The 57671-nt window shown below is 68.7% G+C and carries 45 protein-coding genes and 1 pseudogene (1 of these 46 running past the window's edge); 19 read left to right on the plus strand and 27 right to left on the minus strand.

The features are described from left to right. Together QP045_RS15975 and gspD are read left to right on the plus strand one after the other, a co-directional pair. Positions 1-288: pseudogene (locus QP045_RS15975) on the plus strand (signaling protein); the annotation flags it as partial. An 11-nt stretch (positions 289-299) separates the two neighbouring features. Beyond that, positions 300-2360: a type II secretion system secretin GspD gene (gene gspD, locus QP045_RS15980; RefSeq protein WP_422515991.1), complete on the plus strand. Its 2061-nt coding sequence runs from the start codon at positions 300-302 to the stop codon at positions 2358-2360. On the opposite strand, the gene QP045_RS15985 is transcribed toward gspD, so the two are convergent. The 7 genes from QP045_RS15985 to QP045_RS16015 all read right to left on the minus strand — a co-directional run bounded on the left by QP045_RS15985 (position 2354) and on the right by QP045_RS16015 (position 7940). Beyond that, on the minus strand, positions 2354-2773 hold the full coding sequence (locus QP045_RS15985; RefSeq protein ID WP_422515992.1) for a hypothetical protein: 420 nt from the start codon (positions 2771-2773) through the stop codon (positions 2354-2356). The two genes, gspD and QP045_RS15985, sit on opposite strands and share 7 nt — an antisense overlap. Next, a complete protein-coding gene (locus QP045_RS15990) occupies positions 2761-3228 on the minus strand; it encodes a hypothetical protein (protein ID WP_422515993.1) in 468 nt (155 codons plus the stop codon). The genes QP045_RS15985 and QP045_RS15990 overlap by 13 nt, the downstream gene beginning before the upstream one ends. Further along, entirely contained in the window at positions 3225-3809 is a 585-nt protein-coding gene (locus QP045_RS15995; protein ID WP_422515994.1) for a hypothetical protein, read from the minus strand. The genes QP045_RS15990 and QP045_RS15995 overlap by 4 nt, the downstream gene beginning before the upstream one ends. 54 nt (positions 3810-3863) lie before the next feature. After that, positions 3864-4202, minus strand: a complete 339-nt coding sequence (locus QP045_RS16000; protein ID WP_422515995.1) for a hypothetical protein — start codon at positions 4200-4202, stop codon at positions 3864-3866. Between the two features lie 92 nt (positions 4203-4294). After that, the gene (locus tag QP045_RS16005) at positions 4295-5608 is read right to left on the minus strand and encodes an amidohydrolase family protein (RefSeq protein ID WP_422515996.1); all 1314 of its coding nucleotides are present in this window, start codon (positions 5606-5608) and stop codon (positions 4295-4297) included. After that, positions 5605-7047, minus strand: coding sequence for an amidohydrolase (locus QP045_RS16010; protein WP_422516049.1), 1443 nt, complete (start codon positions 7045-7047; stop codon positions 5605-5607). Before QP045_RS16010 ends, QP045_RS16005 begins: the two co-directional genes overlap by 4 nt. 50 nt (positions 7048-7097) lie before the next feature. Beyond that, complete coding sequence (locus QP045_RS16015; RefSeq protein WP_422515997.1) at positions 7098-7940, minus strand: hypothetical protein; 843 nt, start codon at positions 7938-7940, stop codon at positions 7098-7100. Positions 7941-8028: 88 nt separating this feature from the next. Between QP045_RS16015 and QP045_RS16020 the strand changes: the two genes are divergently transcribed. The 9 genes from QP045_RS16020 (at position 8029) to tal (ending at position 16871) form a co-directional block, all read left to right on the plus strand. Beyond that, positions 8029-8691, plus strand: a complete 663-nt coding sequence (locus QP045_RS16020) for a DUF4129 domain-containing protein (RefSeq protein ID WP_422515998.1) — start codon at positions 8029-8031, stop codon at positions 8689-8691. Further along, positions 8688-9914: a DUF4350 domain-containing protein gene (locus QP045_RS16025; RefSeq protein WP_422515999.1), complete on the plus strand. Its 1227-nt coding sequence runs from the start codon at positions 8688-8690 to the stop codon at positions 9912-9914. The genes QP045_RS16020 and QP045_RS16025 overlap by 4 nt, the downstream gene beginning before the upstream one ends. Then, positions 9911-10867, plus strand: coding sequence for an AAA family ATPase (locus QP045_RS16030; protein ID WP_422516000.1), 957 nt, complete (start codon positions 9911-9913; stop codon positions 10865-10867). The genes QP045_RS16025 and QP045_RS16030 overlap by 4 nt, the downstream gene beginning before the upstream one ends. Further along, positions 10864-12135, plus strand: a complete 1272-nt coding sequence (locus QP045_RS16035; protein WP_422516001.1) for a DUF58 domain-containing protein — start codon at positions 10864-10866, stop codon at positions 12133-12135. The genes QP045_RS16030 and QP045_RS16035 overlap by 4 nt, the downstream gene beginning before the upstream one ends. After that, on the plus strand, positions 12132-13127 hold the full coding sequence (locus tag QP045_RS16040; RefSeq protein WP_422516002.1) for a stage II sporulation protein M: 996 nt from the start codon (positions 12132-12134) through the stop codon (positions 13125-13127). The genes QP045_RS16035 and QP045_RS16040 overlap by 4 nt, the downstream gene beginning before the upstream one ends. Then, positions 13111-13986 (plus strand): RDD family protein, encoded by an 876-nt coding sequence (locus tag QP045_RS16045; RefSeq protein ID WP_422516003.1) that lies wholly within the window; start codon positions 13111-13113, stop codon positions 13984-13986. The genes QP045_RS16040 and QP045_RS16045 overlap by 17 nt, the downstream gene beginning before the upstream one ends. A gap of 15 nt (positions 13987-14001) precedes the next feature. Beyond that, positions 14002-14505: a GNAT family N-acetyltransferase gene (locus QP045_RS16050; RefSeq protein ID WP_422516004.1), complete on the plus strand. Its 504-nt coding sequence runs from the start codon at positions 14002-14004 to the stop codon at positions 14503-14505. Positions 14506-14555: 50 nt separating this feature from the next. Next, positions 14556-15635 (plus strand): DNA polymerase IV, encoded by a 1080-nt coding sequence (gene dinB / locus QP045_RS16055; RefSeq protein WP_422516005.1) that lies wholly within the window; start codon positions 14556-14558, stop codon positions 15633-15635. Between the two features lie 114 nt (positions 15636-15749). After that, a complete protein-coding gene (gene tal, locus QP045_RS16060) occupies positions 15750-16871 on the plus strand; it encodes a transaldolase (protein ID WP_422516050.1) in 1122 nt (373 codons plus the stop codon). Between the two features lie 94 nt (positions 16872-16965). On the opposite strand, the gene QP045_RS16065 is transcribed toward tal, so the two are convergent. The 4 genes from QP045_RS16065 to QP045_RS16080 form a co-directional block, all read right to left on the minus strand. Continuing rightward, positions 16966-18384 (minus strand): amino acid permease, encoded by a 1419-nt coding sequence (locus QP045_RS16065; protein ID WP_422516006.1) that lies wholly within the window; start codon positions 18382-18384, stop codon positions 16966-16968. A gap of 27 nt (positions 18385-18411) precedes the next feature. Continuing rightward, positions 18412-19068: a GntR family transcriptional regulator gene (locus tag QP045_RS16070; RefSeq protein ID WP_422516007.1), complete on the minus strand. Its 657-nt coding sequence runs from the start codon at positions 19066-19068 to the stop codon at positions 18412-18414. 61 nt (positions 19069-19129) lie between these two features. Beyond that, positions 19130-20128 (minus strand): 4-hydroxyproline epimerase, encoded by a 999-nt coding sequence (locus tag QP045_RS16075; protein WP_422516008.1) that lies wholly within the window; start codon positions 20126-20128, stop codon positions 19130-19132. Positions 20129-20141: 13 nt separating this feature from the next. Then, entirely contained in the window at positions 20142-21053 is a 912-nt protein-coding gene (locus tag QP045_RS16080) for a dihydrodipicolinate synthase family protein (protein ID WP_422516009.1), read from the minus strand. Between the two features lie 77 nt (positions 21054-21130). Between QP045_RS16080 and QP045_RS16085 the strand changes: the two genes are divergently transcribed. Next, positions 21131-22348: an NAD(P)/FAD-dependent oxidoreductase gene (locus QP045_RS16085; RefSeq protein ID WP_422516010.1), complete on the plus strand. Its 1218-nt coding sequence runs from the start codon at positions 21131-21133 to the stop codon at positions 22346-22348. Positions 22349-22364: 16 nt separating this feature from the next. Next, on the plus strand, positions 22365-23561 hold the full coding sequence (locus QP045_RS16090) for a M24 family metallopeptidase (protein WP_422516011.1): 1197 nt from the start codon (positions 22365-22367) through the stop codon (positions 23559-23561). A 42-nt stretch (positions 23562-23603) separates the two neighbouring features. On the opposite strand, the gene QP045_RS16095 is transcribed toward QP045_RS16090, so the two are convergent. Further along, entirely contained in the window at positions 23604-24896 is a 1293-nt protein-coding gene (locus QP045_RS16095; protein ID WP_422516012.1) for a homoserine dehydrogenase, read from the minus strand. 168 nt (positions 24897-25064) lie between these two features. Then, positions 25065-26012, minus strand: coding sequence for an isopenicillin N synthase family dioxygenase (locus QP045_RS16100; protein WP_422516013.1), 948 nt, complete (start codon positions 26010-26012; stop codon positions 25065-25067). Positions 26013-26223: 211 nt separating this feature from the next. Between QP045_RS16100 and QP045_RS16105 the strand changes: the two genes are divergently transcribed. Both QP045_RS16105 and QP045_RS16110 read left to right on the plus strand, forming a co-directional pair. Continuing rightward, complete coding sequence (locus QP045_RS16105; RefSeq protein ID WP_422516014.1) at positions 26224-26565, plus strand: DNA primase; 342 nt, start codon at positions 26224-26226, stop codon at positions 26563-26565. Then, positions 26562-26936, plus strand: coding sequence for an MliC family protein (locus QP045_RS16110; protein WP_422516015.1), 375 nt, complete (start codon positions 26562-26564; stop codon positions 26934-26936). The genes QP045_RS16105 and QP045_RS16110 overlap by 4 nt, the downstream gene beginning before the upstream one ends. Positions 26937-27024: 88 nt before the next feature. On the opposite strand, the gene QP045_RS16115 is transcribed toward QP045_RS16110, so the two are convergent. The 9 genes from QP045_RS16115 to QP045_RS16155 all read right to left on the minus strand — a co-directional run bounded on the left by QP045_RS16115 (position 27025) and on the right by QP045_RS16155 (position 41831). Next, entirely contained in the window at positions 27025-29880 is a 2856-nt protein-coding gene (locus tag QP045_RS16115) for a TonB-dependent receptor (protein ID WP_422516016.1), read from the minus strand. 221 nt (positions 29881-30101) lie between these two features. Further along, on the minus strand, positions 30102-31550 hold the full coding sequence (locus QP045_RS16120) for a family 43 glycosylhydrolase (protein ID WP_422516017.1): 1449 nt from the start codon (positions 31548-31550) through the stop codon (positions 30102-30104). 28 nt (positions 31551-31578) lie between these two features. Next, entirely contained in the window at positions 31579-32604 is a 1026-nt protein-coding gene (locus QP045_RS16125; RefSeq protein ID WP_422516018.1) for an arabinan endo-1,5-alpha-L-arabinosidase, read from the minus strand. A gap of 68 nt (positions 32605-32672) precedes the next feature. Beyond that, positions 32673-34268: an alpha-N-arabinofuranosidase gene (locus QP045_RS16130; RefSeq protein ID WP_422516019.1), complete on the minus strand. Its 1596-nt coding sequence runs from the start codon at positions 34266-34268 to the stop codon at positions 32673-32675. 224 nt (positions 34269-34492) lie between these two features. After that, positions 34493-34918, minus strand: a complete 426-nt coding sequence (locus QP045_RS16135; RefSeq protein ID WP_422516020.1) for an organic hydroperoxide resistance protein — start codon at positions 34916-34918, stop codon at positions 34493-34495. A 146-nt stretch (positions 34919-35064) separates the two neighbouring features. After that, positions 35065-36621, minus strand: coding sequence for a family 43 glycosylhydrolase (locus QP045_RS16140; RefSeq protein WP_422516021.1), 1557 nt, complete (start codon positions 36619-36621; stop codon positions 35065-35067). A gap of 1 nt (position 36622) precedes the next feature. Continuing rightward, entirely contained in the window at positions 36623-38407 is a 1785-nt protein-coding gene (locus QP045_RS16145) for a DUF885 domain-containing protein (RefSeq protein WP_422516022.1), read from the minus strand. Between the two features lie 2 nt (positions 38408-38409). Continuing rightward, entirely contained in the window at positions 38410-39450 is a 1041-nt protein-coding gene (locus QP045_RS16150) for an Ldh family oxidoreductase (RefSeq protein ID WP_422516023.1), read from the minus strand. Further along, on the minus strand, positions 39447-41831 hold the full coding sequence (locus QP045_RS16155) for a beta-L-arabinofuranosidase domain-containing protein (RefSeq protein ID WP_422516024.1): 2385 nt from the start codon (positions 41829-41831) through the stop codon (positions 39447-39449). Before QP045_RS16155 ends, QP045_RS16150 begins: the two co-directional genes overlap by 4 nt. Before the next feature lie 178 nt (positions 41832-42009). Between QP045_RS16155 and QP045_RS16160 the strand changes: the two genes are divergently transcribed. After that, positions 42010-44754: a DUF5695 domain-containing protein gene (locus QP045_RS16160; RefSeq protein ID WP_422516025.1), complete on the plus strand. Its 2745-nt coding sequence runs from the start codon at positions 42010-42012 to the stop codon at positions 44752-44754. Positions 44755-44787: 33 nt separating this feature from the next. On the opposite strand, the gene QP045_RS16165 is transcribed toward QP045_RS16160, so the two are convergent. The 3 genes from QP045_RS16165 to QP045_RS16175 all read right to left on the minus strand — a co-directional run bounded on the left by QP045_RS16165 (position 44788) and on the right by QP045_RS16175 (position 51601). Continuing rightward, positions 44788-45246 (minus strand): MaoC family dehydratase, encoded by a 459-nt coding sequence (locus QP045_RS16165; protein ID WP_422516026.1) that lies wholly within the window; start codon positions 45244-45246, stop codon positions 44788-44790. 179 nt (positions 45247-45425) lie between these two features. Continuing rightward, positions 45426-48434, minus strand: coding sequence for a TonB-dependent receptor plug domain-containing protein (locus QP045_RS16170; RefSeq protein ID WP_422516027.1), 3009 nt, complete (start codon positions 48432-48434; stop codon positions 45426-45428). Between the two features lie 128 nt (positions 48435-48562). Further along, entirely contained in the window at positions 48563-51601 is a 3039-nt protein-coding gene (locus tag QP045_RS16175; protein ID WP_422516028.1) for a glycosyl hydrolase family 28-related protein, read from the minus strand. Between the two features lie 207 nt (positions 51602-51808). On the opposite strand from QP045_RS16175, the gene QP045_RS16180 reads away from it, so the two are divergent. Continuing rightward, positions 51809-52306 (plus strand): gluconokinase, encoded by a 498-nt coding sequence (locus QP045_RS16180; protein WP_422516051.1) that lies wholly within the window; start codon positions 51809-51811, stop codon positions 52304-52306. A 5-nt stretch (positions 52307-52311) separates the two neighbouring features. Here QP045_RS16180 and QP045_RS16185 read toward each other — a convergent pair whose 3' ends face one another. Further along, positions 52312-52989, minus strand: a complete 678-nt coding sequence (locus QP045_RS16185; protein ID WP_422516029.1) for a FadR/GntR family transcriptional regulator — start codon at positions 52987-52989, stop codon at positions 52312-52314. Positions 52990-53031: 42 nt separating this feature from the next. After that, a complete protein-coding gene (locus tag QP045_RS16190; protein WP_422516030.1) occupies positions 53032-54378 on the minus strand; it encodes a GntP family permease in 1347 nt (448 codons plus the stop codon). Between the two features lie 264 nt (positions 54379-54642). Between QP045_RS16190 and QP045_RS16195 the strand changes: the two genes are divergently transcribed. Next, positions 54643-54918, plus strand: coding sequence for a helix-turn-helix domain-containing protein (locus tag QP045_RS16195; RefSeq protein ID WP_422516031.1), 276 nt, complete (start codon positions 54643-54645; stop codon positions 54916-54918). Between the two features lie 95 nt (positions 54919-55013). After that, a protein-coding gene (locus QP045_RS16200) for a glycosyl hydrolase family 28-related protein (RefSeq protein ID WP_422516032.1) crosses the window boundary here: on the plus strand, positions 55014-57671 show its 5' portion. It continues 342 nt past the right edge of the window; the window shows 2658 of its 3000 coding nt (coding positions 1-2658); it begins with the start codon at positions 55014-55016; its stop codon lies off the right edge, out of view.

The following is a 57671-nucleotide window of genomic DNA, read 5'->3' on the forward strand; positions in this document are numbered from 1 at the left end:
GGGGGCGCCGGCACTACCGCGCCGCCGCCCCCCTCCCCGACACCGCGGCCCGACGCCAGCGCGTTGATCGACCAGCTCGATGCGACCCAGGTGCCCGGCGGCTATGCGATCGGCGACAATGCGCCGCCGGGTTTCCGCCCCGGTGACGTCGTCCAGTCGATCAACGGCACTGCCCTGACCGATGCGGCCGCCGCGAACGCTGCGCTGGCGAACGCAGGCAACGGTCCAGCGCAAATCACCATCCTGCGTGACGGCAATCCGATTACCGTCACCGTACCGATCCGTTAGGGCAGACCATCGTGCCGCATCCCATCCGAACTCCGCTTCTTGCGCTCTGCCTGGCCGCGACCGCGTTCCAGCCGCTGGCGGCCCAGACCCCGCCCGCCGGGGACATCGTCGTCAACATGCGCGGGGTGGAGATCGCCGATGTCGCCGAACAGATCAGCCGGCTGACCGGACGCACGCTGATCCTGGACCCGACCGTGAAGGGCCAGGTGACGGTCACCTCGGCCGAGCCGCTGTCGCCGGCGGGCGTGTGGGAGCTGTTCCAGTCGGTGCTGCGCGCCAACGGCTTTGCCGCGGTCCGCTCCGCCGGCGCCTGGCGGATCGTGCCGGCTGCCAACGCGGTGCGGGACGGCGGCGCCCGCAGTGGCGGCGGACAGGCGCTGGTGACACGCATGGTGCGGCTGGCCAACGTCCCCTCCGCCGATGTCGCACGAGTGGTGCGCCCGCTGATCGCGAGCTTCGGCAGCGTGGAGCCCTTGTCCGCCCCCAACGCGATCGTGATCACCGACTATGCCGACAATGTCGCCCGGGTGGAGGCGCTGGCGCGCTCGCTGGATGGCGGGGGCGGATCGAGCTTTGCAACCATCGCCCTGCAGAACGGCAACGCCAGCGAGGTTGCGCAGGCGATGCAGGGCGTGCTGGGCGACGCGGGATCGGGGACCGGCGCGCGCGTCGCGGCAGATGCCCGCAGCAACACGATCGTGGTGCGGGGCACGCCGGCCGCGGTGGCGGAGGCGCGGCGGATGGCGCAGGCGCTCGACGCGCCGGGCGGCGCCACGCCGATGACGCGCGTCTTCCGCCTCAACCATGCCGATGCCGAGGCGGTGACCGAGGTGCTGCGCGGCCTGCTGGGGCAGGAAGGCAGCGCCGCCAATCCCGTGGCCCGCAGCCTGTCGACCCGCTCGCGCGCGGGCGGCGGCCCGCAGAGCCCGACCGCGGCGCTGTCGAGCCTCATCAACCGCAACACCGCCTCCCAGGTCGCGGAATCCGGCAGCACCACCAGCGGCCTGTCGGGCAGTGCCGGCGGCGGAATGATGGGCGAGGAGACGGCGACGCCGCAGGGCTTCGTCACGCCCGAGCTGACGGTGCAGCCCGCGCCCGACATCAACGCGCTGGTCGTGCGCGGCACCCCCGCGGCAGTCGCGCAGATCGAACGGCTGATCCCCGACCTGGACGTGCGCCGCCCGCAGGTGCTGATCGAGGCGGCGATCGCGGAAATCGTCGGCGACGATGCCGAACGGCTGGCGATCCAGATCGGCGCCGGGGGCGCGGCGCTGACCTCGGTCACCGGCGGCGGCACCTCGTTCAACACCCCTGGCGGCCTGCCGTCGCTCGGCGGGATCCTGCAGACCCTGGGCGTGCCGGCGGGCGCGTTCCTGGGCAACGGCCTCAGCGCCAACATCGGCTTCGGCAACGACTTCTCGATCCTGGTGCAGGCGCTCGGCACCTCGTCCAAGGCGAACCTGCTGTCGACGCCGCAGCTCACCACGCTCGACAACAAGATGGGCGAGATCGTGGTGGCGCAGGAAGTGCCGTTCGTGACGGGATCGATCCTGACCGGCACCGCCGACGCCCGGCCCTATACCTCGATCGAGCGCCGCGACGTCGGCATCACCCTGCGCGTCATTCCGCGCATCAACGCGGGCGACACCATCCGGCTTGAGGTGGCGCAGGAAGCCTCGTCGATCTCCCCGACCCAGCTTCAGCAAGCCGCCGACATCATCACCAACAAGCGGTCGATCACCACGACCGTGCTGGCGGAAAACGGGCAGACGATCGTGCTCGGCGGCCTCACCGCCGACGACTATGCGCGGCTCAAGAGCCAGGTGCCGATCCTGGGCGACATCCCGGTGCTGGGCGAATTGTTCAAGAGCCGCCAGGAATCCCGGACCAAGCGCACCCTGTTCATCTTCCTGAAGCCGACGATCCTGCGCGACGGCGCGAGCGCCGCGACGGAAACCCAGGCGCGCTATGACCGGCTGCGCGGCGATGAGGTGCAGCTGAGCGAGAAGCGCAGCCTGTTGCTCGATCCGCCCAGGCCGCGGCTGTCGGTCGAGATCGACGGGATTTACTGAGCGGCGTCCTCGCCGGGCATCGGCACCCGCGCGCGCTGGTTGCCGCGGGTGAAATAGGCGGCATCGGCGGCAAGCGATTCCAGCCGCCAACCGTCGACGCTTTCGCCGGGGCCGAGCGTGCGCGTGCTGCCGTCGGCGGTGCGAACCAGCGCCACCGCATCGTGCATCAGCCGCCCGACGACCCCGACCAGCACCGGCGCGTCCGCGACCGCCGGCGTGGCTTCGGCGCTGGCGGCGAACACCGGGCGGGTGAAGGCTGCGGCCAGCGGCGGCGCTTCCCGGGGGGCCCCAAGCGGTGGTTCCCCTTGCGCGGGCGCCGCTGCGGGCACCGGCGCGCGCAGCAGCAGCGCGGGCATGGCAGCGGCAACCAGCGCTGCCGGCAGCAGCAGCCAGCGGGGGTCTAGCTGCGCCACGGCGTCACCAGTCGTGCGTCGAGCCGGACGCTGCCGCCCTCCCCGGCTTCCACCCGCCAGCGGGCGAAGCGGGCGAGCGGACGGGCACGCTCGGTGCGGTCGGCAAAGGCGAGCACCGCCTTTTCGGGACCGGATACGCGCAGGTCGAGCGCGACCAGCCCGGGGGCGGTGGAATCGGCGGGGGCGATGGTCTCGATCAGCAGGCCGCCGGCGGTTGCAGCCGCGCGCAGCTGCCCGGCGAGCCTGCGGGTGGCCGCAGCACGGTCGGGCGCGGCCAGCGCCAGTTCGGGGGCGACCACCGGGGACGGCGCCGGGGCCTGCAACGCGGTTGCGAGCCGGTCGCGCGTCGCGCGCGCGTCCGCCAGCCGATCGAGCGAACGCGCCATCGGGATGCACAGCCCGGCAGCGATCAGCAGGCCCGCCACCACCGCCGCCGCCCAGATGCGCGCCGTCATTGCGGGCGGCCGCGCAGGGTCACGCGCATCACGGCGTCGCCGCGCTGCTGGCCCGCGTCCTGCAGCTGCGACAACGCCGGCTCGCGGCGGAGCGCATCGCGCAGGGCGTCAGGATCGGCGGTGAGGATGGTCGCCTCGATCGTGCCCTCGCCGTCGCTTGCGATGCTCGCGAGGCGATCGTCCCCCGGTAGCGTCGCGGCGAACCGGTCGATGATGGTGCCCAGCGTCCCCCGGCCGAGCAGCGGTTCCCAGCCGGCGCGCGTGGCTGCATCGGCGCGGGCGGCGGCGAGCAGCGGTTCGGCGGCAGGCGCAAGCGCGGCGATCTCTGCTCGCGCACGATGGCCGAGGATCTCGGCGCCCGCCCAGGTGAACGCGGGCCCGGCCGCGATCAGCAGCACCAGCCCGACCAGCCAGGGCCGGTCGGAGCGGATTTCCTGCGGGGCCTCGCGAGGCTCGACAGCAACAGGAAGCTCGTCCGCCTTGCGCGCGACCGGCGCCGCCGGCCGCTTCGCACGCGCTGCCGAGAGCGCGCGCCCGACCAGGCTCGGCGAGGGTTCGGCAGGGGGCGGCGGCGGGGCCATGGATCGCGCCCTAGCCGCGCCGCCGCCTCAAGTCACTCGGTCGAACGGCCGCGCTTACTTGCGCGTCATGCTGGTGACCTGGGCCATGCCATCGGGGGTGAAGGCGATGATGTGCTTCGACCCGTCGGTGCAGGTGGCGGTCCAGGTCGCCTTGCCGTCGGTCGAACGCTCGGAGCTGGTCACGCCCTGGCACGGCAGGCCGGCGTCGCGGATCGCGCGGATGAAGACGCCGTTGCGCTGCCCTTCCGAAAGCGCCGCCACCTTGGCATCGAGCTGCTCGGTCGCCTCGGCCGTTGCGCTGTTCTCGGCGGCGGTGGGCTCCGGCTCCTTCTTGCCGCCACAGGCAGTGAGCGCCAGGGCGAGCACGGGGACGATCAGGGTCGAATAGCGCATCGGAAAAACACCTCCTCTGATGCCGCCGCTCGGCGGCCTGTCTGAACAAAACGCCGGCCGCCCGCGTGGTTCCCCCCACGCGGGCGAGCGGGTCAGTATTGATAGGCCTTGGGCAACGCGCCTTCGACCGGATCGAGATAGCGGTCGCGCAGCCGCTGCTGGCGGGTGACGAGCGGCTGCTCGACCCCGTCGACGAACACCTGGGTCGGCATCGAACCGATCTCGAGCGGATCGCCGTCCCAGATCACCACGTCGCCGCGGCGACCGGCGCGCAGCGATCCGAACTCACCGTCCATGCCCAGTGCCTCGGCCGGCTTGGAACTGATCGCGGCAAAGGCGCTGCCCCAGTCCAGTCCTGCCGCACCCGGGATGCGGCCCAGCGCCACGAGGTTGCCGGCATATTGCTTCACCAGCCGTGCCTGACGCGCCTCGTCATTGTTGATCATGCCGATCCCGACCGTGACGCCCGCCGCCTTCATGCGGCCGATGTTCGACTGGGTGGCGGCAAGTTGTTCGAACGAGGACGGCAGGTCGGCGAGTGCGCTCGCGATCACCGGCACGCGCGCGGCGGCGATGTCGCCGGCGACCGTCCAGCCCTCGGTCGCGCCCACCAGCACCAGCTTGAGCGTGCCGAGCTCGCGCTTGAGGTCGAGCAACGCGCGGATATCCGACGCGCGTTCGACATGGGCGAGAAGCGGCATCCGCCCCTCGATCACCGGCACCAGCGCCTGCGCGTCCAGACGGGTGAGCAGCGCGTCCTTGCCGCGATCGGCAAAGCTCGCGGGGTTGCGGGCATATTCGCGCGCCTCGAACAGCGCGTTGCGCAGCATCGCAAAGGCCGCCGGACGGCTGCCGCCAGCAGCGCGCGCGCCGGTTTCGCCCCATTCCATGAACTGGAAGGCGCGCGGGCGGGTGACCGCGTCCATGTCGGCGCCCAGGTCGATGACGGCGCCCTGGCCGGCAAAGATCGAGCCGCCGTTATCGGGTGCCACCACCGCGCGGGTCACGCCCTCTGCGCGGTTGAGCCCGATCGCGGTCGTGCGCGGGTTGACCGCGGGCGCGATGTCGAGCGCGGCATTGAACACCGAGTTGTTGGCGCTGGCGTCATTGGTGCCGCGAACCGCGTCCACCTCGACAATGCCCATGCGGGTGAAGCCGGCGAAGATGCCGGGCGTCACCCATTTGCCGCCGGCATCGATCGTGCGCATGCCCGCCGGCACCGCGACGCCGGGGCCGGCGGCGACGACGCGGCCGTCGCGCACCACCACCGTACCGCCGTCGACCGGCCCGGCACCGTCGCCCACGACCAGCCGGGCATTGGTGATCGCGACCGTCTGGGCGCAAGCGGGAAGCGTCGCCGCACCGGCGAGCAGCGCGGCCGCCGTGGAAAGGATCAGGCGCTTCACTTCACATCCCCCTCGCCGGGCTGGCCCAGCTCGAAATCGGAAACCGGCCGCAGCCGCTTGTTCGTCGCGTCAAACAGCAGGGCGCCGTCGACCCACACTTTTTCGGGGCGGGTGTAGACGCTGAACGGATCGCCGTTCCACAGCACCACGTCGGCCATCTTGCCGGGCTTGAGGCTGCCGGTGACCTGGTCGATGCCAAGCGCACGGGCGGGCCCGATCGCGAGCCAGGTCCAGGCGTGCTCCGGCGTGACCGGAATGCCGGCACGGCGGGCAGAGCCCATCACCTTGGCGACTTCCTGGTTCAGGCGCTGGATGCCGTTCTCGTCGTCCGAATGGATCATCGCGCAGGCGCCGGCGCGGTCGAGGATGGCGAGGTTCTCGCCGACCGCGTCATAGGCCTCCATCTTGAAGCCCCACCAGTCGGCCCAGACGGCCGCGCAGGTGTTGTTCGCCCTCAGCAGGTCGGCGATCTTATAGGCTTCGACCGCGTGGTGAAACGCGGTGACCTTGTAGCCGAACTCCTTGGCCATATCGAGGACGACGGCCATCTCGTCGGCGCGGTAGCAGTGGTTGTGGACGAGGATCTCGCCGTCCAGCACGCCGCGCAGCGTGTCCATGGCGATGTCGCGATCGGGGGCGTCGCCGCCCTCCTCTTCATATTTGTCCCACTTGCGATCATAGGCGCGGGCCTTGGCCCAGGTCGCGCGATCGACCGCGACATTGCCCATGCGGGTCGAGGGCGCCCGGCCCTTGCCGCCATAGACGCGCTTCGGGTTTTCGCCGCACGCCATCTTGAGGCCATAGGGCGCGGCCGGGAACTTCATCCCCTGCATGGTGCGGGCATAGACGTTCTTGACCGTGACCGAGCGGCCGCCGAACAGGTTGGCGGAGCCGGGCAGGATCTGCAGCGTGGTGACGCCGCCGTTGGCAAGCGCACGGCCAAAGCCCGGGTCCTGCGGCCATACGCTGTGCTCGGCCCAGACCTCCGCGGTCACCGGCGCGCTCATCTCGTTGCCGTCGGAATGCGCCTCGACACCGGGCGAGGGATAGTCGCCCAGGTGGCTGTGGACGTCGATCACGCCCGGCGTCACCCATTTGCCGGTGCCGTCGATCACCGTCACGCCCTCTGCCGGGGCGATCGACTGGGCGACCTCGACGATCTTGCCGTCGCGGAACAGCACCGCGCCGCGATCGATCCGGCCCCCCTCGCCATCATAGATGGTGACGTTGGTGAGGAGCGTCGGCTGGCCCGGATAGGCGCGATAGGTCGAGGGATAGGGATCGTGGTTATAGCCCTTGCCCGCGCCCGGTGCCTTATCACCCTTCTTGGCGCCTTTCTTGGCGTCGCCCTTCTTGGCGGCGGTGGACCGTTCGCCGGCGGACTGTGCCCGCGTCCCATCGGCCGCGCAGGCGGCGAGCCCCCCGGCCGCGGCCAGCATCAGCAACGTTCGTAGCAAGCCTGTTCTCCGTTTCAGTCGAATGCGGGCGGTCACGCGAACACCGCCTCCAGATCCTCACCCGGCAGCCCTTCGCGTTCGGACTTGAGCTGGTGGTAGATGGCCGCAAGCCCCGCCGCGCCCATCGCCCCGGTGAGGGTGGCGACCAGCGTCTGGACGACGATGCTGCCGATCCAGGCGGCGCTCGTCTGGCTGGCAAGGGCAAAGCTCTGGCCCATGCCGCCGAACAGCGACCAGGCCACGAACACGATCGCGAACAACAGCAGCAGCCGCCAGCGCGCACCCCGCATGAGCACGCCGCTGCGCGAGAAGCTGGCGAAAATGCCGGGCCGCTCGGCGACCAGCACCGGCAGCACGATCGCCCAGGTCAGCATCAGCACCAGCCCGGGGATGATGAGGAGCATCAATCCAAAGCCGACGCCCAGCCACAGCAGCAGCCGCACGGCCATCGCAGGCAAGAGCAGCCGGATGCCGTTGGCGAGCGCCGGCCCGAACCGGGGCGGGCGGCCCGCAAGCACATCAAGGGCGAGCGCGATCATCACCACCTGCCCCAGCGTGCCGACCAGCAGGCTGGCAAGCCAGCCGACGCCGATCGCGGTCAGGACCTGTTCGGTCGGCATGGTGAAGAATTCGGCGCCGCCGCCGCTGATGCCGAGCAAGCCCAGCCCCGCGACCGGCAGCCCGACCGTCACGAAACTGGTGGCCAGCATCGGCAGCCGCGCGGCCGCCACAGTCGCAAAGCTCTGCGAGATGACCTCGATGATGCGAAAGCGCCAGGGATGGCGACGCGCCTCGGCCCGGGCGGCGAAGATGAGGCCGGCAATCACCAGAAACGGCAGCGCAAGCAGCACCACCAACATCAACATCAACGCCATTCTAAACCGTCCCCCGCCGGTCCCAAGCCTAGGCGAAAAGCGTTGCGTGTAAATCGGCGATTTGCTCCAACGGCGCGCAGGGGGACGAATGACGGCACGCGCATCCATGGAGGCCGCATCGGCGACACCGCCGCCCGACCCCGCGCGCGTGGCCGAGGCGCACCGCGCCATCCTGGCCGACAAGAGCATCCAGTTCGACCTGCCGATGCGCCAGGCCGAGCCGCGCGAGCTCCCGGACTGGCTGAAGGCGCTGGCCCAAGCGGTCGACCGCTTCGTGCGCTGGGTCGGCGATGGCTGGGGCGTGATCGGCTGGATCGCCATCGCGGTGGTCGTCGCCGTGCTGCTGTTCGCGCTGGTGCCGGGCTTGCGCAACTGGCTGCTGGCGATGCTGCGCCGCGGCCGCAGCGATGCCGCCGAGGAGCCGCAATGGGCGCCGACCGAGCATCAGGCCCGCGCGCTGCTGGAAGAAGCCGACGCGCTGGCGGCTGCGGCCCGCTATGACGAGGCGGTGCACCTGATCCTGTTCCGCAGCATCGACGACATCGCCGCCTGGCGCGGCGAACTGGTGCGCCCCTCCTTCACCAGCCGCGACATCGCGCAGGCCGAAGGGCTGCCGGGCGAAGCGCGCGGCCTGTTCGTCCGGATCGTGGCCGCGGTCGAGCGCAGCTGGTTCGGCGGACGCGCGCTGGGCCCAGGCGACTGGGAAGCGGCGCGCGCGGATTACGCCCGGTTCGCGCTCAAGACCGCATGAGCGCCACGCCCGAGCCCTTTGCGCGGCGCACCGCGATCATGCTGGTGGTGGCCGGCACGCTGCTGGCGCTGGCGGCGATCCTGCTCAACGGCTTTTCCGACGTGCTGTCGCGCCAGCTGGGTTCGCTGCCGGCGGCGGACGAGAAGCATGGCGCCGGCTTCTACGCGCTGCGCCAGCTGGTCGACCGCACCGGCGGTGGCGGATCGCTGGTGGTGGACGCCGATGACCTTGTGGCGATGCCCGAGCTGGCGGTGCTGACCCCGGACGTGGACACGAAACCGGAAGATCTCCGCCGGATCGTCGAAGCGCGTGAAGGCGCTGCTGCCGGGGATCGCGGCGACGAGGAAGGCGGCGCCTATCCGACGCTGATCATCCTCCCCAAGTGGAAGGTGGCAGCGCTGCCGCTGCGGACGAACCGGGTCGAGCGGGTGGGCTATGCAAATCCGGCAGCGGTCCTGCACCTCCTCCCCGCTAAAGACATCAGCTTCACCTTCGCCAAGGACCCGAAGACATTGCGCGCGCCGGGGTGGAAGCTCCGGCCATTCCTGGTCCCCAGGGAGGTCCAACTCGTTGAGGGCAAGGGGCTGGTGCCGATCCTGCGCAACGCCGACGGCGCCGCCGTGCTGGCGCGGCTGCGCGACAGCAACACCTATGTGCTGTCCGACCCGGACCTCCTCAACAATGCGGCGCTTAAACACCCGGAGAACGCCCAGGCCGCCATCGCGCTGCTGGTGGCGCTCGATCCGGAATATGCGGGGGCGGCCGTGTTCGACGCCTCTCTCCATTACCGGCCGGGCGACCGCAACCTAGTCAAGTTGCTCTTCACGCCGCCGTTCCTGGCCGCGACCCTGGCGATGCTCGCCGCCGCGGTGCTGGCGGGGCTTGCGACCGCGGTCCGGTTCGGGCCGGTGCTGCGCGAGCGGCGGGCGGTGGCGCTGGGCAAGGCGGCGCTGATTGACAATATCGCAGCCCTCACCCGCCTGTCCGGCCGCACGCTGTCGGCGGGCGCCCGCTATGCCGACATGGCGCGCGAGGGGCTGGTGCGCAACATGGACCTGCCGCGCGACCTCGACCCGGCCGGCGTGCTCGAGCGGCTCGACCGGCTGGGCGACCGCCCGGCACCCTATTCGCAGATCGACTATCGCCTCCGCACCGCCCGCACCGAAGCGGAGCTGGTGGCGGCGGCCCGACAACTCCACGCATGGAAGGAAGCACTGGCATGACGCTCGAAGAGGTCCGGTCGCTCGGACAGGCGATCGACCGCGAGATCGCAAAGGCCGTGGTCGATCAGGGGCCGGTGGTGCGCTTCCTGGCGATCGCGCTGTTTTCCGCCGGCCATGTGCTGCTGGAAGGGCCGCCGGGCACCGCCAAGACGCTGCTGGCACAAAGCTTCGCCCGCTCGCTGAGCCTCGACTTCGGGCGCATCCAGTTCACCCCCGACCTGATGCCCGGCGACATCATCGGCGCGAACCTGTTCAACTTCCAGACCTCCAGCTTCGCGCTCACCAAGGGGCCGGTGTTCTGTGAGCTGCTGCTGGCCGACGAGATCAACCGCACCCCGCCCAAGACCCAGGCGGCGCTGCTGGAGGCGATGCAGGAGCGCGCGATCACCACCGACGGGCGCACCGAGCGGCTGTCGGACCGCTTCACCGTGATCGCGACCCAGAACCCGATCGAGCAGCAGGGCGTCTACCCCCTGCCCGAGGCGCAGCTCGACCGTTTCCTGTTCAAGCTGTCGATCGGCTGGCCCTCCGACGCGGCCGAGCGCGCGATCGTCGCCCAATATGGCAACCGCACCGGCACCCCGCGCCCGGAGGACTCCGGCGTGCAGCCGGTCGCGGGCGCGGCAGAGATCGCGGCCGCCATCGCCGCGGTGTCGGAGGTGCGGCTGGTCGATCCGGTGATCGACTATATCGTGCGGCTGGTGCGCGCGACCCGCGAGCATCCCGATATCGCAAGCGGCGCCTCCCCGCGCGCCGCGTCGGCGATGGCGGCGGCAGCGCGCGCGGCGGCGGCGCTGGAGGGGCGCGATTATGTCATCCCCGACGACGTGAAGCTGCTCGCCCCGGCGCTGCTGCGCCACCGCCTGATCCTGTCGCCCGCGGCCGAGATCGACGGGCGGCGGATCGACGATGTCGTGACCGGCCTGATCGACGCGACCGAGGCGCCGCGTTGATCTATCCCACCCAGCGCGCGGTGTGGCTGGTCGCTGGGGCGGCCCCGGTGGCGCTTGCCATCGGCATCGTCGCGCCCGGCGCCTGGGTGGCCGTCCTCGGCTGGGTGGTGTTGATGGTGGTGCTGGTTGCGGTCGACGCGCTGCTGGCGCCGCCGCTCGGCAGTGCCCGGCTGTCGGTCGCGACCCCGGCGGCGATCCATGTCGGCGAGACGTTCGACCTCGCCCCGCGGCTGGAGCAGGGCGAACGCGCGCTGCAAGCCGCCTTTGCCGCCGAGATCACCGGCCCGCTGGAGCGCGAGGGGCCGCGCACCAGCACGCGGTTCCGTGCCGTCCGGCGCGGGCGTGCGGTGGTGGAAGCGCTGTGGGCGCGCCATGCCGGGCCGATGGGCCTCGCCTGGCGCCAGACGCGCCGGCCGGGGGGCCAGTCGATCGCCATCATGCCCGACATCCGCCCCGTCCGCGACGAGGGGATGCGCCAGTATCTCAACAGCCAGCACACTGGCCTTCGCATGCGGCGCGACAGCGGCGATGGGCAGGAATTCCAGGTGCTGACCGACTTCCAGCCCGGCATGGAGCGGCGCGCCATCGACTGGAAGGCGTCGGCGAAGCACGCGTCGCTGCTCGCCCGCGAGTATCAGACCGAGCGCGACAATGCGGTGGTGTTCGCGGTCGACGCCGGGCGCGCGATGAGCGACCCGGTCGGCGGCGTGCCCCGCATCGACCGCGCCGTTTCGGCCGCGCTGCTCGGGGCCTTTGTGGCGCTGAAATCGGGCGACCGGGTGCGGCTCTATTCCTTTGCCGCACGGCCGCAGGTGGATTCGGGGACGCTGTCGGGCACGCGCGGCTTTGCCCGCCTCCACCATGCCGCCGCCGACATCGACTATGGCACCGACGAGAGCAATTACACGCTGTCGCTGGTGACGCTGGACGCGCGGCTGGAGCGGCGGTCGCTGGTGGTGCTTTTCACGGAGTTCACCGATCCCACCAGCGCGGAGCTGATGCTCGCCGCCGCCCAGCGCATGCTCAAGCGCCACCGGCTGCTGTTCGTGCTGTTCCGCGACGCCGAGCTGGAGGGGATCCAGGATGCCGAACCGCAGGAGGCCGATGATGTCGTGCGCGCAACCGTGGCCCATGCGCTGCTGCGCGAACGGCGCATCGTCATCGAACGGCTGCGACGGATGGGCGTGGACGTGATCGAGGCCCCGGCCGAGGCGATGGCGCTCAAGCTGGTCGAACGCTACCTGCGCCACCGGGAGCGAGTGGCATGAACGCGCCGCTGTTCGCCAGCCGCCATTTCCGGGCCGAGCGCGAGGCCGACTGGGCCCGGCTGGAGGCGCTGCTCGACCTGGTCGAGAACAAGAGTCCCAAGCGCCTGTCCGAAGAAGACCTGTTCGAGCTGCCGCGCCTGTATCGCGCCACCCTGTCGGCGCTGTCGGTGGCGCGCGAGACGTCGCTCGACGCCTCGCTGGTCGCCTATCTCGAGCGGCTGTCGACCCGCGCCTATTTCGTCCTCTACGGCTGTCGCGCACCCTGGGGCCGGCAGATCGCCGACTTCTTTGCGCGCGGCCTGCCGCAGGCGGTGCGGAGCCTGTGGCCAGAGATCCTGGTGGCGGCGCTCCTCACGCTGCTGAGCGCGGTCGCCGCCTATGCGCTGGTGCGCGGCGAGCCCGGCTGGTTCGGCGCGATCCTGTCGCCCGAAATGGCCAACGGCCGCGACATGAACGCCTCGACCGAGTTCCTGCGCAAGTCGCTCTACGACAAGCCCGACGACGGCGGCCTGGAAGTGTTCGCGGCCTATCTGTTCACCCATAATGCGCAGGTCTCGTTCCTGTGCTTCGCGCTGGGCTTCGCGCTCGGCATCCCGACCCTAATCCTGCTGGTGCAGAATGGCGCCATGCTGGGCGCGTTGTTCGCGGTCTATGCGCCGCATGGCCTGGCACCCGGGCTGTTCGGCTGGCTGATGATCCACGGATCGACCGAGCTGAGCGCGATCGTGCTGGCGGCGGCGGCCGGCCTGCGGATCGGCCGCGCGATCGCCTTTCCCGGGGAGCGGGGGCGCATCGCCGCGGCGGGGGTGGCGGGCGGTGCCGCCGCCACGGTGATGCTGGGCGTGGTGCTGATGCTGCTGGTCGCCGGCCTGCTGGAAGGGTTCGCCCGCCAGCTCGTGACCAGCGACAGCGCCCGCTATGCGATCGCGGGCGGGATGTTTGCGCTGTGGGTCGCCTACTTCACCCTCGCTGGCCGTGCGCGCCGTGGCTAGGCGCGCGCCCCTCTCGCTCGGCCGCGCGCTGGTGACGCCGGAGGGCGTGACCCTCCACGTGCGGCTTGGCAGCGCCGGCGCGCGCGCGGCCGCGCTCACTGTCGATCTGCTGATCATGCTGGCGGTGCTGGTCGGCTTCACGCTGCTGGTGGTGCTGCTCTCCCGGACGACGGAGACCAGGACCCAGCCGCTGCTGATGGTGGTGTGGCTGCTCGGCTTTTTCCTGCTGCGCAACTTCTACTTCGTCGCGTTCGAGGCGGGCGGGCGCGCCGCGACCCCGGGCAAGCGGCTGCAGCGGCTGCGCGTGGTGGCGCGAGACGGCGGCCGCCTGACGCCAGCCGCCGTGTTGGCGCGCAACCTGATGCGCGAGGTCGAGCTGTTCCTGCCGCTAAGCTTCCTGCCCTTTGCCTTTGCGGAAGGGACGATCGACGGCTGGGTCGGCTATCTCGCGCTCGGCTGGGCGTGCCTGTTCCTGTTCTTCCTCCTGTTCAACCGCGACCGGATGCGCGCCGGCGACCTGGTGGCCGGCACCTGGGTGGTAGAGAACGAGCGGCGGCAGATCGGCGTGGAACTGCTCGATCCGGCCGCGCTCGAAGGGGATCGCTATCGCTTCACCCCGGAAGAGCTCGCCGCCTATGGCACGTTCGAGCTGCACAAGCTGGAGGAGGTGCTGCGCCGCGACGACCGGCACGACCAGTTCATGGTCGCGCGCACCATCCGCACCAAGCTCGGCCGCGATCCCGACGAGGGCTATGACCGCGAGTTCCTGGAGGCCTATTATGCGGCGCTGCGGCTGGAGCTCGAACGCAAGTTGCTGTTCGGCACGCGCAAGAAGGACAAGCACGACCGGGCGGCATGAGGGGCACGAAGCGTGATGATCGAGACCGAACGACTGATCCTCTCCCGGCCCATGCTGGCGGACTTTGAGGCCGGCCATGCCGTGTTCGGCAATGAGCGGGTGACCACCTATCTCGGCGGGCCGATGGGGCGGGAGGATAGTTGGAAGAACCTGCTGCGGAACATCGGCCATTGGTCGGCCTTCGGCTATGGCATCTTCACGGTGCGCGAGAAACAGGGCGGGCGCCTCGTCGGCCAAGCCGGCCTCGCCCATTTCGAGCGCGGCTTCGGCGAGGCGTTCGATCCCCATCCCGAGGCGGCCTGGATCATCGCTGCCGATGCCCAGGGCAAGGGCTATGCGACCGAAGCGGTGCAGGCCGCCCACGGCTGGCTTGCAGCGCAGCGCGGGGCTGAACGCACCGTGTGCCTGATCCACCCGGACAACCAGCCGTCGCAGGGCGTCGCGGCAAAGCTCGGCTACCAGCGCTTCGGCGAGGTGCGCCATCGCGACGCACCGGGCGTAATGTTCGCACGGGAATGACGAACAGCGGGTGACAGACCGCGACTTTGTTCCTATCCTGTTCCCGTGCCATGACCCGCAAGATCATCCATGTCGACATGGACGCGTTTTTCGCGTCGGTGGAGCAGCGCGATGCGCCGGAACTGCGCGGGCGCCCCGTGGCGGTGGGCGGATCGGGCGGGCGCGGCGTGGTCGCCGCCGCCAGCTATGAAGCGCGTCGGTTCGGCGTGCGCTCTGCGATGCCGTCCGCGCGGGCGATCCGGCAATGCCCGGAACTGGTGTTCGTGCGGCCGCGCTTCGACGTCTATCGCGCGGTGTCGCAGCAGATTCGCGCGATCTTCCACAGCTACACGCCGCTGGTCGAGCCGCTGTCGCTGGACGAGGCGTACCTCGACGTAACCGAGAACCTCGCCGGCCTCTCCTCCGCGACGGAGACCGCGTTGGAAATCCGCCGCCGCATCCGCGAGGAAACCGGGCTCACCGCCTCTGCCGGCATCTCCTACAACAAGTTCCTGGCCAAGCTCGCCTCCGACGCCAACAAGCCCGACGGGCAATGCGTGATCCCGCCGGGCGCGGGCGAGGCGTTCGTCGCCGGGCTGGAGGTCGGGCGCTTCCACGGCATCGGCCCGCGCACTGCCGAGAAGATGGCGGGGCTGGGCATCCACACCGGCGCCGACCTGCGCGCGCGCGAACTGCCCTGGCTGCGCGCCCATTTCGGCAAGTCGGGCGAATGGTATTACCGCGTCGCCCGCGGCCAGGACGACCGCGCCGTGACCCCGGACCGGGTGCGCAAGTCGTCGGGCTCGGAAACCACCTACGCCACCAACCTCACCACGCCAGAGGCCGTCGAGGACGGCGTGCGCGCGATGGCCGACGACGTCTGGGAATGGTGCGAACGCACCCGCAATTCCGGCCGCACGGTGACGATCAAGATCCGCTTCGCCGACTTCCGCACCCTGACCCGCAGCCGCAGCCTGGCCGAGCCGGTCGGCGATCGCGAGACCCTGCACGCCGTGGCGGTGGACCTGGTCCGCGGCCTCTATCCGCTGCCGATGGGGGTGCGACTGCTGGGCGTAACCCTCTCCAACCTCGCCCCCCTGCCCGACCCCGCGACCCCCGGCGTCCAGATGGCCTTGGACCTGCCGCGATGACGGACGATTGCTGTTGCATGGGAAAGAACGCGTGAGTCGATTTTTCCTGCCGGTGCCGTCATAGCGCTACCAAAGCCGGGCTCTGGGATCCGGCGCATGCTGAAAGGACAGGTAATGGGGCTGCTCAACGATCTCGGCGCCAAGGGCACCGCACCGTGGCTCGACTTCGTCGACCGCAAGTTCCTGGAGGCTGGCGGGCTCGAAAAGCTCGTCGCCGAGGACGGGCTGACCGGTGTCACTTCGAACCCCGCCATCTTTGAAAAGGCGATGGGCTATGGCGACGCCTATGACGCGACGCTGGCGGCCTATGACGCTGCCCATCCCGGTGCCGCGACCATCGACCGCTACGAGCATCTGGCGATCCAGGACATCAAGGCGGCGGCCGACACGCTGCGCCCGGTCTACGACCGCACCGATGCCAAGGACGGCTATGTCAGCCTGGAAGTGTCGCCCTATATCGCCGACGACACGGACGCGACCATTGCCGAGGCGCAGAAGCTGTGGGCCGCGGTCGACCGCCCGAACCTGATGATCAAGATCCCGGGCACGCCGGCGGGCGCCCCGGCGATCGCGGCGACCATCGCCGCGGGCATCAACGTCAACGTCACGCTGCTGTTCTCGCTGGAGGCGTATCAGCGCGTGGCCGAGGCGCATGTCGCGGGGCTGGAGCAGCGCGCGGCGCAGGGCCTGCCGATCGACCGCATCGCCGGCGTCGCAAGCTTCTTCGTCAGCCGCATCGACGCGGTGATGGACAAGGCCATCGACACCCGCGTTGCAGCGGGCGATCCCGAGGCGGACGCGCTGAAGGCGCTGCGCGGCAAGATCGCGATCGCCAATGCCAAGGCTGCCTATGCCTGGTACCTGGACTTCATCGCGAGCGACCGCTGGCAGGCACTCGCCGCCAAGGGCGCGCAGCCGCAGCGACTGTTGTGGGCGTCGACCGGCACCAAGGATCCGGCCTATCCCGACACGCTCTACGTCGACGCGCTGATCGGCGCCGACACCGTCAACACCATGCCGCCCAAGACCATGGACGCGTTCCGTGAGCGCGGCGTCGTCGCCGACACGCTCACCGCCGACCTGGACGGCGCGCGCCACGTGCTGGCTGAAGCCGATCGCCTGGGCCTGGACCTGGACGGCGTCACCCAGCGGCTGGTCGAAGACGGCGTCGCGCAGTTCGTAAAGGCGTTCGACGACCTGCTCGGCGCGATCGCCAAGAAGCACCCGGCAGCCTGAAACGACGAACGGGAGGTGCGGCATCCCGCACCTCCCGCACGAACCCGGCGCAATGCCGGATACCTGGGCGCGGCGCCGGAGCGCCGCGCAGGCTTCAGGCGCCCGCCGCCGCCGGTTCGCGCGCGTCGCTGTGGCGACGGCCATAGGCGAAGTAGATCACCAGCCCCACGACGTTCCACAGGAAGAAGCGGACCATCGTCGAGGTCGGCAGGCTGACGAACAGATAGATGCAGCCCAGGATCGCGAGCGTCCCGACCACATAGGGGGCCGGGCAGCGGAACAGCCGCGGCAGATCCGGGAAGCGGCGGCGCAGGATCATCAGGCACGCCCCCACCGAGATGAAGGCGACCAGCGTGCCCGCATTGGCGAGTTCCGCGATCTCGTCGAGGCGGAAGAAGCCGGCAACCGCTGCCACCGAAACGCCCGTCACCACCGTGATCAGCGTCGGCGCACCCGTGCGCGGGCTGACCTTGGCAAGGCCGCGCGGCAACAGGCCGTCGCGCGCCATCACGAAGAAGATGCGGCTCTGCCCGTACATCATCACCAGGATCACCGACGGCAGCGCGACGACAGCGGCGAGCGCGATCAGGTGCGCAGCAACCGGCTGTTGCAGCGACCGCAGCACCAGCGCCAGCGGCTCCGGCGAGTTGGCGAGCGCGGTGTAGGGAAGCGCACCGACGGCTGCCACCGCGACCGCCATGTAGATGATCGTGCACACCAGCATCGACCCGACGATGCCGATGGTGAGGTCGCGGCCCGGGTTCTTAGCCTCTTCGGCAGAGGTTGCCACCGCGTCGAAGCCGTAAAAGGCGAAGAACACGATCGCGGCTGCGGCCATGACGCCGCGCTTCTCGCCCATCACCTCGGTGCTGCCAAAGCCATAGGGCATGAACGGCTGGAGGTTATCGGCCTGGAAGGCGGGGAGCGCAAAGGCGACGAAGACGCTGAGCGCGACGAGCTTGATGATGACCAGGATGATGTTGAGCGTCGCACTCTCGCGCGTGCCAGCGATCAGCATGCCCATCACCGACAGCGCGACCACGACCGCGGGCAGGTTGATGATGCCGCCCGCATGGGGCCCCACCAGCAGCTCCTGCGGCAGGGTGACGCCCGCTGCCTGGATCCAGCCGACGAGATAGCCGGACCAGCCGACCGCGACGGTCGAGCAGGCCAGCGAATATTCGAGGATCAGGCTCCAGCCGACGATCCAGGCGATCTTCTCGCCCATCGCGGTGTAGCTGAAGGTATAGGCGCTGCCCGCGGCCGGGATCAGCGTCGCCATCTCTGCATAGGCGAGCGCGGCGCAGGCGCAGACCGCACCGGCAATCGCAAAGGCGAGGATCACGGCGGGCCCCGCCCGCTCGGCGCCGACCCCGGTCAGCGTATAGATGCCGGTGCCGACGATGGCGCCGACCCCCAGCGCGATCAGGTGCGGCCAGCTCAACGTCTTGGCGAGCTGGTGCGCCTCTTGATGACTGCTCATCGTGTGGATCGATTTACGCGGGCCGAACATCGGCTTCCCCCCCAGTTTTTCGTAAGTTCAGCCCGCCGGCTCCGTTCCGAATTCGGCGCGAAGATCGTCGAGCGTTGCCTGAATATGCGCGGCGAGCAGCCTTTCCACCGTCGCGCCGTCGCCCGCAAGCCAGGCGTCGAGCAGGTCGCGATGTTCGAGGTGCGCGCGATGCTCACGCCCGGCCGGCTTGAGGTGCGCGATCACATAGCGTTCGGAGAGCACGGTCAGCCGCTCGACCAGCTGCGTCGTCAGCACGCGACCGCTCGGGCGCACGAGCGCGGTATGAAAGGTGCGGTTGCAGCTGGCGACGCTCGCAAGGTTGTTGCTCGCCGCGCTGTCGAGCGCCTCGAACGCCTCGAGGGTCGCGGCGCGGTCGTTCTCGTCGGCGTTCGCGGCGCCCAGGGCCGCGGCCGGCGGCTCCAGCAGCAGCCGCAGCTCGAACAGTTCCTCCGCTTCGGCGGTAGACATCGGCCGCACGAAGTAACCGCGGTTCGCCTGGCTGGTGAGCAGCCCTTCCTGCTCCAGCCGCGCCAGCGCCTCGCGCAGCGGAATCTTGCTGACCCCCAGTTCGTTCGCCAGCGCGTCTTGCCGGATCGGGACATTGCGCGGAAGCATCCCGGTGATGACTCGTTCGCGGATAATCTCGAATACTTGTTCGGAAAGCGTTCGAACAACAATACTCATCGGCGGAAAACCTCCGGAAGGGCGTGCAGTGCCCGCCGCCAGATTACTGCGAGCGCCAAGGTCACTTGACCTGAAAACCCTTCCAGAAAGGATCGGTTCGATCAATCCAGATTGTATTGAAGCCGGTTGCAACTGCCGAACCCTCGATCGAGGGGATGATCGCCGGCTGGTCGCCGATCTTCGTCGCGGCCTCTACGCGGCCGATGAAACGGCTACCGATGTAGCTTTCGTGCACGAAACGCTCGCCCTCCTGCAGCCGCCCCTGGGACGCCAGATGCGCGAGACGGGCCGAGGTTCCCGTGCCGCACGGGCTGCGGTCGATCGCGCGATCGCCATAGAATACCGCGTTGCGGCCGTCGGCGCCGTCGCCGCGCGGCTTGTCCGCCCACAGGATGTGGCTGACGCCGCGGATCGTCGGGTCGAGCGGATGGACCGGCTCGAACTTCTCGCGGATCGCCTCGCGCAGCCGACCGCTGAGTTCGACCAGCCGCGACGCGCCGAGGTCGTCGAGCCCGGTATAGGCCCCCTGCGGCTCGACGATGGCATAATAGTTGCCGCCATAGGACACGTCGACGCTGAGCGGCCCCAGCCCCTCCAGCTCGACCTGGATGCCGGTCGCCGCGACATAGGCGGGGACGTTGGTGATGCGCACCGACGTCACCTTGTCGCCCTCGGTCGCATAGGCGATATCGATCACCCCGGCCGGCACCTCGATGCGCAGCTTGCCCGGCGTGGCCGGCTGGATCAGGCCGTGTTCCAGGCCAAAGGTGACCATGCCGATGGTGCCGTGGCCGCACATCGGCAGGCAGCCCGAGGTCTCGATGAACAGGATGCCGATATCGGTATCGGCCTGGGTCGGCGGATAGAGGAACCCGCCCGACATCATGTCATGCCCGCGCGGTTCGAAGCACAGGCCTGTGCGGATCCAGTCAAAGCGGGCCAGGAAATCCTGGCGCCGCTCCGACATGGAAGCCCCCTTCAGCAGCGGCGCACCACCCGCGACGAGGCGGACCGGGTTGCCGGCGGTATGGCCGTCGATACAGAAGAAGGTGTGCCGCATGGATGTTCTCGCGTCAGGCTGCCTTTGCGATGTCGAGCGTCGGGCGGGTCGCTGCGGCCTTTTCGACCATCGCGATCACCTCTGCACGGCGTTCGCCGGTCAGGACCTGGCGCGGCGGGAGCACGCGCTCCGACCCGCGGCCCATGACCTGCTCGGCGAGCTTGATCGTCTGCACCAGGTCATGCTCCGCGTCGAGATGAAGCAGCGGCATGAACCAGCGATAGATCTCGAGCGCCTTGGCATGGTCGCCGCGCTCGAACGCGCGCACCAGCTCGACGGACTCGCGCGGGAAGGCGTTGGTGAGGCCCGACACCCAGCCCTTGGCACCCAGGAACAGGCCCTCGAGCGCCACGTCGTCGAGGCCCGCGAACAGCACGAAGCGGTCGCCGAACTCGTTGCGGAAATCGGTGAAGCGGCGCGTGTCGGGGGCCGATTCCTTGACCGCGACGATGTTCTTCACGTCGTCGAGCGCCGCGAGCACGCCGCGGTCGATCACAGTGCGATAGGCCGGCGGGTTGTTGTAGAGCATGATCGGCAGCGAGACGGATTCCGCGATCGCGCGGAAATGCGCCATCAGCTCTTCGGCCTTGGGCACATAGACCATCGGCGGGAGGACCATCAGGCCGTCGGCACCGATCTTCTCGGCCGCCTGGGCATAGCGGACCGCGCGCCGCTGATCATATTCGGACACGCCCGTCAGAACCGGCACCCGGCCTGCGACCGCCTCGACAATGGCGGTGAGAACCTGCTGCTTTTCCTCGAACATCAGCGAGTTGTTTTCGCCGACGGTGCCAAGCGCGATTACCCCGGTGACGCCGTCGCGGATAAGGTCGTCTACTACCCGCTGGGTCTCGGCGAGGTCGATCGTCAGATCTTCCCGCAGCTGCGTCGTTACGGCGGGGAAGACACCCTTCCAGTCGACCATGTTCGAACCACTTTCTTCTCGTTGCGTACATATACCGTATACGATAGGGATCCAGCCATCGCAACAGGAGAACGGGCGTGCGGGCGACAAATGTAGTGGGGGGTGGCGTCGTCGGCCTCGCGTGCGGGCTGGCGCTCGCGCGCGCCGGCAACGCCGTGACCCTGCTCGAACCGGACGCCACCCGCGCCGCCGCATCCTGGGGCAATGCCGGGCACATCGCGACCGAACAGGTGGCGCCGCTCGCCTCGCCCGCCGCCGTCCGCTCCGCCCCCGGGCGGCTATTCGCGCGCGGGGGCGCGCTCGACCTGCCGCTGGCGGGGATCGCGAACTGGCTGCCCTTTGCACTGCGGCTGGTGGGTCGCTCGACGCCGTCACGCTATGCGGCAGGAAGTGCTGCGCTCGGTTCCCTGCTGCGCGAGGCCATGCCCGCCTGGGAGCGGCTGGCAAGTTCGATCGACGCCCCGGATTTGCTCGCGCAGGACGGGCATCTGGTCGCGTGGGAGACGCCGGAGACGGCACGGGCCGGGCGCGCTGCATGGGCCGCCGCCGACACCGGCACCGCCCGCTTCCGGGACGCGGATGCCGCCGACCTCGCGGCGATCGGCGCGCTGACCGGGACACCGGTCGCCGGCGCGATCCGCTTCTCCGGCAGCGGACAGGTCCGCGACCTCACCGCACTTGCCCTGGCGCTGGAACGCGCGTTTCTGCGCGCGGGCGGCCGGATCGTGCGCGAGCCTGCCCGGCTGCGCATCCTCGACGGGGTGGCGCTGGTTCCCGGCCAGCCCGCCGAACAGGTGGTGGTCGCCGCCGGCATCGGGTCGCGCGCGCTGATGGAGGCGACCGGACACAAGGCGCCGATGGTGGCGGAGCGCGGCTATCACATTCGCGCCGCCGCCGATCACTGGCCCGCCGACTTGCCGCCGCTGGTGTTCGAGGACCGCTCGATGATCGTCACCCGCTATGCCGATTGCGTGCAGGCGGCGAGCTTCGTCGAACTGAATGCCCCCCACGCCCCGCCCGATCCGCGCAAATGGGAGCGGCTGGAGGCGCATGTGCGCGCACTGGGGCTGCCGATCTCCGGGCCGTTCAAGCGCTGGATGGGCGCGCGACCCACGTTGCCGGACTATCTGCCCGCGATCGGCCGCTCGCGTCGCGCCCGCAACCTGCTCTATGCGTTCGGCCACCAGCATCTGGGGCTGACGCTGGCGCCGATCACCGCCGAACTCGTCGCCGCGCTTGCCGCGAAGGAGGCGCCGGCGGTGGATCTGGCGCCGTTCGACCTCGACCGTTTCTGAACAAGGACACACAGCGATGACCATCGGCGGATCGAGCGCAGAGGCCGAACTCGCGGCGATCACTCCCTGGGCGGACCGCGCCTCGCCCATCGGCCCGGCGGAGCGCCAGACCCGGCTGGAGCGCGCACGCACGCTCGCCGACGCCGGGCGCGCGGACGGGCTGCTCCTCAACGTGGGCGCAACGCTGCGCTATTTCGCGGGCGTGCCCTGGGGCCCGAGCGAACGGCTGGTGGCGATGCTGCTGCCGGCAAGCGGCCGGCCGGTGCTGCTGTGCCCGGCGTTCGAACTGGGCACGCTGGAGGCGGACCTCGCGATCGATGCCGACATCCGCCTGTGGGAGGAGGATGAGGACCCGATCGCGCTGCTGGCCGACACGCTGGCGGCGACCGGGATCACGAAGCTCGCGGTCGACCCGCTGTTCCCCTTCCAATGGGCCGAGCGGCTGCGCGCGCGGGCCGGCGGCGTCACGCTGATGGACGGTGCCCCCGCGATCGACGGCTGCCGGATGGTGAAGTCCCCGGCGGAACTGGCGCTGCTCGCCCAGGCCAAGGCGATGACGCTGGAGGTGCATCGCCGCACCGCCCGCATCCTGCGCCCCGGTATCGCCGCGAGCGAAGTCGTGCGCTTCATCGACGCGGCCCATCGCGCGATCGGCGCGGCGGGGTCGAGCTTCTGCATCGTCCAGTTCGGCCGCGCGACCGCCTTCCCCCACGGGCTTCCCGGCGAGCAGTACTTGCAGGAGGGCGAGCTGGTGCTGGTCGACACCGGCTGCCTGGTCGAGGGCTATCATTCCGACATCACCCGCACCTATGCGTTCGGGTCGGTCTCCGACGAGGTCCGCAGCATCTGGTCGCTCGAAAAGGAAGCGCAGCAGGCCGCATTCGACGCGGTGGTGCCGGGTGCCCCGTGCGAGAGCGTCGATGCCGCCGCCCGCCGGGTGCTGGAGGCGGCCGGGCTCGGCCCCGACTATCGCCTGCCAGGCCTTCCCCACCGCACCGGTCACGGCATCGGCCTGTCGATCCACGAGCCCGCCTATCTGGTGCGCGGCGACAAGACGCCGCTCACCCCGGGCATGTGCTTTTCCAACGAGCCGATGATCGTGGTGCCGGATCGCTTCGGCGTGCGGCTGGAGGATCATTTCCACGTCACGGACACCGGGGCGGGATGGTTCACCCAGCCCCAGCACGCGATTGACCGGCCCTTCGCGGAGTAAGCGCTCGAACCCCGGAGCACGCCGGGGTTCGCGACGCGGCGATTAGCTCTCCAGGATATGCATCCACATCGGTTCGCCGACCAGGCTCGGCGAACCGCGCAGGCGCTCCAGCGAGGCCGCGACCGCACGTTCCGGCCCATCGTGGGTGACGATCGCCACCAGCACGCTGCCGTCGGCATTGGCGCCACGCTGCATCAGCCGCTCGATCGAGACGCCGGCATCCCGCATCGCGGTCGCGATCTCGGCCAGCACGCCGACCTTGTCGGCCACCATCAGCCGCAGATAGGCGCGGCCGCGCCGCTCGCCGGTCGGCGCGGCGGGCTGCTGGACCAGCACATCGGCCGGCATCGCATAGGGCGGGCCGAACTCGCCGCGGGCGATGTCGATGAGGTCCGCCACGACCGCGCTCGCGGTCGGGCCATCGCCTGCGCCCCGGCCCTGGAAGAACAGCCGGCCGACGAAATTGCCCTCGGCGACGACCGCGTTGAGCGAACCGGTGACATGCGCGAGCGGGTGGTCGAGCGGCACCAGATGCGGATGCACCCGCTGGAACAGGCCATGCGGCCCTGCCTGCGCGACGCCGACCAGACGGATGCGATAGCCCAGCGTCTCCGCCTCGGCGATATCGGCGGCGAGCACATGGCGCACGCCGGTGATCGCGACATCCTCGAACGCCGGGCGCGTGCCGAACGCGAGGCTGGCGAGGATCGACAGCTTGTGCGCGGCGTCGATGCCGTCGATGTCGAAGCTGGGATCCGCCTCCGCAAAGCCGAGCCGCTGCGCTTCCTCCAGCACCTGGGCGAAGTCGCGGCCCTCGGCCTCCATCTTCGACAGGATGAAATTGCAGGTGCCGTTGAGGATGCCATAGACCTGGCTGATCTCGTTGGCGGCAGCGCCTTCGCGCAGGCCCTTGATAACCGGCACGCCGCCCGCGACCGCCGCCTCGAACTTCAGCGCGACGCCGCGGCCTTCCGCAGCATGCGCCAGTTCCAGGCCGTGGTGGGCGATCATCGCCTTGTTGGCGGTGACGACGCTCTTGCCGTTGGCGAGCGCGGCGCGCGTCAGCGTAAGCGCAGGCCCGTCGGCGCCGCCGACCAGTTCCACCACCACGTCCGCGCGCCCGTCACTCGCAAGCGCGGCGGTATCGTCGACCCAGTCGAAGCGCGAGATGTCGACGCCGCGATCCTTGGTCCGGTCGCGCGCGGAGACGGCGACGATCTCGATGGGGCGGCCGGCGCGGCGGGCAATCAGCGCGCCGTTCGCGTCGAGCAGGCGAATGACACCAGCGCCGACCGTACCAAGTCCTGCGATCGCGACGCGTAGCGGTTCCGTCATGCCTGCCTCTTCCATTTCGCCGCCGGACACCTCCCGGCGGAGCGCAGCCGTTAGCGGACGCGCCGTGGTATAAACAACCCCAACACGGCCATTATTCTTTTCAAAAGTTACGGACGCTCGTTCAGCGCCGGTGGCGGCGCGCCCGCCACAAAGCGGGCGCGCGCGGCCTTACTTCTTCAGCAGCCCGATCTCGACCAGACGCTGGTGGAGATAATCGTGGGCGGTGATCGGCTCGGGATAGCGATTGCCCTCGCCGATGCAGCTCGGCAGCGTCTCGATCAGGAAATCGGGCGCGGGGTGGAGGAAGAAGGGCATCGAATAGCGCGAATTGCCGCGGCGCTCGGGCGCCGGGTTGACGACGCGGTGCGTGGTGGAGGGCAGGACATGGTTGGTCAGCCGCTGCAGCATGTCGCCGACGTTGACCACCATCGCGCCCGCCGGCGGCTTCACCGCCAGCCAGCGGCCGTCCTTGTCGAGCAGTTCCAGCCCGGCTTCCTCGGCACCCAGCAGCAGGGTGATGAGGTTGATGTCCTCATGCGCCTCTGCGCGCACGCCCGGGGCGTCGGCGGGGATCGGGGGATAGTGGAGCAGGCGCAGCACCGAATTGCCGTCCTTCACCGCATGTTCGAACCAATTGGGGTCGAGCTTGAGGTAGCGCGCGATCGCCGAGAGCAGCTTGAGCCCGGCCGTGTCGAAGGCGGCGAACAGCTCCAGGAAGGTTTCCTTGAAGCCGGCCGGTGCCGACGGCCAGATGTTGTCGGGCATCACGTCGCGGAACCGATGGCCGGCCGGCAGTTCGCGGCCGATGTGCCAGAATTCCTTGAGGTCGGTGACCTTGGCGTTCTTGGCGATCTCGGTCCGGAACGGCGTGTAGCCGCGCGCACCGCCGCCGCCGGGGGTGTGATAGGCGCGCTTCTCCTCCTCCGGCAGGCGAAAGAATTCCTCGGTCAGCGCCCAGGCGCGATCGATGAGCGCCGGGTCGATGCCATGGTCCGCGACCATCGCGAAGCCAAAGCGCTGGAACGAGCCGCCGAACGCCTGTGCGAAACCCTCCGGGTCGTTCTGCTGGTCGGCCAGCGAGACGAGCGGCACCTGGGTCATGGGAACGTCGAGCATGAGATATCCTGTAGGGGTATGAATATCCCGGTGAATACGCCTCCGCGGCACCAGGGAACAGCCCCTGCGACCCGCGGAAACGGACTATATCGCGATGTCGCCACGCCTGCCCGACACTCGGATCGGCGCGCACCCCGGGAACACGCGGCCCCGCCCGCCGTTCGCGCTTCTGAGGGCCCGTTTCCTGCGGGCCGAGACGAAGGAGCGTATCATGGGTGGTCACCAGGTACCGGGGCTGGGTTCCGGCGACAGCTTTGACGAGGAAGGCTATGACGAAAGCCAGCGCGCGGAAATCCTTGAGGTAACCAGCGACGGTCCCACCGACGGCACCTTGCTGACGGACATCGAGCCGGACCTCGGCGACGATGACGACGACGACGAAGACGACCTCCTCATGGAAGACGATGAGCTCGGCAGCGAGGACGATGACGACGACGCCGAGGTCGATCCCGAAGACCAGGAAGAGGACGAGCTGCAGGAGGACTTCGACGAGGACGACCTCCCCGAGGACGACGATCTCGACGATCCCGACCGGGCCGCGCTGGAGCCATGATCCGCGCGCTGGGCCCGGCCGCGCTCGTGCTGCTGCTCGCCGCATGCGGCGGCGGCGCGCCGGCGCCCGGCGGCAACGACCAGGGTGCCGCGCCCGAACCTGCGGCATCCGGGGACGCGGACATCGACCTGTCCCCGGTGACGCTGATCTATCGCTGTGACGACAAGACCGTCCTCACCGCCGTCTTCGACAACCGCGTCGGCAATCTGACGCTGCGGGAGGGAAGCAAGACGCTGGGCGTGCTGGACAGCCAGCCCGCGGCATCCGGCATCTGGTATGCGGGCGATGGCATGACCCTGCGCGGCAAGGGCCGCGAGGCCAGTTTCGAGCGGCCCGGGCACGCCGAGACCAACTGCCTGGCCGACGAGTAGCGGCCGACGCGAAAAAGGGGCCGGCGCTGGCCGACCCCCTTTCCTGATAGCATTGGGAACGTCCGGCGGGGTTGCCCCCGCCAGCGGCTTACATCGAGAAGCGGACGCCCAGTGCGAAGGTGCGATCGATCAGCATCGTGCTGGAGTTGAACTGCTCCGGATTGCCGACATCGCCGAACCGGTAATAGTTCTGCTGCTTCGCCTTGGTGAGGTTCACCGCGTCGAAGGTCAGGCCGATATCGTCCGTGACGTTCCAGGTCAGCTGGAGGTCGAGGCTCTTTTCCGGCTGGCGCCAGAAGCCGATCGGGTTCGCAAAGGAGCGGCCCTCGTTGCTCTGGAGGAAGCCCTTGCGCCAGATGTACGACAGGCGCGCACCGACCGGGCCCTTATCGTACGCGAGCGTCGCGTTGTACGAGAACTTCGACACGCCGAAGAACGACGAGGTGGTCGACCCGACGATCTCACCCTCGTTGTTGGTGACGGGGATCGTCTGCTCGGAATCGAGGATCGTCGCGCTGCCCGTGAAGCCCAGGCCGTCGAGCGGGCCCGGCAGGTAGCTCGGGAAGTAGGTGAGGCCGACTTCCACGCCCTTCAGCACGCCGTTGGACGCGTTCACCGGACGGGTGATGTTGAAGATCTCGGTATAGGTCTCGTTGCGCGGCAGATAGTTGTTCGGAATGACCTCGCGAATGGTCAGCGGAACCACCAGGCCTTCGATCTCGCGGCGGAAGCCCGTCACGTAGATCGCGCTGTTGCGCTCGAAATACCACTCCAGCGCCAGATCCATGTTCTTGGAATGGGTCGGACGCAGGTTGGCCGTGCCCGAAGACCCGGTGCCGAAGCCGATGCGCGACAGGTCGCCCGTGAGCACGCGGTTCGGGTTCAGGTCGCCGAAGTTCGGACGACGCAGCGTCTCGCCATAGTTGAAGCGGAGGCGCAGGTTGTTGGTGATGCCATAGCGTGCGGTGAACGACGGCAGGAACTTCTCCGACCCGGTCGAGACCGAGGTGCGGGCGAAGTTGTTGCCCCGATCGAAATAGTCATAGTCGGTATCGATCGCGACATAGCGCACGCCGCCCTGGATCTGCAGCGGGCGACCGAACAGGTCGATCTCGCCGTCGGCCAGGATATAGGCCGCGGTGTTGATCTCGTTGATGCCGAACACGCGACCGAAGGTCAGCTGGTCGGACAGCAGCAGGTTCGTGCCCGGGTTCGCGGCGTTGTACTGGGTGCGGATCGCATCCTTGTCCATGCCGCGCGGGTCGGCGAGCACCCAGCTGGTCGGGATGTCCGCCTGGTTGTCGAAGAAGCCCTTGTTCGTGAACGAAGCACCCTGGCCGAGCGACGCCAGCGTCACGCCCAGGCCGCCTGCGCCCTGGTCGCGCACGAAGCTGTCCGCATCGCGATTGTCGTAGCGGAAGCCCGCCTTGATGCGGCGCAGGAAGCCCTCGTCCCAGCCATACTCGCCGTCGAGCATGAAGGTCAGCGCGCTGCCCTCGCTCTTCGTGCCGTTGTCGAACAGGTTGCCGACCGTCCACGCCGTGGCGTCGGTCAGGACAGCCTGGTTGCCGAAGCTGTACGCCGGCAGGCCGCCGCCCGCGTTGAAGTCGATGTCGAGGTCGAGCGGACCGCGATCGGTACGGATGGCAAAGAACGAGGTCTTGTTCTTGCTGGTCTGGTAGGTGAGGTCGGCGGTGATCTTGCCGCGATCGGCCACGTCCCACGCGCCGTTCAGGGCATAGACGAAGCTGTCGGTCTTGCTGGTCGCGACGTCGCCGCTGTTGAAGCCCGAAACCGCACCGGCGCGACGCGACTTGATGATGTTGGTGCCTTCGTACAGCTCGAAGCTCGAGCCCGCCGGGTTGGGAATGCTTCCCCACCAGTCCGCGAAGCTGAAGTGCAGGCTGTTCATCGTGGTCTGGCGGAAGCCGGTGTAGAACACCTCGGCCGTGTAGACCGAGCGGTCGTTCGGCGCCCACTGCAGCGCTGCGTTGACGGCCGGGCGCTCACGCTTGCCGTACAGGTCCGACGCGATGACCGCGTCGCGCGACAGGTAATAGGGCGTGTCGACGCCGTTGATGTTGAGCGTCGAGCCCGGCGCGATCGGCAGGCCGGCGTCGAGACCCGGGGTCCAGTTCTGGTTGCGGTCGCCCGGGAAGATGCGCTCCAGCGGGGTCAGGCCGCTGCCGGCCGGCGGGGTCTCGGTCGCGAACGGGACCATCGCGCCGGCCTGCAGGTTCTGGTTGCGGAACTTGGTGCGCGTGTAGCTGCCGTTGATCAGGAAGCCGATGTCGCCGATGCCGGTTTCCCAGCGATTGCTGACGAGCAGCGCGACGTTCGGGTTAATCTCGTCGGCCAGTTCGCTGTAGATGCCGCGGGCGAGGCCCGAGATCGCAAAGCCGTCGAAGTCGAGCGGACGACGCGTCTTGACGTCGATTTGTCCGGCAAGACCGGTTTCGATCTGGTCGGCCGAGCGCGTCTTGTAGACGTCGATCTGCTTGACGAGGTTGGCCGAGATATCCTGCAGGGCAAAGGACGTGCCCGCCGCGGTGAAGATGTTGCGGCCGTTCAGCGTGGTTAGCGGGTCGGTAAGACCGCGGATGCTGATGGTAGCAGCTTCGCCGCCGGCGCGATCGGTGACCTGGATGCCGGTAACACGCTGAAGTGCCTCGACAACGTTATTGTCGGGCAATTTGCCGACATCTTCAGCCACGATGGAGTCGACGATCTGGGTGGCTTCGCGACGCACGTTGAGCGCGCCGACGATGCTGCCCCGCACGCCGGTCACGACGATCTCGCCGCCTTCCTGCACGTCCGCATCGGCGTCATAGGCCGTGGTGGTGGTCTGGGTTGCGTCCTCGGCGGTGGTCTGCGCAAAGGCCGGCGCCGCCAGGACCAAGGCTGCAACAGATGCGGTACGCAAGAAAATCGGCTTGAAAGCCATGTGCCTCTCCCCTCGCCGGGCTTGGAACCCGGGCTATTGTCGGAAAACTTTACTCCGACAAAACTACGGCAACGTCCTGTTAACCGCAAGCGGGTTTCAGCAGCTGCTGCTCAACGAGCGGGCAGCGTTGCCCGAAAGTCACGCACGACCGATCCGGCAACGGCTGGCGCCGCGCCGGATCGGGGAGAAATCGTGCTTTTCTAGGGTAGTTTGCCGGGAACTCAGCTGACGCGGAACAGGGTGTTCCGGGCGTTGCCGCGCTTGTTCCGGGCTACCAGCCGCAGGGTGCCGTTCACATGGGCAAGCACCATATTGGGACGCCCGGCCAGCGCGAAGCGGACGGTGTCGCGGTCCACCGACTCGCGCACGAAGCTGCTGCGGAGCACGAACTGGCGATCGCGCAGCGGCTGCGCCAGGCGGACGCTGCCATCGGGCGCCGCGAACAGCACGCGGTCGGCGGCATCGATCGGCACCAGCGACACCGATCCGGTGCCGGCCATGCTCTCGACGCTGCGGAACTGGCTCGACGGAATCGAGCCCTGCCCCACCACGACCTGGTCGCCGTCATGCCGCACAAAGCGGTCGGCGGCGTCGGCCGGGGAGAAGCGATCCGGCACCGGACCGTTGCCGACCGGGATGCCGAAATCGGGGGTACCGTCCGGGCGATAGTAGATGCGCTGCACGCGGGTGTGGCGGTTCGGGTCGAACAGCGGGTCGCCCGTGATCGCCTTGTAATCGCGCCCGTGGTAGACGAGCACGTCGCGGCCCTGCTCGTCGACGGTGAAGCTGTTGTGGCCGGGACCATAGACGCTCGTCACTTCCGAGCTCACGAACAGCGGCTCGGGCGATTTCACCCAGCTCTTGGGATCCATGATGTCGGCATCGTCGCGCGCGGTGAGCAGGCCAAGCGAATAGCGGTCGTCGGTGGCGCTCGCCGAATAGGTCATGAACAGCCGGCCGTTGCGCGCCAGCACTGCCGGCGCCTCGGCGACCTTGAACCCGCGGATTTCCCAGTCGAGCGTCGGCACGGTCAGGCGCACGGCCTTGGCACCCAGCGTCAGCGGCGTCTTGAGCGGCGCCAGATAGAGGTTGGAGTTGGTGTCGATGCCGGGCTCACGCTCAGCCCAGCAGAAGTACGAAACGCCGCGATGCTCGAAGATGGTGGAATCGAGGTTGAAGCCGTCGAACGGGGACTCGAACTTGCCCAGCACCTTCCAGTTGCCGGTCATCGGGTCGGGGCCGTCGCACACGATCGCATAGGTGCGGATGCGGAACACGTCCTCGCCACCGCCGCTGGGGCCGGCTGCGAAATACATGATCCACTTGCCCTGGAAGAGGTGGATCTCGGGCGCCCAGAGGAAGCCGGACATCGGCCCCGTCGCCTCATGCCGCCACAGCACGCGCTCCTCGGCCGTCGCCAGCCCGGCAAGCGTGCGCGAGCGGCGCAGGATCAGCCGGTCATATTCCGGCACCGATCCGGTGAGGTAGTAATAGCCGTCGGTGTGGCGGAAGATCTGCGCGTCGGCACGCTGCTTGACGAGCGGGTTGACCGGCACGGGGGCGGCGCCGGCCGCGGCATCCGGCATGCGCGCGCCGGCAAAGGCTGCCTGCGCGGCAGCGACGCTGCCGGCGGCACCGGCGAGGAAGAAGCGGCGGTCGAGATGAAGCATGTCGGGTCTCTGATTCAGAAATGGGGGGTCATTGGGCAGCGACGGGCCAGCCGTCCGCGCCCCAGGTGACGGGAGCGATGCGCAGCGTAGGGGCGCCGTTCTTCTCCCGGTCATAGGCATGGTAGACCACATACTCGCGGCCATCCTTGTCGCGCAGCCAGCCGGGGTGGCCCGGCCCGCGGAAGCGCTGCTTTTCCTGAAGATCGGCGCGCAGGAAGATCGTCCCCTGGCCGTTCATCAGCGAACTGCCGTCCTTGCCCAGATAGGGCCCGGTGATCTCCTTCGATCGGCCGACGACGGTATAGTAGGTGCTGTTCACGCCCTTGCAGCAGTAATCATAGGACACGAACTGATAGTAATAATCGCCATGCGCCACGATGAACGGTGCCTCCACGGGCGCGGCGGCACCGGCCGGCGCCAGGCGGCGCGCGATCGAATAGCGATGCTCCTTGGGATGGAGCAGCTTGCCCGTCTTGCGATCGAGCTCGAACAGCTTGATGCCGCTCCAGAAGCTGCCGAGCGAGAGCCAGTGGCGCCCCTCCCGGTCGATCACGAAATTGGGGTCGATCGCGTTGAAATCGTCGGCGGGCTCGGACTGCACGACCACGCCCTCGTCCCGCCACGCGAACTTCGGCGACTTGGGGTCGAGCGTGGCGTTGGTCGCCATGCCGATCGCCGAGCGATTCGAACCAAAGGTGGAAACCGAATAATAGAGCCGCCAGCGGCCGTTCACGAACGCGATGTCGGGCGCCCACAGGCCGTTGGTGCCGGGCACCGCCTTGGTCGCCCATTCCGGCAGCTTGGTGAATACCGGCGCGCCTGCGGTCCAGTGGATCAGGTCGGTCGAGCTGCGGGTCTCGACCAGGCGATCGCCGTGGCCGGTGCCGAACACATAATAGGTATCACCCTCGCGCGCGATCACAGGATCGTGCGTGGGTGCAAGGTCGCCGGTCAGCCGCTCGTTGAGGCTGGGCGCCTGTTGCGCCGGAGCAGTGGCGCCGCCCAGGGCAAGCGCGGCAACAGCGGCCAGCGCCAGGGGCCTGAAACGGATCATCGAACCTCTCCTGCGGGAAGGGATACGGGGGGCGCCCGGCGTGTTCGCCTGGGCGCCCCTCCCTTAAGTTACTGTACGTCGAGCACGACCACGGACTTGGCCGGCAGGGTGACGGTCAGCGTGTCGCCGTTCACCTGCGCGCCGTTGAACGCCGCCGGCTTCACCACTTCGGGTGCGTCGAAGGTGTTGTGCGCGTTGATCGCCGATGCGGTGAGCACGCGGCCGGAAATGGAACCGGCGTTGATGCCGTCCAGCTTCACGGTGACGGTGTTCGCCTGGTTCGGATCCAGGTTGGACAGGCCGATGTGGATCTTGCCATCCTTGCCGCGCACGGCCGAGCCGCTGACGGCGCGCACGGTGAACTGGTCCTTGTTGTACCAGGGCGCATTGATCGTGATCGGCAGCACGGTCGCGTCCTGCCACGGCTTGTACATCTCGAACACGTGATAGGTCGGCGTCAGCACCATCTTGCTGCCGTCGGTCAGGATCATCGCCTGCAGCACGTTCACCATCTGCGCGATCGCCGACATGCGGACGCGGTCGGCATGCTTGGCGAAGATGTCGAGATGGATCGAGGCCACCAGCGCGTCGCGCAGGGTGTTCTGCTGGCGCAGGAAGCCCGGGTGCGTGCCCGGATCCTGGGCATACCAGGTGCCCCATTCGTCGACCGCCAGGAAGACGCGCTTCTGCGGGTCGTACTTGTCCATGATCGCGCTGTGCTTGGTCACCAGCTCGTCCATGCGCCATGCGGCGGCAAGCGTGTCGGCCCATGCGGTCTCGTCGAAGTTGACGGGATCGGCCTTGGGCGGCCAGCCGCCCTGCGGCAGCGTGTAGTAATGGAGCGACAGAGCATCGAGGTGCGGTGCCGCCTCGCGCATCATCACTTCGGTCCAGTGATAGTCGTCGACATTGGCGCCGGCGGCGATCTTGAGGACCTTGGTGCCCGCAGGCGCCTTGATGAAGGTCGCATAGCGGCGGGTTTCGTCGGCCGCGAATTCGGCGCGCATGTTGCCGCCGCAGCCCCACAGCTCGTTGCCGATGCCGAAGTACGGCACTGCCCACGGTGCCTTGTGGCCGTTCCGGGCGCGCTCGTCGGCAAGGCTGCCGGCCGGCGAGGTCATGTATTCGACCCACTCCGCCATTTCGCGCGCGGTGCCGTTGCCGACGTTGCCGGCGACATAGGCCTCGGCGCCGACCTGGCGCAGCAGCTCGAAGAACTCGTGCGTGCCGACCGTGTTGGGCTCGGTCACGCCGCCCCAATGGGTGTTGATCTTGATCGGGCGCTTGTTCTGCGGGCCCACGCCTTCACGCCAGTTATACTCGTCGGCAAAGCAGCCGCCCGGCCAGCGGATGACCGGCACGTTGAGGTTGCGCAGCGCCGCGACCACATCGTTGCGGAAGCCGTTGGTGTTGGGAATCTTGGAGTTCTTGCCGACCCAGAGACCCTCGTAGATGCCGTTGCCCAGATGCTCGGCGAACTGGGTGAAGATGCGCCGGTCATAGGTCGGTCCGGGCTGGTTCGCCTTGATTGCGACCGTAGCGGTGCCGGCGGCAGGGGCCGGAGCCGGGGCCGAGGCCGGAGCCGGGGCAGTCTGAGCGCTCGCCGCGAGCGGAGCAGCCGAAAGCAGCAGCGCAAGCGCCGTGCGGCGGAGGGTACGGATCATGGGTCGTCTCTCCCGTTGCTGCTACGGCCGAACGACCGCAGCCCTAATTCCACCCTCTGATGGGGTGCACGAACGTGGGGAGCCGGAGCCCCACACGTATTACTCGGACATATTCCAGCAGCGGGATTAAGGCAATCGCGATCCGAGTCCAGCAATGGAACGTAAGACGGGCGGGGTGTCGCCACCCCGCCCGTCCTGGCAAAATCGCTTCGGTGGGAGGCGCGTCAGGCGACCGTCAGCCCTACGTCCACGTTGTTGCGGGTCGCGTTGGAATAGGGGCAGATCTGGTGCGCGGTCTCGACCAGCTTCTCCGCATCGGCGCGGTCGACTCCGGGCAGCGTCACTTCCAGGTCGGCGGTGATGCCGAAGCCCCCTTCGGAACGCGGACCGATGCCTACGGTCGCGGTGATGCTGGTTTCGGCGGGGACGCGCAGCTTGAGCTGCTGGCCTGCGACCTTAAGCGCGCCGATGAAGCAGGCGGCATAGCCCGCGGCGAACATCTGCTCGGGGTTGGTCCCCTCCCCGCCTGCGCCGCCGAGTTCCTTGGGCGTCGACAGCCGGACTTCAAAGCGGCCGTCGGTTGCACGCGCGGTGCCGTCGCGGCCACCGGTTGCGGTGGCAGAGGTGCGATACTTCACATCTACGGACATTTGCAGGCTCCTTTGAACGATTCGTTATTGCGATAAGGAATATGGCGCGCCGGGCGCCTGCTGTCCAGCGTTTTGTTTATCGCGATATCTTTATCCGTCACACCGCAGACCCGGTTCGACCCGCGGCAGACAGATTCGCTGAAGCCTTAGCGCGGGCGCTCGCACGACGGCGCGGGCGTCGTGGGCGGCGTCGCATGCCCGGGACGACGGGCAAGCACTTCCCATTCCTGCACCGCCAGCCCCGCATTGCCGCCGGTGCTGCCGGCCGCCTGGAACACCGCCCGCAGGCAGCGGGTGGTCACCGGTGCGAAGCGCGTCTGCTGGAACGCGCCCGCGGCGGTGCCATAGCGATCGGCACGGGCCACCGGCTTCCAGCCGCCATCCCAATATTCGATCCGCCAGCGTGCGGGCGGGGCCATGCCGGCAGCGTCGTCGGCAACGAACCAGATGCGGGATTCAGCGACGGTGACCGGCCTTGGCCAGCGATATTCGATCCACTGCTGCGGCGGATTGGCGGCGCTCGCGCTGCCCCACATCTCGGGCGGCAGCGGCGACGCGCGGGTGGCGCCGTCGTTGAGCGCGCGCAGCCAGAAGCGCACCGGAATCGGCTCGTTCGAGGCGGCGGGGGTCGCTGCAGGCGCGATGTTGCGGCTGGGCGGCGGCACCGGCTGCGGGCTGCGGGTCGGCACCACCGGACGGATCGCGGGCGGGCTGACGCGGTCGTCCCACTCCAGCCGGTCGATCGCCACGCTGCGGCGGAAATGCCCGCCGCCCGCACCATCGGCGGTGTGATAGGCGAGATACCATTGCCCGCGATATTCGATCGCCCCCGGATGCGACGTGGTCGAGGACACGGGCTTCAGCACGGTCCCGCGATAGGTCCACGGCCCCAGCGGGCCCGGCGCGGTGCCATAGGCGATGCAGGCGTGGTACAGCGTCGGCGTGCAGGGCGAATCCGGCCCGGCATTGTTGCCGGCATAGAGCATGTAATAGACGCCCTTGCGCTTCATCAGCCACGGCGCCTCGAAGAAGCCGGTCAGCCCCGTCACCGCGATCTGGCGGCCCTTGGGGGTCACCATGTCGCGCTCCAGCTCGATGCCGCGCAGCTTTCCGAACGTTCCCCAATAGAGATAGACGCGCCCGTCCTCGTCGACGAGCACCGTCGGGTCGATGTTCTGGATGGTGTTGGGTTCGGGCACCCGCTGCGACACGATCGGGCCCGCGGGATGCGCGTCCACCCATGGACCGGTCGGGTTGTCCGCCACGGCGACGCCGATCGCGAACCCGTCCCTGGCGTCGGTGTTCGCCTCCAGCACCGGGGCATAGAGATAGAGCCGGCCGTCCGGGCCCTTCACGATCTGCCCGGCATAGGCACGGCCGGGCGCCGCCCAGCGGAAGATGCCCTCGGGCGTCGCGACCGCGGGATAATGGGTCCACGCCCCCGCCGCCGGATCCCGCGTGGCAAGCAGCTGCCACTCGTTCATGATGAAGTCGTTGACGTCAGCGGGCGCCTCGTCGCGGCCCGCTAGGATGTAGAGCGTGTCGTCGATCACCACCGGCGCCGGATCGGTCGAATAGAAGCGCCCGTCCGCCAACAACGGGTTGCCGGCGCTCTGCACCGGCACGCCCTGCGGCGCGGCGGCAGCGGCCGGCGGCGCTGCTGCGAGCAGCGCCGCGAGCGCGACCGGCGAGCCCCCCCGCATCCTATTGCGCGTCCGGATACGGGCCCTTGCCGCCTTCCGCGATCAGCTGGTCCACACGCGCCGCCATCACCGGCAGCGGCACCGATCCGAGTTCGAGCACCGCGTCATGGAAATTGCGGATGTTGAACCTGGGGCCGAGCGCCTGTTCGGCCTTCGCGCGCGCTTCCTGGATCGCGAGCTGGCCGATGTAATAGGACAGCGCCTGCCCCGGCCAGGCGATATAGCGGTCGACCTCGGTCGTGATCTCGTGATCGGCCATGGCGGTGTTGTCGTGCAGATATTTCTGCGCCTGCTCGCGGCTCCACCCCTTGGTGTGGATGCCGGTATCGACCACCAGCCGGGCGGCGCGCCACATCTGGTAGCTGAGCATGCCGAACACGTCATAAGGCGTGTCGTACATGCCCATCTCTTCGCCCAGCGCCTCGCAATAGAGCGCCCAGCCCTCGCCATAGGCAGAGATATAGCTGTCGCGGCGGAACGCCGGCAGGCTGGTGTTCTCCGCCGCCAGCGGCATCTGGAAGGCGTGGCCCGGCGCGCTTTCGTGCAGGGTCAGCGCAGGGATCGAATAGAGTGGACGCGCCGGCAGGTTGTAGGTGTTGACGAGGTAGATGCCCGGGCCCCCGCGCCCGCCGGTGTAGAAGGGCGCGACCTCGTCCGGCACCGGCTTGATCGCGAAACGGCTGCGCGGCAGCCGGCCGAAATACTGGCTGGCCTTGCCGTCAAAGGTCTTGGCGACCCAGGCGGCGCGGTCGAGCAGCGCCTGCGGGGTCTTCACATAGAATTGCGGGTCGGTACGCAGGAAGGTCAGGAACGCCGGCAGGTCGCCCTGGAAGCCGACCTGCTGCTTCACCTCCATCATCCGCGCGCGGATCTTGGCGACTTCCGACAGGCCGATCGCGTGGATCTCGTCCGGCGTCTTGTCGAGCGTGGTGAACTCGCGGATCTTGGACTGGTAATAGGCCTTGCCGTCGGGAAGGTGATAGGCGTCCAGCTCCTTGCGGGCGCCGGGGATATATTCGGCGCGCAGGAACTTGAGCAGCTTGGCGTGGGCGGGCACCACCGCCTCGCGGATCGCCGCTTCGCCCTCCTTGCGCAGCGCCGCCTGGGTCGCCGCGGGAATGGTCGAGGGCATCTTGCGGAACGGCGCGTAGAACGCCTGGTCGTCGAGCGACTTCGCCTCGGCGACCTGTGCGACGCCGATGTCGCGGCCGTTCAGCGTGATCGCGGACGGGGTGAAGCCGCGCTTGAGGCCAGCGCGCATGTTCGCGATCTGCTGGTCATAATAGCGCGGCACTTCCCGCAGCATGGCGATGTAGTTGCGATAGCCGGCCTCGTTCTCGAGCGGCTCACGCGCCCAGCCGGCGATATTGCCCCAGAAGCTGGTGTCGGCGTTGAGCGGCTTTTCATATTCGCGGTAGCGCTGCTCGGCGAGCAGCGCATCGATCTGCCCCTTGTAGACCGCGTAGTTGGCGCGGTTGGCAGGCGTCAGCGTGGCCGGATCGATGGCGGCGAGCGCCCGTTCGGTCGCTTCCCAGCGCTGGAGCTTTTCGGCCTGCACCTTGGGTCCGACGTCCGGCAGGCGCTTGGCCGCGCCAGCGGGGCTGTCTTCATTGGGGCCGGACAGCTGCGTGCGCCATTCCCATTCGGCCGTGTAGATCGCCTCGAACCGCTGGTCGGCGGTCTGGGCCGTCGCGGCCTGTGCCGGGGCCGCGGCAACTGCCGCCTCCACCACCGCCAGCTGCCCCATCATCAACGCTGCCCCAAGCAGAAACCGTGCCTTGCGCATGCCTAAGCCTTACCCCCCTGTGCCAGCGCCATCAGATCGGCATGGAGAGACGCGGGCACCCGCACGCCTTCCACCAGGCTGCGCCGCCGCGCGGCATAGCGCCGCGACCCCGGCAGGCGCGCACCCTGCGTTTCGATTGCCTCGAACATCGCTTCCGCCCGCGTGAGATGCTCGGCGACGCCCGCACCCAGAAACCCCGCCGGGTCGATCGCGAGGACCAGCTCGCCGCCCAGCGGCGATCCGCCCGCGCCATCGTCGGCCGCCATCGATTCCTTGCTGGTCATGTCGCCGATCAAAGGCCCGGCGATCAGCTCGACCATTGCGGCGAGCGCCGAACCCTTGTGCCCGCCAAAGGTCCGCATCGCGCCAGAAAGGACCGCGGCGGCGTCCGTCGTGGGATTGCCGTCGGCGTCATAGCCCCAGCTGTCGGGCACGGGCTTGCCCGCGCGACGGTGGAGCTCGATCTCGCCGCGCGCGACCGCGCTGGTGGCAAAGTCGAACACAAACGGCTCGCGGCCCGGCCGTGGCCAGCCGAACGCGATCGGGTTGGTGCCGAACACCGGCTCCGTCCCGCCCGCCGGCGCCACCCAGGCGTGGCTGGGGGTGAAGGCGAGCGCGACCAGCCCCTGCTCGGTCAGCGCCTCGACCTCGGGCCAGAGCGCGGCGAAGTGGACGACATTGTTGAGCGCCAGCGCGGCGATGCCGAACTTGCGCGCCTTTTCCACCAGCAGCGGCTTGCCGCGTTCAAAGGCGAGCTGGGCAAAGCCGCCGCCGCCATCGACCCGCACCAGCGCCTGCGCCGGCTCGCTCACCACCGGCACCGCGTCCTTCGACACGCGGCCTGTGGCGATGCTGCGGGTCGCAACCAGCAGCCGGTAGACGCCGTGCGAGCCGCAGCCATCGCGCTCGCCGGAGACCAGCGTCTCGGCAACCGCCGCGGCATGATCGGCGGAGAGGCCCGCACCGGACAGCACGCTGCGCGACAGGGTGCGGACCTCGTCCAGCGTCATCGCCACCGTGTCGGCGGGATCGGCCCCGCTCATGTCGTCGCGCCCGGCTTGGCGGTGAACAGGCGGACGCCGAACACCGGCCCGGCGCTGCTGCGGTCATGCGGCACGAACTTCACCTTCACGCTCTGCTTGCCCTTGGTCAGCGCCTCGGGAAGCGGATATTCGACGTCGAAGAACTTGCCCGGCTGGTCGTTCTCCAGATGCTGGGTGGCGAGCTTCACATTGTCGACCAGGATGTCGAAGTCGCGCGCGCGCTCGCTGCCCCAATAGCTGGCCTGCAGGACGAGCGGACCCGGCTTGGTCTTCATCGAGAATTCGAAATAGCCGCCCGAGCGCGCATCGCGCCCGTTCCGGCCGCGGTAGGAGACCGGGTAGGAGATTTCGGAGGTCAGCTCGTGATCGCGCTCGGGCTGCATCTCGCCCAGGTGCATGACGTCGACCGAGCGGGCGGCGATCTCCTTCACCCGCGCCTGTTCGGCCAGGAAGGCGACCTCCTCGTTCTTCCAGTCCGCCTCGCTGAAGCGCTTGAAATAGACGGCGTTGCGCCGGTCGTACTGCGAGTAGAACGGCACGAACGTCAGGTCCGCCGGACGCAACAGCCCCTTGGTCGCATAGGCAACGCGGCCCGCGACCGGCGTGAAGGCGGCGAGCGGCTGTTCGCCGACCATCGCGGGATCGACACCCTGCCATTCGCCCTCGCCCGGGCCCAGGTCGGCGGCCATCACCATCGGCCCTCGCACCACCGCGACCGTGTTCGGATCGCCCGGCGCCGATTCGAGCCGCAGTTCCAGCGGGAAGGTGATCGCGACCACGTCCCCCGCCTTCCAGCGCCGGTCGACCACGGCATAGCCGTTGCCGATCGCGGGGGTGACGGGCTGGTCGTTGACGGTCACCTGCACGGCGTCACCGGCCCAGCCGGGCACGCGCAGCGCGATCGGGAAGCGCCCGCGCTTCTTGAGCGCGGAGAGGGTCAGGCGCGCACCGGGCTCGAAGGGATAGCGGGTTTCCAGCGCGACCTGCGCGCCGCGGGTCTCCCACTGCGCCTCGGCCGGGATGTAGAGGTTGACGATCAGGCCGCCCTCACCCTCCCAGAAGATCGCCTCGCCATGCTTGGCATGGCTTTCCATGCCGGAGCCGACGCAGCACCAGAAGGGATCGTCGTTCGGGTCGGAGAATCCGCGCACCGTCCCCGTCATCAGCGGCGTCATGTACGTGAAGCCGCCCGTCCTGGGGTTCTGCGCCGACATCACATGGTTGAGGTGCGCGCGCTCGTAGAAATCGAACAGCGCGCCATCGGGCTGCCAGTGATAGAGGTGCTGCGTCAGCTTGAGCATGTTGTACGTGTTGCAATGCTCGCACGTCTGCTCGGTGATGTGGTGGGCGATGGTGTCGGGTTCGGAGAAATACTCGCGGTCCGCATTGCCGCCGATCACATAGCTGTGATGCTGGGTCACCGTCTTCCAGAAGAAGGTGGCGGCGTTGCGCTGCTCGGGCTTGCCGGTGAGGTCGTGGAGCCGGGCAAGCCCGATCAGCTTGGGCACCTGGGTATTGGCGTGGAAGTTGGCGAGCTTGTCCTCGCCCGCGACCAGCGGGTCGAGCACGCGATGGTCGTACAGCCGCTCCGCGACCGTCAGCCAGCGCTTGTCGTTGGTGCGGGCATAAAGCTCCGCATAGCTTTCGTTCAGGCCGCCATATTCGCAGCCCAGCATCTTCTCCATCTGCGCGTCGTCGAGCGCTGCGAACACGCGCTCGAAATAGGCGGCCAGGCCGGTGACGACCTGCAGCGCCTTGGGGTTACCCCAGGCGGCGTGGATGTCGAGCAGGCCGGCGAACGTCTTGTGCATCGTATAGAGCGGTGCCCAGCTGCCGTTGAGGTCAAAGCCCCCGGAGCGGATGTCGCCCTTCATCACCTCGGGAAAGATTTCCTCCCCGTCGACGATGGTGCCGTCCTTCCGCTTGCGACCCAGCGCGCCGACATAGCCGGTACCGCGCGCGGCCTGCACTTCGGCGAGTTCGTCGACGATATAGTCGGCGCGGCGGCGGCATTCCGGGTCACCGGTCTGCTTCCACGTCAGCACCAGCGCGGTCATGTAGTGGCCAAGGCAGTGGCCCGCGATCGTATCGCTTTCCCAGCCGCCATAGATCGGCGCCTTGGGCTCGAGCCCGGCATATTTGCGGAAATTGTGGAGGAAGCGATCGGCGTCGAGGCGATGCAGATAGCCGCGGTTCACTTCGACCGCCGTCGCATAATCGGACGGCTTGAGCCGGACTGCCGCCAGCGGCAGCGGCTTGGGCTTGGCGGGCAACAGCGACGGACCCGGATTGGCCACGCGCGCCATCGCGCTCGCGCCCTGCGCTGCAAAGACCAACGTGGCTGCCCCTACCAGCAGTTCCCTACGGCTGCTCTCGATCACATGCCTCTCCCTTGAAATACCGTATACGATTACGATGCGGCCGCGACCCCGTCAACTGCGAACGCGGATGTTAGGAACAACATCGTATAATGTATTTGACCTGCAGCGGTCCGGCTGGTTTCATGGCCCAAGAGCACAGCCATGCTGCCCCCGGGCCGCAGACTAGGAGCCCGATTTGATGCACGTCCTGCGTACCCTGCCCCTCGTCGCTTTGCTAGCAGCGGTTCCGCTGGTCCCGGTCCTGCAACCCGCCTGGTCGCAGGAGAAGCCGGCCAAACCGGCTGCCAAGCCGATCGCGCGCACCGCATACCGGACGGCGGACTTCCGCATGGAACTGCGCAGCGACACGGGTACGCTCGCGCGCCTGTCGCCCCATGCCGAACCCGCGTTCGACTTCGTGCCGGGGGCGCGAGCGGCGGAGCGGGCCGCGGACGGCTATGTCCATCTGGGCGACCTCAACCTGCGGCTGCGCACTCCGGGTGGTGCGTGGCAGGACTTCGCCTCCTCCAGAAAGCGGGCGCCGATCCGCAGGCTCGCCGCGCGCCCGGGCACGCTCGCGGCCGCCGACATCACCGCCAGCATGGGCGCGGGTTTTCCGCTGAAGGTGCAGCGGCGCTGGGCGACCGAGGGCAAGGCGGTGGCGCTGCGCTTCACGCTCACCAACCCCGGCAGCACGCCCATCGAGATCGGCGGTCTCGGCATGCCGATGGTGTTCGACAACATCATCACCGATCGCGAGCTGGACACGGCCCATGCGCAGGCGAGCTTCGTCGACCCCTATATCGGCCGCGACGCCGGCTATCTTCAGGTGACGCGCCTGAACGGCAAGGGCCCGGCGCTGCTGGTGATCCCCGAGCGCGGCACCCCGCTGGAGGCGTATCGCCCGATCGCGGAGGCGCGCCACGCCGAACCCGGCGACATCTTCACCGACCGCAGCCCGCGCGGCCAGACCTCGGAAGGCTTTTACGACTGGACGGTCGCCAGCAAGGGCTTTGCCGACAAGGAATGGAAGAACGCCGGCGAGCAGTGGAACACCCCGACCAGCATCACCCTGGCGCCGGGCGAAACCCGCACCATCGGCGTGCGGCTGGTGCAGGCGCCGTCGATCCGCGGGATCGAGAACACGCTGGTGCAGCAGGCGCGGCCCGTCGCCGTCGGCATCCCCGGCTATGTCGTGCCCACCGACATGGACGCCTCGCTGTTCCTGAAAACCACCCAGCCCGTCGTCCGGGTCGAGAGCCATCCCGCCGGCGCGCTGACCGCGACCCCCGCGGCACCGGTCAACGGCTGGGCCCGCTATGCCGTGCGCGCCAGCGGCTGGGGCCGGGCGCGCCTGACGATCACCTATGCCGACAACAGCGTGCAGACGGTGAGCTACTTCATCACCAAGCCGCTCGAACAGGCGGTGGCCGACCTCGGCCGCTTCTCCACCACCCGGCAATGGTATGACGACAAGTCCGATCCGTTCCGCCGCGGTCCCGCCGTCATGTCCTATGATCGCGAGGCGAACCGCATCGTCACCCAGGACGCCCGCGTCTGGATCGCGGGCCTGAGCGACGAGGGCGGCGCCGGCGCCTGGGTCGCCGCGATGATGAAGCAGCTCGACAATCCGGTGCCAGAGGAAGTCGCCAAGCTCGAGCGGATGATGAACGAGACGGTGGTCGGCAAGCTGCAGGTGGCAAGCGGCCCGCAGGCCGGCGCCGTCAAGAAGAGCCTGTTCTATTACGAGCCCGGGCAGCACGGCGACTATTACGACCCCGCCCTGAACTGGAAGAACTGGACCGCCTGGACCAAGAAGCAGTCCGACGACCTCGGCCGCTCCTACAACTACCCGCACGTCGCGGCGGGGCATTGGGTAATGTACCGGCTCGCGCGCAACCACACCGGCCTGGTGAAGCGCCATGACTGGCGCTGGTATCTGGAGCGTGCCTACCAGACCACCGTCGCGATGATGCGCGACGCCCCGCATTATGCGCAGTTCGGCCAGATGGAGGGCGACATCTTCGTCGACATCCTGAAAGATCTGAAGCGCGAGGGGATGGCGCCCGAGGCGGCCGAGATGGAGCGGCTGATGAAGGGCCGCGCCGATCACTGGAAGACCCTGCCCTATCCGTTCGGCAGCGAGATGGCCTGGGATTCGACCGGCCAGCCCGAAGTCTATGCCTGGATGCGCTACTTCGGCCACCAGCCGCAGGCCGACGAAACGCGCGAGGTGATCCTGGCCTATGATCCGACCGTCCCGCACTGGGGCTATAACGGCAATGCGCGCCGCTACTGGGACTTCCTCTATGGCGGCAAGGTCCCGCGGATCGAGCGGCAGATTCACCATTATGGCTCGACCCTCAACGCGGTGCCGTTGTTCGACGCCTTCCGCGCGAACCCCAAGGACACCCACCTGCTGCGCGTCGCCTATGGCGGGTTGATGGGCGGCATCACCAACATCGACCAGGAAGGCTTCTCCAGCGCCGCCTTCCACGCCTATCCCGACATGATGCAGTGGGACGCCTATACCGGCGATTATGGCATGGGCTTCTTCGGCCATGCCTATGCCACGGCAACCTATCTGGTGAACGACCCGAGCTTCGGCTGGCTCGCCTATGGCGGCAATCTGAAGCAGCAGGGCGGCACGCTGCACGTCGAGCCCAGGGATAGCGCCCGCACCCGCCTGTTCGTGGCGCCGGCCGGCCTGTGGCTGACGCTGGAAGCCGGCAAGATCGACGCGGCCGACTATGATCCGGCGAGCGGCCGGGTGACGCTGACGCTGTCGGGCAAGACGCGCTTTACCCCTGCCGCGCGGTTGCTGGCGGAAACGACGGTGGCGGGCGCCCGCCCCTATGCTCTCGACGGCGCAAAGCTGGAGCGCGGAGCCTATGCGATCCCGCTGGCGGCGGGCAGCACGCGCGTGACCCTGACGCCCCGGTAAGCGGCACTGGGCGTGGCGCGGCGCCCGGCCGCGTCACCCCGCCGGTCGGGCGAACATCTGCACCAGGTTGGTGTAGCGCATCACCGTGCGGCCGTGCTGGTTGGTGACGGTCACGCCGATGCGCACCACCCCGCGATCGGGCTTGCTGCGCGACGGCGTGATTTCCAGGATCTCGCGCCGGGCGCGCAGCACGTCGCCCGGGCGGACCGCCTCTTCCCAGCGCAGTTCGTCGATCTGCAGGCCCAGCAGGGGCGCGGCGCCGAACGGACTGGTTTCGACATAGTCGCGCATCACCAGCGCGGCGACATGCCATCCGCTCGCGATGATGCCGCCGAAGCGACCGGCCGCGGCGGCGGCAGGGTCGGTGTGCATCGGCTGCGGATCATAGTCCCGGGCAAAGGCGATCACCGCGTCCTGGGTGATCGGGATCGGTGCGCCTTCCCACGCCTCCCCCACCGACAGCTCCTCCAGGTAGCGCGCCGGCGTGTCCATGGCCTCTCCCCGTCCGTTGGCGGCGGCGGATGCCGCGCCGTCCGCTGCTAGCCCCGACGCGGGGGGCCGGGCAAGGGAGGCGGAACCGGCGGCAGGGCGGTGCCTTGCCCCCAAAAAAATCGGCGGCTTGCGGTAGGGGTTCCGCAAGCCGCCGTTGGCGCGGGGTGCCGCGCGTCCGGTTAGAACCGCATGCGCACGCCGGCGCGATAGATGCGGCCCAGGGTGTCATAGAGCGCCGGGTTCACGTCGAGACCGGTGTTGGTCTGCGGCGCGGGGGCCGGATCATGGTCGAACAGATTGTCGACCTTGACGAAGGCGGTGACCTGCTCGGTCACGTCGTACGAACCGCCGACGTCCACGTAGAAGGCGCCCTTCATGCGGTTGCGGTCGATCGTCGGGTGGTTGCCGGTCGAGACCGGGCAGCTGTCGATGCACTCGACATACTGGTTGCCGAACGTGCCGTCCGAGAACCAGCGCTCCTGCACCGTCAGGGTGAGCTTGTCGTTCTGGTAGGTCTGGATCGCCAGCCACTTCCAGTCCGGGATCGCCCCGATGTTGACGCCGGCGTTGTCGACCTTGTCGACGCCCGCGATGCCCGCATCGACGATGAACTTGCGGACGTGCGTGCCCAGCGCGCGAAGCGTCAGGTTACCCGGGATGCCCAGCGGCTGTGCCCATTGGTAGCTGGCCTCGATGTCGAACCCGCTCGTCTTCCACGAGGCGAGGTTGAACGGCTGGACGTTGACGAAGTTGCCGCCCTGGATCGGGCTGTTCAGCTCGAACCCGCCGCAGAACGCCTGGTTTCCTTCAAAGCAGAACCGCACGATCTGGTCGGGCGACAGGCTGGAGACGACCTTGTCGAGCTTGATGTTGTAATAGTCGAACGAGAAGCTGAAGCCCGGCAGCCAGTCGGGGCGCGCCAGCACGAAGCCGACTTCGGTGTTCCGGGCGATTTCCGGCCGCAGGTTGGGGTTGCCGATCGTGTTCTGGAACACCTGCACCGCCCGGCCGCTGAACGGATCGGTGAAGTTCGGCAGCGTGGTGACCGTCGGTGCCGCGAACAGTTCCGACAGGTTCGGCGCGCGCACGTCGCGCGAGGTGACGGCGCGCAGGCGCATGCCCTGCAGCGGCGTGTCCCAGGTGCCGCCGACCTTCCATGCCCAGACGGTGCCAGAGGTGCTGTAGTGGGTGCCACGGCCGGCCGCGTTCAGGTTCGCGCGGCCGATCGACGTGCTGTCGAACAGCGGCACGTTGACCTCCAGGAACCCTTCATAGACGTCGTACTTGCCGCGGCCGTTCTTGTAGTTGCCGGCCGCCCAGTTGCTGCCGAGCGGTGCGTTGAGCAGCGGATCGGCGGGATAGTCGGTGCTGTACGGGCTGATCGCCGAGACACCGGCACCGTACGGGTCCGCGCGGACGCGGTAGAATTCCCGGCGGTATTCGCCGCCGAACGCGACTGCGAGCGGCCCTGCCCAAAGCTCGAACGGCTCGCCCGAGAAGTTGAGGCTGGCGACGTCCTGGGTCAGCTTGGTGCGCTGGAACGGTCCGTTCGCGGGCATGACATATTCGAGCGCCGAGTCCGAAGGCGTCGCACCGCCGAAGATGTTGATCGGCTGGCAGCCCAGCGAGCGTGCGACCGGATCGGCGCACACGACGGCGCCGTTCAGCGTGATCGCGTTGGCCGCGGCGACATAGCGGTTCTGCAGGACGGTATTGTCGACATCGATGTCCGACTTGGTGATGCCATGCTCGTAATAGCCATCATAGTTCCAGTCGGAACCGGCCAGTTCGAACTTGCCCTTCAGGCCGGCGACGAAGCGATACTGGCGCCGGTCGGTATGGACCTTGGGGTTGCGGAAGTTCGCATTGCTGCTGCCGAAGTTGAACTGGGTGATGCCGGCCGCGGCGCAGCGGTCGCGGATCAGCTGCGGCAGGAACGCATTGGCGCACTGAACCGTCAGGTTCGGGCGGTTATAGCCCGGGCTCGGCTGGTTGGACGTCTTCACCTGGGCGATATTGGCGGTCACGTAGAACTCGTTGTTCTCCGCGAAGTCAAAGCCGATCCGGCTGAACCCGTTGATGCGCTCCAGCGCGGACTTGAGCGAGGCACCCGAGCCCGGCGCACCGGAGAGGTCGCCGCCCACGCAGAAGCTGTTGCCCGAAAAGCAGTTGCTGACCTGGCCATTGCCCAGCGGCACGCCGTTCGAGCCATAGTCGAAATTATACGGCACGCCGTTCGCGTCGAAGGCAATGCCCTGCAGCGGGCCGTTGTTGATCAGGCCGTAGCGGGCATATTGATAGGGCTGCGCATAGTCGCGGTAGTTGAACTGCGGCTGGCCGGCAGCGGTGCGGCCGGTGTTGAGCAGCGTGGTCGCCTTGTACCAGTTGCGGCCCCCGGCCAGGTCGGTGCCATAATTGCCCGGACCGACGCCGTCCTCATGGTCATATTCGCCGCTGAAGATCACGTGCAGGCGATTGTCGAGCAGCGCCGTGCCATAGGCGGCCTGGACGAGCGCCTGGGCATCGTCGCCATATTTGGTGATGCCGCCCTGGATATTGGCCTTGAAGCCCTCAAAGCGAGTGTCGGTGATGAAGTTGATCACACCGCCAACCGCGTCCGAACCATAGGAGGCCGACGCACCGCCCGTCACGACGTCGACGCGCTTGATCAGCAGCTGCGGGAACATGCTGATGTCGGGAACGCCGGTCACGTTCGCGCCGACGACGCGCTGGCCGTCGAGCAGCGTCAGCGTGCGGATCGTGCCCAGGCCGCGCAACGAGAAGGAGCTCAGCCCCTGCGTGCCGCTGGAGGTGCTGAACGTGCCGGTGGCGGCGCCGGTCGAGCCCTGCAGCGACGGCAGCTGCGCGACGGCGTTGAAGATGTTGGGCTGGGCGTTCTGCTGAAGCTGCTCTTCGCCGATCACGGTCGTCGGGGTCGGCGCGGCAAAGCCGGTGGTGATGCGCGTGCCGGTGACGACGACTTCGCCCGGGGCCGCGTCGGGCTGGGCGGCGGTCGAACCGGTGATGCCGGAGTCGCCCGGAGTCGCGGTCGTGTCGGTCTGGTCCTGCGGTTCGGCCGGCGGGGTCGACTGCTGCGCGAACGCCGGTGCCGCTGCCAGCGCGGCCGCGAGCACGATCAAGCTGGTAGCGTTATCAAGAAAGCGCGTAGTCCGATTCCGCTCGCGCATTGCCTTCCCCATCATCCATCCCCTTGGTGTCGGCGCGCGCCATTGATCGGCAGTCGCGTCCTATCGAGGCCATTCTACCGGATCCGCGCTCCGCAGCATCTACGACCAAAGTCGAAGTGCCCGGAATGTCACGGTCTGGCGGCGAAAAGTGCGTGGTGCGCGAGGATGAACAGCGTGCGGCCATCGGGCCCGCCGAACACCAGCTGGAGCGGCCGCTGGGGCACGTCGATGCGGCCCTGCTCGCTGCCGTCCGGGCCATAGACGAACACCTGCCCGTTCGCGACATAGACGCGCCCGTCCGGCCCCACCGCGACGCTCTCGCCGCCGCGCGGCGCGAACGGCTTGAGGTCCGTCACCGAACCGCCGACGCCCAACAGGCCGCTGTAGGTGCGGTCCTCGGACCCGTTGGCGACATAGATGCGCGACCCCACCGTGCCGTTCACGAATCCATAGGTGTCGAGCGTGTCGGAGAAGCGCCAGCCGATGTGGTTCGCCGGCCCCTGCTGCCACACGCGAAACGCGGGCAGCACCAGGCTGCCGTCGGGCGAGCGATATTCCAGCGGCTTGGGCAGGGCGACGTCGCGCGCGAACATCTCGGCCAGGGTCGTGAAATGATCCTTGGCCGGATCATATTGGTCGCGGAACTCGCCGTTGTTCCAGAAGCTCGCCGGCAGCGCCACGCGGGCGCCGGGCGTGCTGCCGGCCGGCACAGGCGATATCACGCGGACGTCGTGCGGCGCGGCCGGGTCGATGCTGTACACCGTCGCCGCCGGTCCTGCCGACGACAGCACCATCAGCTTGCCCGAACGATCGACCGCGAGGTTAACTGGATCGAGCGGCGCATCGGCGACCGTCGTTAGCCCTTCCCGCTCCGACCAGCCGTGGATGCGGTGGAAATTGCGGTCGACGAAATAGAGCTTGCCCGTCGCATCCACCGCGCCCCCGCCTAGCGAATAGAAACCGTCCGCCAGCATCCGCACCGGCGCGAGCGCGGGGGTGGCGGCCGGCACCGGCGCGTCGGTGACGTCGAGGACGGCGAACTCGCGCTCCCGCACCGCCAGCCCCCGGGTCACGTCGACGATCGAATTCTCGTACGGATATTTGCTCGCGCGCAGATAGGTGCCGCAGCCATTGGCGTCGCAGGTGGCAAAGCCGCTCTCGGCATTCACATGGACGTTGCGAAAACGGATGTTGGTCGACCGCTCCAGCGTCACCGCCGCCGGCGCCGGCTGGAGCGAGCGCGTCACCCGATAGGCGTGGAGATTGGCGAACAGCAGGTCGCTGGAATTGCGTACCTCCAGCGCCACCGCGTCGCGGCTTTCGCCGGCTTCCTCTTCGGTCTGCGGCGCCAGGAACTCCCAGTTGCGGACCCGGTCGAGCACGATTTCGGCGCGGCGGTGATGCTCGGCCGACATCTGGTAGACATAGCCCGGCGTGCTGGTGTCGGAGACATAGAGCCCGGCATGGGCATAGGTGTTGGGCGTCCACAGCCCGTTGAATGTGCCGCCGCCGCCGTCCGTCACCCACAGGCTGGCGAACTGGCCGTCCCAGCGCTTCTTCGGATCGGCATCGGCGGTGTGGTCGGCATTATAGGGATCGAAGCGGCTGCCATCCGCGAGGAAGGTGCCGTGGCCGCCCTGGAACTTGACGTCGTCGACCAGCGAAGCCTCGCCCGCGCGCCACAAGAGCGCGGTCGCGCGCGGGTTGGTCCCGCCCGTGAACAGGCCCAGGCCAGAGACGATCGCGTTGCCCCCCCGCGCGCTTTCGATCAGCCCGCGCGGGCTGCCGACGCCACGAAACGCGGCACTGTCCTCGGCCAGGACGATCTGGGTCAGGCTGGGGTGCAGGCCGATCAGCACGCTGTCGGGCCGGAGCTTGAGCGTATCGGACACCCGATAGAAGCCGGCCGGGAAGTACAGCACCTTGCGGCTGTCGATCGCGCGCTGAAGCGCGGCGGTATCGTCGGTCGCATTGTCGCCCCGCACGCCCAGGTCGCGGACGTTCACCCAGTTGCTGACCGGCGGCAGCGCCCGGATCGCGGGATCGCGCGGGCGTACGGAGGCCGACAGCGGCACCGCGTCCATCCGCGTCGCGAAGCTGCCGGTGGTGCCCAGCCCGGGCAGCGTCAGCCCATAGGTGAACTCGCGCACCCGATAGCGGTTGCCCGATCCGCCGACCGTCCGGCCGCTGTCGCGGAACTGCGCGAACACGGGCGTTCCCGTCGCCACCGCATTGTCGAAGCCGATCTGGGTATAGGCATTGCCCTCGTTGCTGATGATGACGCCCGCGCGGGAGACATTCTCGAACCGGACGTCCTTGCCCCACAGCCAGTCGCCATAGCCCCGGTCGATCTCGATCCCGACGGGCACGTTGCGGAACTGCGTGTTGACCAGCGTCAGCCCCGCCTCATGCTCGCGGATGGCGGCATCGCGCTGCCCCTCGAAGCTGGAATCGAGCAGCGTGTAGGGCCAGGCCGGCGACGGCTTTTCCGTCAGGATGCCATAGCGGCCGCCGAAGAAGCGCAGGTCCTGGCCGATGTTGCCGACCTGGTAGATGCCGGCGAGCGCGGACCCCAGGTGAAAGTCGATGTGGCTCAGGAACGCGTGCTGCGCGGTGTGGAACCGCACCGCCGTCGCCGCCGGATTGCCCTCGCCGATGTCGAAGTCGACGTTGGTCATCGCCGAATAGAAGGTGCCGGAATTGGCGTCGCCGATCCGCGAGTTGAACGGCACGCTGGTGGGCGGCGGCACCGCCACCGGGCGATCGTCCGCGCTGCCCGTCGGCCGATTGCCGGTAAAGAAGATCATGCTGCCGACGCCCGTCTGGAACCCGGGCGTGTTGGGCGCCAGCACGAAGACGGGGCGCGTGCGCCCGACGCCGAACACGCGGACGCCCGGCCACACAAAAAGGGTGCGGGTGATGCGGTAGCGGCCGGAGGGGAGGAAGACGAGGCCGCCGCCGCCCTTGCCCGCCGCCGCGTCCAGCGCCTGCTGGATGGCCGCGCCGTCGTCCGTCACCCCGTCCCCCCTGGCGACAACGGTCACCGCCCGCGGATCGGCGGGCGCGGTCGCATAGGCCGAGGTCGACTTGGGCGCGGCGAGCGCGGGCAAGGCAGTGCCGGAGAGCAGCAGCGCCAGGGACCAGAGGGAAGTGGTGCTGGCTTTCATGATCGGTCCCCTGCTCGCATCCTGCGTATGCGGGCATGGATAGATACCGCCACACGCGCTTGGCCACTGCGACCAAGGTCGCAATGGCCAAGCCGCTGCCCAGCCTCGATACCCGCCGATCAAGACCATGGTCGACCGATCGCAGTTGTGGAGTACGCGGTGCAGGCAGAACGGCAAGCGATCGACCGGCCCCGCGCCATCGTGGTGATGGGGGTGAGCGGCAGCGGCAAGACGACCCTGTCGACGCGGCTCGGGGGACAGCTCGGCTGCCCGGTGCTGGAGGGCGATGCCTTTCATTCGGTCGCCTCCGTCGCCAAGATGAAGGCGGGCCATCCACTGACGGACGAGGATCGCTGGCCCTGGCTAGACCGGCTCGGCCACGCGATCGGAGAGGCCGCCGCGACCACCGGGCTGGCGGTCGCCGCCTGTTCCGCGCTCAAGCGCGCCTATCGTGAACGGCTGGCGGCGGCATCCGCGGTGCCGCTCGATTTCGTGCTGCTCGACACCGCCCGTGACGAGATCGCGCGTCGGATGGCCAGTCGCAGCGGCCATTACATGCCGCCCAGTCTGCTCGACAGCCAGCTTGCGACCCTGGAGCGGCCGGGCCCGGAGGAACGCGCGCTAACGCTCGACGCCGCCTGTCCGCCCGATACGCTGTCTGCGCAGGTGACCGCCTGGCTGGCAGTCGCACCCGCCTCCGGCTGAACCGCCTAGGGCATCAGCCGCTTGCGGCCCTGCGACAGGTGCCAGCGCATGGCGAGCGCCGCGCCGTCCGCATCCTGCGCCCGGATCGCGTCGACGATGGCGTCGTGCTCGTCCATCATCGCGCCGATCACCTCGGGCGGACGTGACCGCGAAATCTCGACCCCCGCGCGCAGGATCTGCATCACCGCGTCCTGCAGATGGTCGAACACCGGCAGGAAGGCGGCATTGCCCGTCGCCTCGGCAATGCTGCGGTGGAGCGCCCAATCCTCGTCATGCGCAGTCGCGTTCGACAGCAGCGCGCTGCGCAACGCGCTCAGCGCATGCTCGATCTCCTCCATCTGCCGGTGCGACCGGCGCACGGCCGCCAGCCGCGCCGCCTCCGCCTCCAGCACGAACCGCACCTCATAGGTGCCAAGCGTAGCGGCCAGCGCATCCATCGGCATGTGCGAGCCCAGCCGTTCGGACGGCCGGCGCTTCACATAGGAGCCGGCACCCCTCCGCGCCTCGGTAATCCCGTCCGATGCGAGCCGGGCAAGCGCCTCGCGCACGATCGTGCGCGACATGCCGAACTGGCTGGCGAGCCGCGCCTCCGACGGCAGCCGGTCGCCGCTCACCAGCCCCTGGTCGTTGATGATCCGGACGATGTCCGTGTACGCGCGGTCCGCCAGCCGTCCTTCGCTCACCAGCGCTCTCCCATCCAGCGCGCGCGCAGCCCGTTCCTGCCGTCAGACGACATAGCTGAGCGCGAGAACCATCAAGAGCCCGACCACCGAGATCGCCGTCTCCAGCATCGACCAGGTGCGGAAGGTGTCGGCGGTGCTCGTACCGACATAGCTCTTCACCAGCCAGAAGCCGGGGTCGTTCACATGGCTGAAGAACACCGACCCGGCGCCCACCGCCAGCACCACCAGCTCTGGCGAGACGCCAGAGCCGGCGACCACGCCCGGCATGATGCCGACCGCCGTGATCGTCGCCACGGTGGCCGATCCGGCGGCCAGCCGGATGCCGACCGCGACCAGCCAGCCCAGCAGCAGCGGCGAGATCGAATACATCAGCACGATGCGCGCGAGCAGGTCCGAAAGGCCTGCGGTCACCAGCACCTGCTTGAGCGCGCCGCCCGCGCCGATTGCCAGCAGGATCGCGCCCGCCGCCGCCATCGTCTCGTGCCATACCGCGTTCTGGATCGGCTCTTCGGTCAGCCGCCGCCCGAACAGCAGCGGCAGCGCCAGCAGGTTGGCGACGAGCAGGGCGATGACCGGGTTGCTGGCCGCCGCCAGCGCCGCCGCACCGCGCAGGCCGGGCACCATCTGGCCCAGCTCGCCGATTGCGATCAGCGCGACGGGCAGCAGCACGATGAACAGCGCGCTGCCCCGGCCCGGCGTCGCGATCGAAAGCTTGTGGTCGGTCAGCACCGGCGCCTCCAGCCGCACGCCGCGCGCGGTGAACTTGGCCAGCACCGGCCCCGCGAGGATCGCGGTCGGGATCGCGATCAGGATGCCGTAGAGCATCGTCAGGCCCAGGTTCGCGCCCAGCGCCTCGACCGCCAGCAGCGGCCCGGGATGCGGCGGCACCAGCGCATGCACCACCCCCAGGCCGGCGAGCGCCGGCATGATGAGGCGCAGCTTCGCGGCGTCGCGCTCCGGCCCGTCCTCGCCGGTCATCGATTCGGCGGCCGCCACCACGATCGGCAGCAGCAGCACAAGGCCGGTTTCGAAGAACAGCGGCAGGCCGATGACGATCGCGATGCCCAGCGTCGCCCAGGGCGCTGCCCGTGCACCGGTAAGCTGCAGCGCGCCCCGCGCCAGCGTCGCGGCCGCGCCCGACAGGTGCAGCATGGCGCCGAGCGAAAGGCCCAGCGCCACTACCAGGCCGGTGCCGCCGATGATGTCGCCCACGCCCTTCTGGACCGCCTTGGCCGTATCCGACAGCGGCAGGCCGGCGAGCATGCCGACCGTGAAGGCACCGCACAGCAGGCCGATGAAGGGATGCAATCGTCCGCGGACGATCATCAGCACCGCAAGCAGAATTCCCGCGAGCGCCGCGCCGATCAGCCGGATGTCGTCGCCGGTCATTTCCGGCGGCCTTCTACGCGCGTGCGATCGTCCAGCGGGTTCGTCATCCACATCCTCCCCAAGTCCGCGGCCTCTTGGCCTTCGCCTACATCTGTAGGACAGGTTTTTACCCGTCAGCAATAAAAAAGGCTTGATTGCGAGTAAAGCGAAGGATCATAGTTGAAACCTGTCCAACCGAATCCGAACCACGGAAGATTGGACAAAGACTTCGCCTGGTGCACACGCCCCTGGCGAGCAGCGGCCACTAGGCCGATCAGGAGGAGGATGACGATGGGAGGGACTTCCGAACACGCTCGCCATTCCGAACTGCCTGCGGGACCCGCGATCGAGTCCCGCCTGGCACAATTGACCCCTGCGCAGATCAAGGTTCTGCGCGGCGTTCATTCGGGATTGCTCAACAAGCAGATCGCCTTCGATCTCGGCATCGCCGAGGCGACGGTGAAAGCACATATGACCGCGCTCATGCGCAAGTTGAACGTGCGCAACCGCACGCAGGTGGCGATCGCAGCCCAGGCGCTGAACCACCACCACGTTTCCTGACACCAGGAGAAATCGAAGCGTTGGAAAAATGCCGGGACGGCGGTCCGCCCCGGCAAAATGGTAACGATAACAAAAATTATTGGGGGAGATGAAGGATGAAGGCGAATTGGCTGCTCGGCGCGGCGGCATTGATGCTGCCCGCCCCTTTGCTGGCACAGTCGACATCCGTCTACCTCACGGCGCCGGACGAGCCGCGCGCGATCACGGTCAAGGGCGTGGGCGACGGGCGCGCCGACGACAGCGCCGCCATCCAGCAGGCGATCGACGCCGCCGCCGCAAGCGGCCAGGGCGGCGTCGTCTTCCTCCCCTCCGGCCGCTACCGGATCAGCCGCACCATCTTCGTGAAGTCGGCGGTGCGCGTGTTCGGCGTCGGGCCGACGCGGCCCGAGATCATCCTGGCCGACAACACCCCGGGCTATGGATCGGGCGTGGGGGCGATGATCGCCTTTACCGGGGAGGACCAGTATCGCGTCGGCAAGGCGCCGGTGCCGCCGCGCACGAGCGTGCCGTTCGACCCCAATGTCTGGGATGCGACGTCGAGCACCTTCTATTCCGCGCTTTCCAATGTGAACTTCCGCATCGGCGCGGGCAATTCCGGCGCGGTCGCGGTGCGCTTCCGCGTCGCCCAGCACGGCTATCTGCGCCACATCGACTTCCACATCGGATCGGGCCTCGCCGGCGTCTATCAGGCCGGCAACGAGTTCGAGAACCTGCGCTTCTTCGGCGGCCGCTATGGCATCATGTCCGAAAAGACCTCGCCCGCCTGGCAGTTCACGCTGATCGATTCCGAGTTCCAGGGCCAGCGCGACGCCGCCATCCGCGAGCATGAAGTCGACCTGACCCTCGTCAACGTCGCCATCCGCGACACGCCGATCGGCATCGAGATCAACCGCGGCAATTCCGATTCGCTGTTCGGCAAGCAGGTCCGGTTCGAGAATGTATCGAACGCGGCCGTGCTCATCTCTGCCGAGGACAACGTCTTCACCCAGGTCGGCTTTGCGGACGCGGTGGCGATCAACACGCCGACCTTCGCGCGCTTCCGCGACAGCGGAAAGACGGTGGCGGGCTCCGGCACCCGCTACCGGGTCAAGGACTTCTCCTACGGCCTCAAGCTCGCCGGGCTGGGCACCGTCGGCGACTATGCGACCGATGTGGAGATGGCGCCGCTCGGCCGCACGCCGGCGCGCCCGGCCGCCAAGATCCGCGCCCTCCCGCCGGTCTCGCAATGGGTCAACGTCCGCGACCTGGGGGTGAAGGGCGACGACGAGACCGACGATACCGCCGCGCTCCAGCGGGCGATCGACACCCATCGCGTGCTCTACATGCCGATGGGCCGCTATCGCGTCACCGACACCATCCGGCTGCGGCCCGACAGCGTGCTCATCGCGCTCCACCCCAGCCTCACCCACCTCTATCTGCCGGACGAGACGCCCGCCTACATGGGCGTCGGCGGGCCCAAGGCGCTGATCGAGAGCGCGAAGGGCGGCAACGCCATCGTCCATGGCCTGGGCCTGTGGACCGGCGGCGTGAACCCGCGCGCGACCGGGCTGCTGTGGCGCGCGGGCGAGGCGTCGGAGGTCAACGACGTCAAGATCCAGGGCGGCGGCGGCACCATGCTGACCAAGGGCAGCGCGATCCGCTTCGGCGATCCGCGCGCGCGCTTCGACGGGCAATATCCCAGCATCTGGGTGACGGACGGCGGCGGCGGCACCTTTGCCGCGCTGTGGTCGCCCAACACCCTGGCCTCGGCAGGCTTCTACGTCTCCGACACCAAGACGCCGGGCCATGTCTACCAGCTGTCGGCCGAGCATCATTACCGGGCCGAGATCGTGCTCAAGAACGTCGAGAACTGGGAGTTCCTCGCGCCCCAGACCGAGCAGGAGGTGCAGGACGGCGTCAACGCGGTCTCCACCGAGTTCCACAATTCGCGCAACATCCTGTTCGCCAACTACCACGGCTATCGCGTCACCCGCTCGATCAAGCCGATGGATGCGGCGGTGAAGCTCTATAATTCGGGCGAGATCCGCTTCCGCAACCTGCATGTGAACGGCGAAAGCGGCTTTGCCAGCTGCGATACCAAGGGCTGCGGCACGTTCCTGCGCGCCAGCAAGTTCCCGTTCGAAAACGCGATCAAGGACATGACGCGCCAGCAGGAAGTGCGCGAGCGCGAGTTCGCGCGGCTCGACCTGCCGCCCGCGCCCACGGCGGCGGCGACCCGGTCGGGCGTGCCGGTCTCGCCCGGTGTCGAAAAGCTCGCCGACGGTTTCTACTCGATCGCCGGCGGCGCGGTGGATGCCAGGGGCAAGCTCTACTTCATCGACCGCTTCTTCCAGCGCATCCACGGCTGGTCGAAGCCGGAGGGGCTGACGATCGTCGCCGACGCCCCGCTCGACGCGGTGAACCTGGCGGTCGATCGCTCCGGCGACCTGATGGTGCTCTCCTCGGCCGGCCGGGACGGCACGGTCTACAGCATCGATCCGGCCAAGCCCGCCGATGTCCGCGTGATCGCTCCCACCCCGGCGAAGGCGCGCACCGGCGCCGCGACGCTGCTGCCGGTCAATGTGTGGGAGAACGGCGAGTTCGCGGACCGGATCGACCCCGCGACCTATGAATATCCCGGCATTGCCGACCTGTTCGTCGCCAAGATGGCCCAGGCAAAGCCGCAGGAATATGTCTCTCCGGACGGATCGTTGGTGCTGCCGGCGTTCCGCGTCTGGAACCAGGGGCCGGACGATCATCGCGGCTGGCGCTGG

This window comes from Sphingomonas sp. 3-13AW (genome assembly GCF_049311085.1).
Taxonomy (GTDB): Bacteria; Pseudomonadota; Alphaproteobacteria; order Sphingomonadales; family Sphingomonadaceae; genus Sphingomonas.

Excerpts from the sequence above, each read along its gene's own strand:
- QP045_RS16010 (WP_422516049.1), bottom strand. The coding sequence starts at position 7,047 with ATGCTGGCCGCGGCCGGGGGGCTCGCCGCCTGCGCGGCCGATGGGACG.
- QP045_RS16140 (WP_422516021.1), bottom strand. The coding sequence starts at position 36,621 with ATGCGGGGGGGCTCGCCGGTCGCGCTCGCGGCGCTGCTCGCAGCAGCG.
- QP045_RS16135 (WP_422516020.1), bottom strand. The coding sequence starts at position 34,918 with ATGTCCGTAGATGTGAAGTATCGCACCTCTGCCACCGCAACCGGTGGC.
- QP045_RS16125 (WP_422516018.1), bottom strand. The coding sequence starts at position 32,604 with ATGATCCGTTTCAGGCCCCTGGCGCTGGCCGCTGTTGCCGCGCTTGCC.
- QP045_RS16110 (WP_422516015.1), top strand. The coding sequence starts at position 26,562 with ATGATCCGCGCGCTGGGCCCGGCCGCGCTCGTGCTGCTGCTCGCCGCA.
- QP045_RS16150 (WP_422516023.1), bottom strand. The coding sequence starts at position 39,450 with ATGAGCGGGGCCGATCCCGCCGACACGGTGGCGATGACGCTGGACGAG.
- QP045_RS16195 (WP_422516031.1), top strand. The coding sequence starts at position 54,643 with ATGACGATGGGAGGGACTTCCGAACACGCTCGCCATTCCGAACTGCCT.
- QP045_RS16070 (WP_422516007.1), bottom strand. The coding sequence starts at position 19,068 with ATGAGTATTGTTGTTCGAACGCTTTCCGAACAAGTATTCGAGATTATC.
- QP045_RS16020 (WP_422515998.1), top strand. The coding sequence starts at position 8,029 with ATGACGGCACGCGCATCCATGGAGGCCGCATCGGCGACACCGCCGCCC.
- QP045_RS16080 (WP_422516009.1), bottom strand. The coding sequence starts at position 21,053 with ATGGTCGACTGGAAGGGTGTCTTCCCCGCCGTAACGACGCAGCTGCGG.
- QP045_RS16160 (WP_422516025.1), top strand. The coding sequence starts at position 42,010 with ATGCACGTCCTGCGTACCCTGCCCCTCGTCGCTTTGCTAGCAGCGGTT.
- QP045_RS16190 (WP_422516030.1), bottom strand. The coding sequence starts at position 54,378 with ATGACCGGCGACGACATCCGGCTGATCGGCGCGGCGCTCGCGGGAATT.
- QP045_RS16065 (WP_422516006.1), bottom strand. The coding sequence starts at position 18,384 with ATGTTCGGCCCGCGTAAATCGATCCACACGATGAGCAGTCATCAAGAG.
- QP045_RS16090 (WP_422516011.1), top strand. The coding sequence starts at position 22,365 with ATGACCATCGGCGGATCGAGCGCAGAGGCCGAACTCGCGGCGATCACT.
- QP045_RS16105 (WP_422516014.1), top strand. The coding sequence starts at position 26,224 with ATGGGTGGTCACCAGGTACCGGGGCTGGGTTCCGGCGACAGCTTTGAC.
- QP045_RS16025 (WP_422515999.1), top strand. The coding sequence starts at position 8,688 with ATGAGCGCCACGCCCGAGCCCTTTGCGCGGCGCACCGCGATCATGCTG.
- QP045_RS16000 (WP_422515995.1), bottom strand. The coding sequence starts at position 4,202 with ATGCGCTATTCGACCCTGATCGTCCCCGTGCTCGCCCTGGCGCTCACT.
- QP045_RS16115 (WP_422516016.1), bottom strand. The coding sequence starts at position 29,880 with ATGGCTTTCAAGCCGATTTTCTTGCGTACCGCATCTGTTGCAGCCTTG.
- QP045_RS16015 (WP_422515997.1), bottom strand. The coding sequence starts at position 7,940 with ATGGCGTTGATGTTGATGTTGGTGGTGCTGCTTGCGCTGCCGTTTCTG.
- QP045_RS16095 (WP_422516012.1), bottom strand. The coding sequence starts at position 24,896 with ATGACGGAACCGCTACGCGTCGCGATCGCAGGACTTGGTACGGTCGGC.
- QP045_RS16050 (WP_422516004.1), top strand. The coding sequence starts at position 14,002 with ATGATCGAGACCGAACGACTGATCCTCTCCCGGCCCATGCTGGCGGAC.
- QP045_RS16030 (WP_422516000.1), top strand. The coding sequence starts at position 9,911 with ATGACGCTCGAAGAGGTCCGGTCGCTCGGACAGGCGATCGACCGCGAG.
- QP045_RS15995 (WP_422515994.1), bottom strand. The coding sequence starts at position 3,809 with ATGGCCCCGCCGCCGCCCCCTGCCGAACCCTCGCCGAGCCTGGTCGGG.
- QP045_RS16175 (WP_422516028.1), bottom strand. The coding sequence starts at position 51,601 with ATGAAAGCCAGCACCACTTCCCTCTGGTCCCTGGCGCTGCTGCTCTCC.
- QP045_RS16040 (WP_422516002.1), top strand. The coding sequence starts at position 12,132 with ATGAACGCGCCGCTGTTCGCCAGCCGCCATTTCCGGGCCGAGCGCGAG.
- QP045_RS15990 (WP_422515993.1), bottom strand. The coding sequence starts at position 3,228 with ATGACGGCGCGCATCTGGGCGGCGGCGGTGGTGGCGGGCCTGCTGATC.
- QP045_RS16170 (WP_422516027.1), bottom strand. The coding sequence starts at position 48,434 with ATGCGCGAGCGGAATCGGACTACGCGCTTTCTTGATAACGCTACCAGC.
- QP045_RS16075 (WP_422516008.1), bottom strand. The coding sequence starts at position 20,128 with ATGCGGCACACCTTCTTCTGTATCGACGGCCATACCGCCGGCAACCCG.
- tal (WP_422516050.1), top strand. The coding sequence starts at position 15,750 with ATGGGGCTGCTCAACGATCTCGGCGCCAAGGGCACCGCACCGTGGCTC.
- QP045_RS16165 (WP_422516026.1), bottom strand. The coding sequence starts at position 45,246 with ATGGACACGCCGGCGCGCTACCTGGAGGAGCTGTCGGTGGGGGAGGCG.
- QP045_RS16130 (WP_422516019.1), bottom strand. The coding sequence starts at position 34,268 with ATGATCCGTACCCTCCGCCGCACGGCGCTTGCGCTGCTGCTTTCGGCT.
- dinB (WP_422516005.1), top strand. The coding sequence starts at position 14,556 with ATGACCCGCAAGATCATCCATGTCGACATGGACGCGTTTTTCGCGTCG.
- QP045_RS16120 (WP_422516017.1), bottom strand. The coding sequence starts at position 31,550 with ATGCTTCATCTCGACCGCCGCTTCTTCCTCGCCGGTGCCGCCGGCAGC.
- QP045_RS16145 (WP_422516022.1), bottom strand. The coding sequence starts at position 38,407 with ATGCGCAAGGCACGGTTTCTGCTTGGGGCAGCGTTGATGATGGGGCAG.
- QP045_RS16180 (WP_422516051.1), top strand. The coding sequence starts at position 51,809 with ATGGGGGTGAGCGGCAGCGGCAAGACGACCCTGTCGACGCGGCTCGGG.
- QP045_RS16100 (WP_422516013.1), bottom strand. The coding sequence starts at position 26,012 with ATGCTCGACGTTCCCATGACCCAGGTGCCGCTCGTCTCGCTGGCCGAC.